The organism is Cryobacterium sp. Y29, assembly GCF_002929825.1.
In the GTDB taxonomy this organism is placed as follows: domain Bacteria; phylum Actinomycetota; class Actinomycetes; order Actinomycetales; family Microbacteriaceae; genus Cryobacterium.
In genome coordinates, this window is record NZ_PJJN01000029.1 from 57,672 (window position 1) to 114,067 (window position 56,396).

Here is a 56,396-nt window from a genome sequence, read left to right on the forward strand (position 1 = left end):
GAACTGCTCGAGCAGCTTCCGGCTGACTTCCTACGCGTGACAGAGTCCGTGGAGTCAGAGCAGAGAATAATCCTCGCTGACTTCCACGCCGAGGCGGTGTCCACCGGAACGGTCGTGTCCGATTACCCGGACCGAGCCGCTGCGTCACTTCTGCAGACGCAGGAGGGGAGAGCCTTTCAAGGTGCACAAGAACTGCTCCGGGACCCCAGCCTGATGGATCAGCTCCGACGAGACGTGGACACTACGCTTGCCCACCCGATTGCCGAGACACTGACCCTGGATGAGCGGAAGGCGTTTCGGGGAACCCCTACGCTTCTGGAATCAAACGTTGGCTCGGTGTTGTCGAAACGGCATCAGAACACCCGAACGATTCAGCAATACGTGAGCAGGCGTGCGGCAAGCACGGACAAGGAAGTTGATTCCCTCGTGACTCAACTCAAGGCAGCTCTCCTGGATTGGGCCCCGGTCGGCAAAGCACGCGACGGTGTTCCCGCTGCGGTGCAGATCGCGCAAGTTGACATCGGCCACCTGCAACAAAAACTGTACGATCCCTCGGATCATCGACCCCCGCCTCCACTTGTAACAGTCTCCACCGAGGGAGGCGGCCTCGATCTAGCGGAACTTCTGCAGCAGGGCGGACCCCGACTAGAAGCACTCAAGGCAGTCCTTTCCCAGGCCCTCACCGCCGCTGATGCCGTGCCGGCAGCCGCTGCATTCAACGGCTCTCCCACCGACCTTCGCCGTCCGGTGGAAATCCTCGGATACCTCCAACTCGCCGAACGCGCAGGTGCCATGACCACAACGGGCGAAACAGATGTCTACGAGGCAGTCCGACCCGATGGAAGCCGCAAGGCTTTCCGGGCGGCACGGGCAGTCTTCAGCCGCAGTCACCTTCCCCACCTGGAACCCGCCACACCATCTCGGAGCCGCACATCATGAACGAGGACGCCGCCGCCTTCTACGATCCCGAGGGATCCAGTCCGGACGCTTTGGGCCAAGTGACCTTATTTCAGGGGGATGTCGGGTCCTTGAATCCTGAGCAACGGCGGACGTTCGTCACATTGCTCAAGCGGCGCTACATATCGGCCGATACGCACCCGGCCGAATGGGCGGAACTGCTCGCAGCCCCGCACGTGTTCCGGACCCGCTTCAACGACATGTATCTCACCTTGGAAATCAACACCGTTTACCAGGTCGCCTACACGGCGAGCCTGGTGCGACGGTGCCAGACCCGCGGAAACAGTGGGGTCACGAACGCGAAATGGCGTCAGCTTCGATGGAATCTCACAGTCAGTGTGAGATTCGCTTGGACGCGACGCATGTTTCATCCGACTTTCTTCACCGGCATCAATAACACCATTGGACCTGACCAGCGCCTCTTGGAGCTGTTGACTAAGTACAACCAGCCGTTCATTCTGTGGGTAGCCTGATCCCATGCTGACTTTGATGAGCGCCTCGAAAGAGGAAATAGCGCGAGCGCACCACGCGTATCTGGACGGTTTCGATGATGCCCGGGCGCGAATCCGAGAGCACCTCCGGGCGACCGGCGGCCCCGACCCGGACGGCAGCATCGAGAGCCTCCCTGGTATAGGCGTCTGGTTCTTCGAGCACCTGCCGGAAAGAGATGAGGCAGCGCCCACGGGCTGGATTCCTGCCTGGTGGAATCCCCAGGTTCCACCTGCGGGAGAAGGCGTCGAAACTCACGCGCCCCTCACCCGGCAGCAGCTGAGGCTCATTGATGAGGTCCATGCCTACGTCGCGGAAGTCGTCATGACCCACGCCAGCGGGGCGAAATGGGTGGTGTACAAGGGGAGCAAGAAGGATATACGTCATGGAACGACGGTCATTCAGCTGGACAAGCGGCGGCAGTTCTATCCGCTATCCCTAGTTTACAAAGCAGCTCTCAATGTTGTGCTGCTCGACAAATTCGTGAGGCCCACGATCTTTTATGACGTCGTGGGGCGAGACATCGGTGATGCGGATTGACAGAACCGCGTTCTCCGACGATCTGGCCGAACTTTCCGCTGCTTGCCAGCAGTTGATCGCGGATGCGACGAGTGAGGTCACCGAAACCACGGTCGACCGCTATTACGGCAGCCGGGTCGAAAACCAACGTCTTCAAGGTCGCGGATTGGGCCATCGCCGGCCGCAACGGCGAGGCGCTGGTCACGCTGNCCGCGCCTCTGTTCAGGTTGGCCGGCCTGGCCGGCCGCCTCGGGCCAGCCCTCGTGGCAATGCTCACGTCGGCCCGGCCGCTACCGGCCGGCCAGGGCCGCCGGCCACCTTGTTAGGCGTTCAGCGCCATCGCGGCCTGGATGCGTCGGTCAAGATCATCCAGCTCGGCCAGCGCCTCTGACGCAGCCCACACACGGTTCTTTTTGCGGCCGGTGATTTCCTGGATGTACCCGGCTCGGGTGAGCTGGTCGATGGCCCGGTAGGCCTGGGAAGCCACGGACCCGGACCGTGCCTCGATCTCGGCCGCACTCATCACTGGGTGGTCATAGAACGCCTGGATCAGTGCGGCGGCCGCGGATCCGGCGCGAGGGCGCAGCTCTGCTACCCACGCATCGGGCATCGCCTTCAGGCGAGCGATGGTGCCGCGCGAGCACTCGGCGGCAGCACGGGCTGAGTGCGCGAACAAGCTAATTAGCGGCCCGGGATCGCCGCGGCGGTAGGCGCCGAGCGCTGCAAAATAGTCCTCGCGGCGGGCGAGGAGACCACTGGCCAGAGGTACAACAGCGTTGCGGGTGACGCCGCGGCGACGCAGAACAGCGGATACCAGCGCACGTCCGATGCGACCGTTGCCGTCGGTGAAGGCGTGGATCGACTCGAACTGCGCGTGGCCGATCGCGGCCTGCACCATCACTGGGACGTCGTCGCGGTTGAGGTACGCCACCAGGTCCGTCATTAGCTCAGCGACTCGCGCAGGCGCCGGCGGCACGTGGAGGGCGTCTCGGGGTGAGTAGTCGCTTCCGCCGATCCAGTTCTGCATGTCCCGTAGACGTCCTGCGTAGCTCGCTTCGCCGGGATCGTCCAGCATTAGCGCGCGGTGCGCGCTCTCGATGTGCTCCAGCTCAAAACGGCCGTGCTGCTCGACGGTGGTGATGAGTTCGTGCAGCGCAGCCGAGGCGGCGACCATGCTCATCGCCGAGGCATTGCCGCGGTTGCCTGCAACAGCTTGGGCGTAGTCCAGCGCCGAGGCAGAGATGTGCTCGATCTTCGAGGAAGCCACAGATTCCGAACGCACCATGAAACGGCTCAGCGCCGCTGAATGGCCTTCCGCGTCGGTGTCAGCCTGCGCGACGGCGAGAAGGGCTTTCTCGGTTTCCAGTAGCACTGCCAGGGGCGGCATGTAGTCGAGCGTCTGGATCAGTGGCGGGATCGTCGCGTCGACCGAACTCAGCACCCGGTCTTCACGCGTGCCACTGCGTATCTGCTGACGCCAGGGCAGAGTCTCAACCTCGTGTGGAGGCCAGGCGGTGTTGGTGACTTTAGCGTGCATAACCACAACTTTACCGCCCATAGATGGTGTTTGTCATTGCTAAACACGAATTAGGGCGCGAATCGTGGTGACTAGCTCGTGCCGGCGCCTAGACGTCGTCGACCAGGGCCTGCGCCGGTTGATCGGGCTGGAGAGCGCGTTGGGTTGCCAAATAAAATGTCGCCTGCCAAAGCGGCTTGCTCGGGGCGACAAGTTATTTGGACAACGACGGCGACACTTTATTTGGCAGCCCGCTCGAGCGCTGGGGTACCGGCGACACTTTGCACGGCCGTTCACAGTAGTTTGCGCTGTGCTCTCGGCATCAGCGCGTGCAGCCCGCTCGCAGATCCGGCCGGTGTCGCCGCGTAGACTAAGCCTGTCCAACCTTGCAACGAAAGAGGTCGTGCGTGGCAAACGCGCAGGTACCATCCAGCGTCGGGCCCCGCTATTGGGCCGTGCCCGTCGGGCGCGCCATGATCGCAGTCATCCCAGCCATCATCATCACATTCAACCGGGATCACTCCGCGCAGCTGGGTCTAATCGTTTTCGGCGCATTCGCCCTGGCTAGCGGACTCCTTCTCGTGCTGGTCGGGCCTCGCTCCCTGACCGTCACCACCGACCGCAGCCTGTTTCTCATTCATGGAGTCGTGAGCATGATCGCTGGGGCGCTGGCCCTCGGTTTCCACACCGGTGGACACGGGCTCTTTCTCTTCGTCGTGAGCGTCTGGGGAGCCGTCACTGGTCTGCTCGAAATCTATGCCGGCATCCGAGTGCGCTCACGTCCTCTGCCCGCCAAGGACTGGCTTTTCACCGGCATTGGCGCAGCGGTACTCGCCCTGCTCCTTCTGCTGCTTCCGCCCAACCCGGTTGTCTCGGTCGGGTTGTTCGGCGCCTACCTGGTCTTTCTCGTTGTATTCCTGCCGATTGCCGGGCTGTCCCTCAAAGGGGAATCTCCGCGACAGCGTTCTGGTGCCACAGCACCAGCGGACACCGCCCCCGCGAACACCGCAACCAATGATTTGGATTCCCTGTGACCAAAAAGACTCCTGGTACCCCCGACCCGGCGCACCAGCCGAGCCGTTCTGATCGGTTGAAGCCGGTCGAATTGCTCGCGATCTCTGCCGGGATGGCCCTGTTCGTCGGGTTGACCATTCTCGGGACCACACGCGAACTCATGCTCTCCGTGATCGGGCTCGGTGTGACGTTTATCGTGGCGCTCGTGGTGATCGCGATGCTCGTGCTCGGTATGAAACCGAACGCGTCAGAGCAAAGTGACCTTGATGAGCAAAACGGCCACTAGCCAACGTCCAATTACACAAGAGCACCGTCATCGGTTTCGATGACGGTGCTCTTGTGTAATTAGCGGCTGGTCAGGGCAGATAATCAACCAAGGCGTCGGAGAGACCGACGTAGCTGGCCGGGGTCAGGGCCAGGAGCCGGGCCTTGGCGGCGGCGCCGATGTCGAGGGCTGACACGAACTCGGCCAGGTCAACGTTCGTGATGCGCTTACCGCGGGTCAGCTCCTTGAGCAGCGCGTATGGGTCTTCAATCGATGAGCGCCCCGCCGAGACCTCGGCACGAATCACGGTCTGAATCGCCTCTCCCAGAATTTCCCAGTTGGAGTCGAGGTCGCTCGCGAGAAGCGCACGGTCAATATCAATCTCGCCGAGGCCCCGCAGAATATTATCGAGCGCGAGCAACGAATGCCCAAAGCCGACACCGATATTGCGCTGGGTGGTCGAGTCGGTGAGGTCACGCTGCAGACGGCTGGTCACGAGAGTTGCCGCGAGCGAGTCCAGGATGGCGCAGGACAGTTCGAGGTTGGCCTCCGCGTTTTCGAATCGAATCGGATTGATCTTGTGCGGCATCGTGGAAGAACCGGTGGCGCCAACCTGGGGGATCTGGCGGAAGTAGCCAATGGAAATATAGGTCCAGATATCGGTGGCCAGGTTGTGCAGAATGCGGTTCGCGTGGGACGTGCGCGAATACAGCTCGGCCTGCCAGTCGTGCGATTCGATCTGGGTAGTGAGCGGGTTCCACCCAAGGCCAAGACCCTCGACGAACTGGCGCGACACCGCAGGCCAGTCGACAGAGGGCTCAGCAGTTACGTGAGCGGCGAAGGTTCCAGTAGCACCGCTGAACTTGCCCAAATACTCACCGGCATTGATCTGACGCACGATGCGCTCGAGCCGGTAAACGAACACAGCGAGTTCTTTTCCCATGGTTGTCGGCGTAGCGGGCTGTCCATGGGTGCGCGCCAGCATTGCATCCGATCGAAATTCCAGCGCGTTTCTGCGCAGCGCATCAATGACCAAGCCCAGCTTAGGTAGCCAGACGGTCTGGACGGCGTCACGAACGGTCAGGGCGTAGGAGAGGTTATTGATGTCTTCGCTGGTGGCGGCAAAATGGGTGAGTTCGCTGATATGGCCGAGGCCCAGCGTCTCCAGGCGTCGCCGAACGAGGTATTCGACGGCCTTGACGTCGTGACGGGTGGTGGCCTCAAGCGTGGCCAGTTCGTCAATCTCGGCCTGACCGAAATCGGTCACGAGGGAGCGCAGGGCGAGCTTCTGTTGGGTGTTGAGGGGCGCAGAACCAAACAAACTGCGGTCGGTGAGGGTGATCAGCCACTCCACCTCGACGCGCACACGGGCACGGTTGAGACCGGCCTCGGACAGGAACTCGCCCAGATCGGAAACGGCGGCTCGGTAGCGGCCATCTAGTGGGCTCAGAACCTGTACGGGTAGGTGACTCATTGGACTCCCTGTCGAATTGCGGGTGCAAGTTGTTTCACAAGTGCGTGACTTGCCCTCTCAATCATGCCCAATACGGCGTCAAACAACGCATCGTCGGCATAGTACGGGTCTGGCACGTCGAACAGGGTGGCTTGCTCGGCGTCAAAGCTCAGCAGCAGGCGCACCTTGGCGCGATCGCGATCCTCCAGTGCCCAGTTACGCAGGATGCGCTCCTGGCTGCGGTCGAGGACGACGACAAGGTCGTGCTCAGCGAACCACAGCGGGTCAAACTGACGGGCCCGATGGTGACTGCCGTCATAGCCGCGCTTGGCCAGGGCCGTGATCGTGCGACCGTCGGCTTGCTCCCCCACGTGCCAGTCTCCGGTCCCAGCTGAACTGCTCGCGATGAGACGACCAAGACCAAGCTTCGTGACGAGGTCGCGAAGCACGACCTCGGCCATGGGTGATCGGCAGATGTTACCCGTGCAGACGAAAATGATTCGAAACGGCGTCGACTCATCGGGGGTGAGAGGCGCGAAGGGCATGCCGTCCATTGTGGAGCAGTTTCGTCTTCTCCACACGCCCAGTTCTTGGTGTCTGTGCACAGATTGCGCGCGGGTCAGCCAGCAGAATCGCTCATTCTGCGACGATCGTCCCTGACGAGGAGGTGTCGTGGACGGTGTGGAGATGCTGTTGCACGGTCAGAATCGTTCTGAACGTCTGGCCATGTTGCGCACCCAGCGGAATCTTCTTTTTACGCTGCACGCAGATATAACAGCGGGCCGTCGGCACTTGAGCATGCTTGACCCGAGTGAGGTCTGGAGTTCGCGCTCGCAGCGCGAATACTCGTGCCGTGTGGCCGAAATGCTCGGAGACATCGACGTGGTTTTGCACTATCTCGATGAGGCGCTCGCCAGTGTCCGAAGTCACATTCACGAGGAGGAGCAGATGTGTCGAGCGTGAGTGATGGCTTGGAAGACGGTGACCTGGTTGTCTCGGTGGGGGGCTCCGCCATCGTGGCAACGGATGCCATTCTGGCTCAGTCCCAATTCGTAGATGCACTCCACGACGATGCCGCCGATTGGGCTGGCCGCGCCTATCGCATTCGAAATTTGGATCCGATGTGGCCGGCGAACTGGCTTGGACAGGATCCCTGGCCGGATCTTCTGCAGGCGGCCGGCAGACTGCATCAACTCGCGACGCTGTGTTCGGAAGTCGCGAGTTATCTTCGGGCAGCAGCCCGAAATTATGGCTATGCGGAGCGGCTGGTGCAAAAACTCGCGCTACTTAGTGCCGCTGACATGGCTCATAATCTGGGCAGTCTTGTTCGTGCTTGTTTGTTGGCTCTGTACAGCACGCCGGTCGGTGTCACCCTGACTGGGATTCTCGCCCTCGAACTGATGCGCCGTTACAGAACCACGCAATCTCCGTCAGCGGTGCAGAACGGTTCAGCCGGTGGAGTGCGGATCAGTCCTCGCTTGCTCACCAACCCGGCTGTGGTGCTGCTCGTTCGGATAGCGACCTCATCAATCGACGATGCCGCCGCTGGTCTTGGAGGAATGCCGCGAATTGTTGGTCGTACATTCGGCGACGAGGGATTAGGACTGATCGGCGTTTCCCAGACCGCCCTCGGGGTTGTGGTTGCGGCGCGCGCCCTGGGTCTGCTTCAGGAAGGTCCGGTGACGGCTGCGGCCGTGGGAGCACCAACGCGAGCGACTCCACCAACAGGGGTCGGTGACCTGGCGGCGCGCATACCGAAAGCCGTCCCGGGCAAGCCGCAGGTGCGCATCGAGAAATACGGCACGCTCGAAAACCCTTCCTGGGCGGTCTACATCGGCGGAACGGTCGATTGGGACCCTGTCGCGACGACTGAACCGTGGGACCTCACGGCCAACATTGCTGCGGTTGCCCGCCAGAATGCGGGCTCCTTCTCGGCTGTCATCGACGCTATGAAAGCGGCTGGAATTGCACCGTCCGATCCGGTTGTCCTTGCCGGCCATTCTCAGGGCGGGCTGGTCGCGACCCAGGTTGCGGCGTATACCTGGTTCAATGTGCAGGCGGTCGCAACCTTTGGGGCACCCGAATCGAGAGTTCCGGTGCCACCTGGCGTGGCCACGATGACGGTAGAACACACCGATGACGTCGTGACCGCTATAGGCGGCGCCAGCTTGATCGATTCCGACGATCGACTCCTCGTTCGGCGCGAAGCGTTTGCTGTGCAGGAGCCGCTACCCGGGACTGTGCTGCCTGCTCACGATCTCGATACTTATCAGGAGACGGCGCACATCATTGACGCCTCGCCGGAAGACAACCTCAGCGGCTTTCGGTCCACTGTGACCGGAATCATCGGGAGCGAACCGGGTGAGGCTGTGTTGTGGCGCGGTATCCGCTTGCCGGGAGGACCTGCGCAACAGTAGATCGCGTAGCGGGTACGGCCCGATCAGTTACGCGCGGTGACCGGGCGCAGAATGAGGCTGAGCAGCCAGGAAACAATGCCGAGAACCAGTGCGCCAAGCACGCCCCACCAGAAGCCGTCGACGATAAGGCCGAAGCCCAGAAACCCGGAGAGCCATGCCACCAGCAACAGGAGCAGTCCGTTGACGATGAGTGAGAACAGACCCAGCGTCAAAACGTACAGCGGAAAAGCCACGACACGCAGCACACCGCCGACCACCGTATTCACGAATCCAAAGATCAGCGCAAGGAGCAGATACGTGAGCACGCTGGCACCGACATCCGGCGCGTAGGGCGTGACGTGCACGCCGGTCACGAGCAGTGCGGTGAACCACAGGGCTACCGCGTTGACGATCAGTTGGATCAGAAATCTGGCCATGCCCCACTATCTCACCCGCTCGCGGCGGGCGAAAGTCCGACAAACATTCATTCGTCATCGCGAATATATCCGGGCGTAGACTCACCAAGTGAGCCTCTCAGACCGACCCTCCGTCCGCCTGCGCCCGGAGATTGTCGCCCTCCCGGCCTACAAGCAAGGCAAACCGGCCGATGCCAGTGCCTTCAAGCTTTCCAGCAACGAGAACCCGTTCGACCCGCTGCCCGGGGTTATCGCTGCGGTTACGGCCGAAACGGCCTACAACCGGTACCCGGATTCCTCGGCGCTGCTTCTGCGCGAGCACCTCGCCGCCAAGTACAGCATCGGCGTCGGTCAGGTGCACATCGGTTCCGGGTCGGTGGCCCTGCTGGCTCAGCTCATTCTCGCTGCTGCTGGTCCGGATGATGAAGTGCTTTACTCCTGGCGGTCGTTTGAGGCCTATCCCTCGCTCGTAACCGTTGCCGGTGCTGTCAGTGTGCGCGTGCCCAACCGCCCCGATCACGCCCATGACCTGCCCGAAATGGCCGCCGCGATCAGCGACAACACCCGGGTCGTAATCGTGTGCTCGCCGAACAACCCCACCGGCACGATCGTGACCAAGGATGAATTCGAGGCTTTCATGGCCGTCGTCCCGACCGACCTGCTGGTCATTCTCGATGAGGCATATATCGAGTTCGTCACCCAAGGGGATGCCGTCAGCGGCCCGCCATTGCTGGCCCGCTACCCCAACCTTGTCGTCCTTCGCACCTTTTCAAAGGCCTACGGCCTCGCCGGGCTGCGAGTCGGTTACGCGCTCGGCCCCGTGGACATTCTGAACGCCGCCCGGTCGACTGCGATCCCCCTCTCGGTTACCGCGCAGGCTGCCGCTGCCGCGATCGCCTCCCTCAAGGCCGAGAAAGAGCTGCTTGACCGGGTTCGAGTCATTGCCGCGCGTCGCGATGCGACTTGGCAGGCGCTGATCGACCAGGGCTGGAACATCCCGGTGCCCCAAGGCAACTTTCTCTGGCTGCCCACCGGCGCCGAAACAATCAGTATCGCCGAGGCGCTCAGCGAAGCTGGCCTGGTGGTGCGTCCCTTCGCGCTCGAAGGAATTCGGATCTCGATCGGTGAGGAGCAGGCTGTAGCGACACTCCTAGTAATGAGCGCGGATCTTGTCGCCGCGCTTCCCGTCGACCACCCGGCTCGGAAGATAGGTTAGTACGGTGCCAGCCACCCGAAACGAAGCGATTGCATCACGCATTGCTGCAGCGCCCACACCATTTGGTCTCGATGGGACCGAGACGTGCGTGCGCATGATTTCCCCGACCGGGGTGTTCGAACCGAACGCCGCCGCCGAAGAGTTTCTGCCCTACCTCGACCGCCTCACCGAGGCTGACTACCGACGTTTCTATCGGGACATGGTCGTGGTGCGGAAATTCGACACCGAGGCCGCCAACCTGCAGCGTCAGGGCCAGCTCGCTCTCTGGGTTCCAAGCCACGGCCAAGAGGCCGCACAGGTGGGATCCGCCTACGCCACTCGGCCGCAGGACCATGTGTTTCCCTCTTACCGGGAGCACGTGGTCGGCATGATCCGTGGCCTTGACGTCGTGGATATTCTGCGGATGCTGCGCGGCGTCACCCTCGGCGGCTGGGTCCCCGAAGAGCACGGAAACTTTCACCTCTATACCCTCGTGCTCGCCTCGCAGACCCTGCACTCCACCGGCTACGCCATGGGCATGCAGCTCGACGGTTCGACCGCGACCGGCAACGCAGAGACCGATCAGGCCGTCATCGTCTACTACGGCGACGGAGCATCATCGCAGGGCGACGCCAACGAGGCGCTCGTTTTCGCGGCGAGCTACCAGACGCCGCAGGTGTTCTTTCTGCAGAACAACCACTGGGCTATCTCGGTGCCCGTCGCCCGGCAGTCCCGCACGCCGCTGTACCTGCGTGCCGCCGGGTTCGGCATGCCGGGCACCCAGATCGACGGCAATGACGTGCTCGCGAGCTTCGCCGTCACGGCAAAGTCGATGGACGACGCTCGCGCCGGCCACGGCCCCTCGCTGATCGAGGCACTCACCTACCGGGTCGGCGCCCACACGACCGCCGATGATCCGACCAAATACCGTGACCCAGAGGAACTCGCCTACTGGGTGGCCCGCGACCCGATCGTGCGCTTTCGCAGTTATCTGAAGGGCTTGGGCGTCGAGCAGCAATTCCTCGACGACGTCGATGACGAAGCGGCCGATTTCGCCGCCGGCGCCCGTCGTCGTGCTCTCGAGATCACCGGTCCGGAGCAATCGGTGATCTTCGACAACGTCTACGCCGAACCGCATCCGCTCGTGGCTGAGCAAAAAGCCTGGCTGGAACGCTACGAAGCATCCTTCGACGAGGGCAAGAACTGATGACCGCTGCACTAGACACCAGCGTGGCATCCGCTTCGCTACCGATGACCAAGGCTCTGAACGCCGGGCTGCGTCGCGCAATGCTCGACGACCCCAAAGTTCTGCTGATGGGCGAGGACATCGGCCCCCTCGGTGGAGTATTCCGGGTCACCGAGGGCCTCATCGCCGAATTCGGTGACAAGCGGGTGCTCGATACGCCGCTCGCCGAATCCGGCATCATCGGTACGGCAATCGGCCTGGCCATGCGCGGGTTTCGCCCGGTCTGCGAGATTCAGTTCGACGGATTCGTTTTTCCCGGCTTCGACCAGATCACCAGCCAGCTCGCACGCATGCGCAACCGCCACGAGGGCGGGCTCATCATGCCGGTGGTCATCCGTATTCCCTACGGCGGACACATCGGCTCGATTGAGCACCACCAGGAGAGCCCGGAAGCCTACTTCGCGCACACTCCCGGCTTGCGTGTGGTCAGCCCCTCCAATCCGCACGATGCCTACTGGATGATGCAGGAGGCCATCGCCAGTGACGACCCGGTGATCTTCTTCGAGCCGAAGAGCCGCTACTGGCCTAAGGGTGAGGTGCGCTTTGATGAAAGCGGAACACCGCTGCACGCCAGTCGCATCGTTCGGGCCGGCACCGACGTCACCGTCGTCGGTCACGGCGCAATGGTCAGCGTGCTGCTCCAGGCGGCTGAACTCGCCACCGCGGAGGGCATCAGCCTTGAGGTCATCGACCTGCGTTCCATCTCCCCGATTGACTATCGACCGATTCTGGGTTCCGTGCAGAAAACTGGCCGCCTCGTAGTCACCCAGGAAGCCCCCGGCTTTGTGAGTGTCGGCAGTGAGATTGCCGCCACGGTCGCCGAGCGATCGTTCTACACACTCGAAGCGCCCGTGTTGCGGGTCTCTGGCTTTGACACACCGTTTCCGCCGGCCGCCGTCGAGACGCACTTTCTGCCCAGCCCCGATCGGGTGCTGGAAGCCGTCGACCGCGTTCTCGCCTACTGATCATGCTCACTTTTACCAGCAGCAGGAAAGGCACAGTATGAGCGTGTCGAAGTTCACTCTCCCCGATGTTGGCGAAGGCCTGACCGAGGCTGAAATCGTTGAGTGGAAGGTCGCGCCCGGCGACGCCGTGACGATCAACCAGGTTCTGGTCGAGATCGAAACGGCCAAGTCCCTGGTCGAGCTGCCGTCGCCGTTCGTCGGCGTGGTCGCGGAGATCCTGGTTGCGGCCGGCACGACCGTCGACGTGGGTACCCTCATCATCACGATCAATCCCGATGCCAGTTCAGCGGCAGCGGATGCCGCCGACACTGGTTCCGCTGACCGTATGACCGTGGACGCGAGCACCAGCATCATCGACGACGCCCCGGAACCGGTGCTCGTCGGCCGCGGCGCCGCCGCTACCATGCCGACCCGTCGGCGTCGGCACACCGCCGCGAGCGTCGCCCACGAGACACTCGCGCCAGAAGCCCCGGCGCGCACGCGCGGCGAGGCGCTGGAACCGACCCGGCGCGCGCCATCCGTTGGACCGGTAATGGCCAAGCCGCCCATTCGTAAACTCGCCAAGGACCTCGGTGTCGACCTCTCCCTCGTCGAAGCGACCGGGCCGGTCGGCGACGTGACTCGCGAGGACGTGCTGCGCGGCGCGACCCAGGCCAGAGTGTTCCGCAACATCCAGACGCCGGAATGGCCGGTTGATCGCGACGAACACATTCCCGTGAAGGGTGTGCGTAAAGCCATCGCGCAGGCAATGGTGAAGAGCGCTTTCACCGCCCCGCATGTGAGCCTGTTTGTTGACGTCGATGCCACCCGCACCATGGAATTCGTCAAGCGACTCAAGGCGTCCACGGACTTCGCCGGCATTCGCGTGTCGCCCCTGTTGATCATGGCCAAGGCCATGATCTGGGCCGTGCGCCGCAACCCCACGGTGAACTCGACCTTCACCGATGAGGAAATCATCGTGCGGCACTACGTGAATCTCGGGATCGCGGCAGCGACCCCGCGCGGGTTGATCGTGCCGAACATCAAAGAAGCGCAGGACATGAGCCTGCTCGAGCTCGCGGCGTCCCTTGAAAAACTCACCATGACCGCGCGCGACGGTAAGACCAGCCCGGCCGAGATGAGCAATGGCACGATCACGATCACCAATATCGGCGTGTTCGGCATGGACACCGGTACTCCCATTCTCAACTCGCCGGAGGCCGGAATCGTGGCCCTCGGCACGATCAAGCAGAAGCCGTGGGTCGTCGATGGTGAGGTGCGAGTTCGGTATGTGACCACGATCGGCGCGAGCTTCGACCATCGTGTCGTCGACGGTGACGTTGCGAGTCGTTTTCTGGCCGACGTCGCGAGCATCATCGAGGAGCCGGCACTGCTGCTCGAATAGAGAGCTCACCCGCTAATGATTTTGACAATCATTATCAGCAAGGCTAGTGTCGAGGAATGCACACGAGACATTTCGCCGTTCCCGCACTCCTCGCGTCAGCCGCACTCGCCCTCTCGGGATGCTCGGCAGAGACGACCGCGAACGCCGACGGCGCAGCCAGCGACCTCAAGATCGTCGCCACAACCACCCAGGTCGCCGATTTCACCCGCAACGTGGTCGGCGATGCCGGGGGCGTCGACCTGACCCAACTCATCCAGCCGAACCAGAGCGCGCACAGCTATGACCCGTCCGCGGCCGACCTGACCGCGCTCGGCGCCGCCGACGTGCTCGTGATCAACGGCGTCGGACTTGAAAAATGGCTCGATGACGCCATCGCCGCATCCGGCTTTGACGGCGTCACCATCGATGCCGATGAGGGCATCACGATCTCCGAGGTCGGGGCGGACGAGGATCAGACGAACGACCAGCACGCCGACGAAGAAGCCGATGCCCACGCCGACGTGGCCGCGGATGAGCATGCCCACGAGGGCGGCGATCCGCACATCTGGACGAACGTGCAGAACGCGAAGACAATCGTCGCGACGATCGTCGACGGTCTCACCTCCGCCGACGCAGGCAACGCGGTGACTTTCGAATCCAATGCAACGGCGTACACGGCGCGACTTAATGACCTCGACGAATGGATCCGCACCAACGTCGACACGGTGCCGGAGAGCGAGCGGCTGCTGGTGAGCAACCACGACTCCCTCGGCTACTTCACCGCGGCTTACCACATCGATTATGTCGGTTCGGTGATTCCAAGCTTCGACGACAACGCCGAGCCGAGCGCTGCCGAGATCGACTCCCTCGTCGCGGCCATCACGGCGACCGGCGTCACGTCCGTCTTCTCCGAGGCATCCCTCAGCCCCAAAACCGCCGAGACGATTGCGACCGAAGCTGGTGTGACCGTCTACTCCGGCGATGATGCGCTCTACGTCGACTCGCTTGGTCCGAACGGAAGCGCTGGCGATACCTACATCAAGGCGCAGCTGCACAATGCCACGCTCATGCTCGACTCGTGGGGAGTCACGCCCTCTGCACTGCCCGCTGACCTGCAATAGTTAACACGTGATCGAGAACACTTCTCAAGTAACACCCACAGCGAACGCTGCCGCCGCTCTTCGTGTGGCGATGGCGTCGTTTGCTTACGGCGCGGACCCCACGCTGACCGGCATCGACTTCACGGTGCTGCCCGGTCAGGCTGTTGCCCTGATCGGCCCGAACGGATCGGGCAAGTCCACCCTGCTCAAAGGTGTCCTCGGGCTCATCACCCGCACGTCCGGTACCATCGAGGTGCTGGGACAGTGGCCGGCGCCGGCCGGCTACATCGGCTACGTGCCCCAGACCGACCAGCTCGACCCGCACTTTCCGATCTCACTCGAGCAGGTCGTCATGATGGGCCGTTACCGCTCTCTCGGCTGGTGGCGCATGCCGACCAAGGCCGATCGCCGAGCCGTGGCCGAGGCACTGGAAACCGTGAGCCTGGGCGATCGTGCCAAGACACGCTTCGGTGAGCTCTCGGGCGGGCAGCAGCAACGTGGTCTGCTCGCGCGCGCCGTCGCATCTGCCCCGCGCTTGCTTCTGCTCGATGAGCCCTTCAATGGACTCGATCAGGTCAACCGGGATGCACTCATCGAAACCGTGAAGCGGCTCAAGAAGCAGGGCGTCGCGGTGCTCGTGTCGACCCACGACCTTGACCTCGCGCGGGCCGTCTGTGAGTGTGTGCTGCTGCTCAACGGCGCTCAGGTGGCGTTCGGACCGCGCGATGCGGTGCTGACGCTCGCCAACGTGCAGCAGGCATTCGGCTCCGTCGGTGTGGAAATGGACGAGCACACCATTGTGGTTCCCGGTCACGGAGGTCACTGAGTGGGTGTCTTCACGCCGCTGATCACCGCCTTCGACCTGCCGTTCATGGCCAGGGCGTTGCTCGTGCTCGTCGTTTTGAGCCTCGTGGCCGGACTCGTCGGTGTGCTCGTCAACCTGCGTGGGCTGGAGTTCATCAGTGACGGACTTACCCACGCGGTCTTTCCCGGTGTGGCCATCGGATTCGTTTGGGGTGGCCGCGACGGGCTATTCGTGGGAGCCATGGTGGCGGCGCTCATCGCGGCCGTCGTGCTCACCGTGATCGTCAAGCGCGCGGTCACGTCGGACGCCGCGATCGCTATCGTCTTCACGGCCATGTTCAGCGTGGGGATCATAGTAGTTTCACGGGAAACAGATTATGTCGGTCAGTTGGACGCCCTGCTGTTCGGACGCCTGCTCACTGTCGGCCCGGCCGAGGTCAACCAAACCGTTGTGGTCTGCCTGATCGCCCTGGTCATGGTGGGGTTCACCTTGAAAGAGCAGGTCTTTCTGGCTTTCGATCATGAAGGCGCGGCGGCGGCCGGCTACCGGCCGCTCCTGCTCGACATTGTGCTCAATGTCGCCATTGCCCTCGTTGTGGTGGCCGCAAGCAGCGCTGTGGGCAACCTGCTCGTCCTCGCCGTGCTGATCGTGCCGGGCGCAGTCGCCCGCCTGGTGACCAATCGACTGTGGCTGCTCTTTCCGGTAGCGTCAGGCTTTGCGGCCCTGGCCGCCTGGGTGGGGTTGACGCTCGGCTACGAAGCATCGGTCAACGGCGGCGTCGACCTGCCGAGCGGAGCCACTGTTGTGCTCGTGCTCGTCGCGGGTTACGTGCTGGCACTGGTCGTGCGGCTCGCACTGGAGCGAATCGGCGGCCCGCGTCGACCTGGCCGTACCGTACCGGTGGAGCACTGATGGGCTACTTCGAACAGGCCCTCCTGGCGGCATTGCTGATCGGGGCGCTCAGCGGCCTCGTCGGCACCCTGGTAGTGCTGCGCCAGCGCACCTTCTTCGCTCAGGCACTCACCCACGCTACCTTTCCGGGAGCGGTCGGCGCGGCGATTCTCGGAGTGAGCATTCCGCTCGGCGCCGCAGTGGCGAGCGTCTTCATCGTGGGCGTCATGACGATGATCGGGCGGGTCAAGCGCCAGGGAAAACAGGTGGCGTCTGGCATTTTGCTCACCGCCGGATTTGCACTCGGCGTTCTGCTGCAGGGGCTCAATCCGTCCCTGCCGGTCAAAGTCGACTCGTACCTGGTGGGTTCGATTCTCACGGTGAGCGGCACTGATGTGGCGCTCGTGACCATCGTGCTGGCGTGCGCCGTACTGGCCATTGTCTTTCTGGGCAAGCAGATCATGTTCTCGACCTTCGACGTGAACGGCTTTCGCGCGGCCGGCTATCGAGAATGGCCGATCGAAGTGTTGACTCTGATACTCATCACCGCCACCGTCGTCACCGCGATGCCCGCAGTGGGGGCCATCCTCGCCATCGCCCTGATCGCTGCCCCCGCAGCCGCCGCCCGGCTCGTCTCGCGGACGACCACTCAGATGTTCATCATCGCCCCCCTGCTCGGCGCCCTGGCCGGACTGGCCGGCGTGCTGCTTTCCCGTTCACTCGACGTGGCGGCCGGTCCGGCAATTGCCCTCACGGCAGTGGCCCTGTTCCTGCTTGCCCTGCTGTTGCGGCGGTTGGTCGGTACACGGCGACCCCGCGAAGCGGATGCGCGCCAACCACAGCGAACATCGCTACGGTTGATGTCATGAAGCGAAACACCTGGCAGCGCGAGGCCGTTCGGGGCGCCCTCGACGCGAACGACGGCTTCGTCAGCGCCCAGGCGCTGCATTCCGCCCTGCACTCGACCGGATCCCCGATCGGACTGGCGACGGTCTATCGCGCTCTGGCCGATTTGGCCGATACGGGTGATGCCGACTCGCTCCAGTCGCCCGAGGGTGAAAGCCTCTATCGCGCGTGCAGCACCAACGACCACCACCACCACCTGATCTGCCGTAACTGCGGTCTCACGGTCGAGATCGAAGCGGATGCCGTCGAAACCTGGGCCAAGGACGTCGCCGCGAAGAACGGTTTCACCGCTGCCGCCCACGTCGTCGACGTCTTTGGCCTGTGCGCCGATTGCACGGCGACAGCCGCAGCATCCGCTAAGTGACTTGAATTGACAAGGCGGCACGCTGAAGTGCTGGCTAGCGGAAGCGCCGTGGCCGCAATTTCGACGAAGATTCGCGGAGGAATTTGCACTGCGCCTGGGAAGCCCGTAACGTGGAGAGCTGTTGCGCCTCTGCGCGCGCATTGCAGGTCGTTCATTTACGAGCAGCCTGCCGACAAGGGATCTTGGGAAGGGCATTCGCCCTTCGGTAATGGAGGAAACTATGGCATCTGTTTGCCAGGTGACCGGAGCTGTTCCCGGCTTCGGACACAACATTTCGCACTCGCACCGACGCACCAAGCGTCGTTTCGACCCGAACGTTCAGAAGAAGACGTACTACGTGCCGTCGCTTCGTCGCAAGGTCACCTTGACCTTGTCCGCAAAGGGCATCAAGGTTATTGATGCTCGTGGTATCGAGAATGTCGTCAAAGACGTTCTCGCTCGTGGGGTGAAGATCTAATGGCTAAGGCTCATGACGTACGTCCGATCATCAAACTTCGTTCCACGGCTGGAACCGGCTACACCTATGTGACCAAAAAGAACCGCCGTAACGACCCCGACCGTCTCGTGCTCAAGAAGTACGACCCGGTTATCCGCAAGCACGTTGATTTCCGTGAGGAGCGCTAAACATGGCGAAGAAGAGCATGATTGCCAAGAACAACCAGCGCAAGGTCATCGTCGAGCGGTATGCCGTCAAGCGCCTGGAGCTCAAGAAGGCCTTGGTTGACCCTGCCGGCACCGACGAGTCGCGTGAAGCCGCTCGCAAGGGCCTGCAGAAGCTGCCGCGCAACGCGAGCCCGGTGCGCCTGCGCAACCGTGACGCCGTTGACGGTCGTCCGCGCGGCCACCTCTCCAAGTTCGGCATCTCGCGTGTTCGTTTTCGCGATATGGCGCACCGCGGCGAGCTGCCCGGCATCACCAAGTCCAGCTGGTAACTCCTTCTGGCACCGTTGAAGCTTGTCTTCATCGGCTTCTGAAACATCCAAACGGGATGTCGACTCTGGGTCGGCATCCCGTTTAGTTTTAATCCTCGCTCTGGCGCCGTGTTTCGCGCAGAGCGAAAATCGGGCGCTCGAGCGGGTGAAAGTGCACTGAAATGATCGAAAATCGCCGTAAATCCGGGGTTTTTGGCGGATCAATGCTAGATTTCAACTCGGTCGAACCGACCAGCGGGGCTTCTCTTCGAGGAGCATCCGTATTACGAATATCGCTGTGTATACAGACGAAGGTCCGAGGAGGACACTCAATGGCTGACAAGTCGCTGAACAAGACCGAGCTCGTTGCCAAGGTTGCCGCTGACTCAGGACAGAGCCAGGCCGCCGTTGACGGCGTTCTGAACGCATTCTTCGCAACCCTGGCCGAGACCGTTGCCGCTGATGGCAAGGTCACCATCCCGGGATGGCTGGGAGTCGAGCGCACCGCTACGGCCGCCCGCACCGGCCGCAACCCGCAGACCGGCGAAGAAATCGCCATCGCAGCCGGCCACCGCGTCAAGCTGACCGCCGGAAGCAAGCTCAAGGCTGCCGCCAAGTAGCTTGTAGTGAGAAAAGGGGCGTCGACGCGAGTCGGTGCCCCTTTCTGGTTTCCCGGGCACTTTACGCGACGAATGTTCAGGGCTGGGCGAATAAGCTGGGCAGGTGCCCCGTATAGTCCGCATTCTCGGACCGGCAGTCCTGCTGCTGGTCGCTGTATTGTCTACCCTTGTCGCGTTGGCCTACGGTGGTGGCGCTTCAGCCCAGCTCCTCGCCGACCCGGGGCCGGTGGTGCGCTGGGGCCTCCCCCTGGCCAAGCTCGTGGTCAACATCGCGGCGGCAGGCACTATCGGTGCACTGGTGCTCACGCTGTTCGCGCTGAGCCCCAGGGAACGTGAATACAGCACAGCCCTGGACTTCGCCGCAGCGTCGTCGGCATTGTTCGCCGTCGCATCCGCTGTCACGGGCTTTCTGACCTTTCTGCAGGTTACCAATGTGCCACTCGGCATCAGCGATAAGTTCAGCGCCACGGTCGGCCAATTCTTCAGCCAGATCGAAATAGGGCAGGCCTGGCTCGCGACGACATTGATCGCCGCCGGTGTCACCGTACTGTGCTTCGCCGTGCGTAATCAGACCGCACTGGTCTTTGTGACCGTGCTGGCCCTGACCGCGCTGCTGCCCATGGCTCAGCAAGGCCACTCGGCGGGCGCGTCGGGACACAACGCCGCGATCACGGCCCTCGGGCTGCACCTCGTCTTCGCAGCGATCTGGCTGGGTGGCCTGCTCACCATTGTCGTGCTGCGTACCCAGCTGGGAGGCGAACGCATCCGCCAGGTGATCGGGCGGTATTCCTCGCTCGCGCTGGTCTCGTTCATCGTGGTCGCCGCGTCGGGCTATGCCAGCGCTGAACTGCGCATCGGCAGCTGGGATAACCTGCTCAGTCCCTACGGCCTGCTCGTGCTCGTGAAGGTCACCGCTCTCGTCGCACTCGGCGGGTTCGGCATTGCGCAACGCCGGTTCTTCATCAAACGGATGCAGCGGAGCGGGCCGGCGAACGGTCGCTGGTTCTGGTGGCTCGTCGTGACCGAGCTCGGCTTCATGGGCCTCGCGTCCGGTGTGGCCGCCGCGCTCGCCCGCACGGCGACGCCCGTCGCCCAGGTGGTCGCAACCGAGGTTCCCCAGTCAACCCCGGCGCAGATTCTCACCGGTGAACTCTTGCCGCCGGAACTCACTTTCTCGCGCTATTTCACCGAGTGGAACCTCGACCTCGCCTGGATTCTGTTCTGTGCATTCGGCATCTTTTTCTACCTCGCCGGCGTTTGGCGGTTGCACCGCCGCGGTGATGCGTGGCCGATCTACCGCAGCGTGCTCTGGATTCTGGGAATGCTCACCCTGTTCTACATCACCAACGGTGGAGTGAATGTGTACGAGAAGTACTTGTTCTCCACCCACATGCTCGTGCACATGGTGCTGACCATGCTCGTGCCCTTGTTGCTTGTGCCGGGCGCCCCGGTAACCCTCGCCGCGCGTTCGATCGCCAAGCGGCAAGACGGCAGTCGGGGTGCGCGCGAGTGGATCCTCACCGCGGTGCACTCGCGCTTTGCCGGCATCGTCGCCAACCCGATTGTCGCGGCCGTGCTGTTCGGTGTCTCACTGTGGGTGTTCTACTACACCTCGATCTTCAGTTGGGCCACCACCGACCACATCGGCCACCTGTGGATGATCGTGCACTTTCTCATTACCGGCTACCTGTTCGTGCAGTCCCTGATCGGCATCGACCCGGTACCGTACCGCCTGCCGCACGCCTTCCGACTGCTGTTGCTGTTGGTGACGATGGCCTTCCACGCGTTTTTCGGCCTCGCCCTGATGAGCGGCACGGGGCTGCTCCTGGCCGACTGGTACGGAGCGATGGGCCGCACCTGGGGAGTGTCCGCCATTGCCGACCAGCAGCTGGGTGGCGGCGTCGCTTGGGGAATCGGCGAACTGCCGACCTTTGTGCTGGCCGTTGTCGTCGCGATTATGTGGAGCCGCGACGACACAAAAGTGTCGAAACGGCTGGATCGCACGGCGGACCGTACCGAGGACGCTGAACTCATCGAGTACAACGCGAACCTGGCCCGTATCGCCGTGCGCGACGCGCGGACCCCCAGCTAGCCGTGCCTAGTGCAGTTGGATGGCGAGGGCACCGCTCGGCTGCACGACTGCACTGAGCCCCATCGTGAACGGGACGTCTTCGTCGCGGGTACTGATGTCGCCGTCGAACAGTGACTGCACCTTCACCACGATATGGGCCTGTCCGGGGGTAGCGACCATCTCAAACGCCAGTTCGCCCGCGGTGAGCGCGACAGTGGGGTACGCGGTGATCGACCAGGCCGGAGTGCTCTCGATGCGGTCGTCGATCTGGATACCCCAGGGGCAGCTGGTCGGTTGAAGCACCGTTTGGGTGGCGCACGCGTCGAGGAACTTGTTCAGCTCCGACTGCACCTGGTCCACCATGGCCTGGTTCGGTAAGGCGTTGACCTCCACGGCGGTGGGACCGTCTTTCGTCACACGCACGGTGTTCTTCTGAGCGGTCAGCATGGCCGACTCGTGTTCGAACGTGTAACGGTTCGGGGCGAACGCAAGATACGCGGCGGACGTGGAAAACGTTGCGGGGGCATCCGCTGCACTGTGGGCGCGCGTGTCCAGGGTGAGGCCGTTGACCGTGAACGATCGTTCGTGCATCACCGAGACCTGCAGTACGGCAAGGGGGCTGGTGCTGAACGTCCAGGCGTTGAAAGCGCCGGCGAACGAGCCCGCCCGCTCGACAGTGAACGCCATGCGCGACGCGATGCCGTTCAGATCGAAATCGAACACCACGGTCTGGGCGGTTCCATCGTCGGTGGCGGGCGTAGCGGTCGCGCTCGCGAGGTCGATATTGTCGAGGCCGCTCAGAACAGATGCCCGCAGCAGGGTCTCGGGCAGACTTTTCACGACCTCGTCGGTGAGACCCCAGGCAGCCAGGTCGGTTGTGCTGGGCATGACGCCACCGAGAGCGAGGGCGCCGACGGTGTCGCCCCGGGCCAGGGCGTCGAGGTATTGCCCGACAAAGCCGCCGGCGCTGTAGACCGTGCGATTGAGAGCATTGATGGTGCCCGCGAGGCCGGCCGCGAGCAGTCCGGCGACCACCACGATGACGAGAACGGCCCGGAGCAAACTGCCGCGGCGCCCGCTCGCCCGATGCTGTTCGGCCGGAATGGTCACTCCAATATTGTATGGGGAGGTGAGCTGGCAGCGCGGCCAAAGCTCCGTTCGTGCCCTGTGCGCTGCTGGAGGCTACAGTGGAATGTTGCCTGTAACGATTACCCCGTGCAGCGTTCGCCTGCCAGAGAAAGTGTGCCGTGTCCGAGATTCCGCTCAGTCGTGAACAGGCGCTGGTCTTCGCGGCAATCGAAGGCACCAAGCAGAACGTGTTCGTCACCGGCCGGGCCGGAACCGGTAAGTCCACCCTGCTGAACCACCTCTCATGGAACACGAGCAAGCAGATCGTGATTGCCGCGCCCACCGGTGTCGCGGCGCTGAACGTGGGCGGTCAGACCATCCACTCGCTCTTTCGGCTGCCGATCGGTGTGATTGCCGACAGCCCGATCGATCAGAACGACCAGGTGCGCAAGCTTCTCAACACCATCGACACCCTCGTCATCGACGAGGTCTCGATGGTCAATGCCGACCTCATGGACGCGATCGACCGCAGCTTGCGCCAGGCCAGGCAACGCCCGTTCGACGTATTCGGCGGAGTGCAGATCGTGCTGTTCGGTGACCCGTACCAGCTGGCCCCGGTGCCGGGCGGACCGGATGAGCGTGCCTATTTTGCCGACCACTACCGCTCGATGTGGTTCTTCGACGCGAAGGTGTGGCGTGATGCAGAGTTGCGCATCTTCGAGCTCACCGAAATTCACCGGCAGCGTGACAACGATTTCAAGCTCATGCTCAATGCCGTTCGGCACGGCCAGGTCACTCCCGAGATCGGTGGAGCTCTCAACGGTGCGGGGGCGCGAACGCCGCCGAGCGAGGGCGTGATCACCCTCGCGACCCGCAATGACGCTGTGAACCGCATCAACGCATCCGCTTTGAAGAAGCTGTCGGGTAAATCGCTCACCGCGAAGGCCGACATCACCGGGGATTTCGGCGGCAAGCAGTTTCCGGCCGACGAGGTGCTTGAACTCAAGGTGGGCGCGCAGGTGATGTTCCTGCGCAACGATTCTCCGCTTGACGGGGGGCCGCGTTGGGTGAACGGCAGCATTGGAACGGTGACGAAGGTCACCTCGACCGTGTTCGTGGACATCGACGGCGACGTGTTCGAGGTCGAGCCGACGGTGTGGGAAAAGTACAAGTACACCTACAACGCTGCGACCAAGAAACTGAGTCGGGATGTCGTGGCGGAATTCACGCAGTTTCCGCTGCGGTTGGCCTGGGCGGTCACCATCCACAAATCGCAGGGTGCCACTTACGCGCGGGCCATTGTCGATCTTGGTGCGCGGGTATTCAGTCCCGGCCAGACTTATGTAGCCCTGAGCCGGCTGACCAGTCTGGACGGGCTCTACCTCACCCGCCCGCTGCGGCCGAGCGATATCATCGTCGATGAGAATGTCAAGCGTTTCATGAGCATCGAGGTTGTGCCGCCGGTAGCTGACCTGGCGGGGCTGGATGCGTCGGGCCGTGATTCTTCAGGGTCGGGACACGGCGAACCCTGAAACGAGCTATCCGTTTGCTGTTCAGGCCGGCGGAGCTCGTTTCACGCTCTGCGAAGGGCGTCAGTGCCATCCGTATGATCAGTGCGATCCGTGGTCGACCGATTCCGGCATGATGACCGCGGTCACTCCGTGCGACCCGTGGGGCGCGGCGTGGGAGCCGACCTCGGTGGCAGCGAGGGCCGGGGTAGCGAGCGCCGAAAGCAGAAAGCCGCCTCCGACGACGCCGGTGAGGAAACGCCACCCGCGTGGCGCGGCGTTTCCGTGCAGAGCGGCGCCGACGGGGGTAGGGATGCCCGGTGCGTGCCGCTGTGCGATGGCCACCGAAGCGGCCAAGAATATGTTGAACAGTGACGCTACGGCCATCGGGTAAAGCGGAAGACCGGTCTGGGCGCTCGTGACACCGAGACCACTGCCGAGGGCAGCGGTTGCTCCCCAGACGAAAACCGGTATGAGGGCTGCTCCCACGATGATGCGGGGAACAATTATGCGGTCCCGAGCAAGGGTAGCGATTCCCCAGCCGAGTTCAGCAATGCCGAACCCGACCAGAAGAACCGACAGGGGAAACGGAGCGGTTACGCCCACAGCCAAGTGGATCAGAGCGGCGCCAAGAGCGGCGAAACCGATCCAGATACGAGTGACCGGGGACATGATTCTCCTTGGGTGAATCTGCTGCGAAGGGATGGAGTGATGCTGGATGCTGGTCGTTACGCCGTGGCGTGGCTGCGGACCATCTTGTCGGCGGTGAGGCCAACCCCGAGGAGAACGATCGCGCTGGCCAGGTGGAGAAAGTGGTCAGCGGTGTTGAGCGCCAGAATGTTTAGCGAGGTGCTCGCGATGAAGAATCCAACGATGCCAAGGAGCAAATACACGGCGCCGATGGTGCTGTTGGTTGCCTTGGCGGCCGTGACGTTAGAAAGGCCGGCAATGAGCAGTGCCGCACCGATCAGAAGGTGCGCAACGTTGTGCAAAGGATTGACCTCGAAGATTCCGAGAAGCAACTCGCCTTGAGTGGCGATGAAGCCGACTCCGCCGGTAACGGCGAAGCCGAGTAATCCAACGAGAACGTAGACCGCGCCGAAGACGGTGGCGATCAGACGATTAGGTGAAGTGCGCATTTCAGGTGCCTCCTGTTTGTTGCACGGCTAACCCGTGCTTGCTGTGAGTTCGGAGCTCCATCAACTTCGGATTGGTGCCAATTGTGCCCCTAATCTCCCCTTTTGGGTGTCGGTTCATCAACTGATCGCAAAACGCCACAGGCGTGGCACCCAGATCGGGTGCCACGCTTGTGGAAACGGTTAGAAAGCTCTGGCAGTTGTATTACGACTCGACCCTGCGGAACGAGCACATCACCGTTCGAGTGAACTTCCCCGTGTGTGCTCATCGTCAATGCTGCAGGGGTATCGATTCAAACGGATTCACCGAACGGATGCCCTCGGCGTTCGAGAAGAAAAAAACCTGCGTAATACGATTCAATCCAGCCAGTAGTCATCATCGATGTACGAGTGGCCCAGGGGGGGAGTTGTCTCAATGGGGTCGGGAAGATCGTCGGCACAAATGGCTTCCAGCTTCACGATCGAATGTGCCGTGATCAGAAGGGAGGTCTGCGAACGCAGGGAACTGAATATGTCGACGAAGCCGCCGCCGCTGTGGACTGCTGCCGTCATCGCTGCTTTGAGAGCCGAAACGTTGTAATCGCCGGAAAGGTAGAACCAGTCGTCGTTGATCGTCAGGCGGTAGCTCTGCATTACATGGTCCGTTTCGTTAGTGCAGGGTGATGGCCGCGCTTGAGGCAGCTTGTCGGCGGCTCAATATCGGCCGGTCGCTAGAACCCGGCTGACCCCAAGAAGCACGCCGCACCGCGAGTGCGTTTTTCAATATACGGGAAATAATTCAAAGAACAAACTACTCACTCGTGAAGAAACTCCGAAATTGAACTACCCGCTACACTGGCAGAACAGATCGGCTGGGACGGGCCGTTTTGCGGGCCTGCAGCGCGGGCGAAACAGACAGACCAGAGGTCGGAGAACGTATGAAACTCGATACCTTGAGAGGCACCGGGGATGGTCTCTCAGCATCCGCTCTTGCGTTTCTTCGGGGAATGGATCGCAACCGCAATCGGGTGGCGGCGGAAACCAACTTGACGGGGAGTGAGCTGCGAGCACTGGCGCGTGTCGCTGAAGCCGGAAGCATTACTCCTAAGCTGCTCGCGGAATCGATGGAAATTACGACGGGTGCCGTGACCGCGATTTCAAATCGCCTGGTGGCATTGGAGCTGGTCACTCGGGTGGCCCACCCGCACGATCGACGCAGCCTGCTCTTGGTATTGACCCCCGCCGCGGAACAGATCACCCAGAAGCTCTACAGCGACTTCTCGGCATTGATCGCTCGTGCCGCGCGGGACGTCAGCCCGGATGACCAGGTGCGTCTGGGAGAGCTCCTGACCTCGATGGCTCTCGTGGTGGATGCGGATGCGGATCTGATCCAGGCCGGGCCAACCAGGTAGCAACCTACGGGTGGAGTGTTCCGGCTCCCGCCAGGAGTGCGCGGTAGCCCTCGCGGTAGGTGGGGTAGGTGAAGGTGAAGTCGGTATCTCGCAGCAAGCGGTTGCTAAGGAGCTTGTCCCCGCCACGCTGACTTTCCCGGGTGGAGGCTGGCGCTGCTGACGGGTCCAGAGCTAATTCGGGCAGGTCGAGCTCGGCGGCTAGAAAGACCAGCACCTCGTTGCTTGGGACCGGGGCGTTGTCGACACCAAGATACAGGGGCGCCGGCTGTTCCGGGCGCAGCAACAGGTGCACGATCGCGGCTGCTGCGTCGTCCCGGTGGATGCGGTTAGTGTGGCGTGACTCGGCGGAGAGAGCGGCACCAGCTCGTACCTGCGTGATCAGTCGTTCCCGACCGGGGCCGTAGATGCCGGCCAGGCGCAACACGGTGGCTCTGGGGATGCGGGCGTGCAACATTTGCTCGGCGTCGAACACGATGGAATCGGTACCTGGTTTTGGGTTCGCGGGGGTCTGCTCGTCGACTCGGCTGCCGTCGTTGATGTCGTAGACGGCCGTTGATGAGACGAGCAGCACGCGGCGGGGCGTGACGCGGGCGTCATCGAGCGCATCGAGTAGGTTGCGCAGGCCGTCCAGGTACGCGGCTCGGTAGGCATCGACCGTTGGGCTTCCAGCGGAGATCGCCATAACGACGAACTCGGTATCGAACGGAATGACGGGCTTCTCACGGCTCAGATCGATCGACTGACCGGCGATTTCCTTAGGGAGCACGCTCGCGTCGCGGCGCAGCCCGACCACAGCGTGCCCCAAGTCGGCGAAGCGCAAGCCGACCTCGGTGCCGAGGTCACCGCATCCGGCAATCAATATCGTCATCTGTCTCCTTGCTTATTTCCACGGTATCGGGCGCACGTGACATGAGAACTGACAACCGACACCGGATAAAACTCTGGAGCGGATGACGGGAATCGAACCCGCGCTATCAGCTTGGGAAGCTGAAGTTCTACCATTGAACTACATCCGCGTGCCCGCTGTGAGTGAACAACAACCGGAACGCTGCCAGCATATCAACCCCGCGCGGCTAGGCTGGCACCGTGCTGCTCTCCGATCGTGATATCAAAGCTGAACTGAACGCTGGACGAATCGGTTTGGAGCCGCTCGACCCCGAGATGATCCAGCCGTCAAGCATTGATGTGCGTCTCGACCGCCTGTTTCGGCTGTTCGACAACCACAAGTACGCCTACATCGATCCGGCCGAGGACCAGCCCGAGCTGACCCACTTGATCGAGACCAAGCCCGACGAGCCGTTCATCCTGCACCCGGGTGAGTTCGTGCTCGGCGCCACCTACGAGCAGGTCACCCTGCCAGACAACGTGGCTGCCAGGCTCGAAGGTAAGAGCTCCCTCGGTCGCCTCGGCCTGCTCACCCACTCGACGGCCGGGTTCATCGACCCGGGCTTCTCCGGCCACGTCACGCTCGAGCTCAGCAACGTCGCGACGCTGCCGATCAAACTCTGGCCCGGAATGAAGATCGGCCAGCTGTGTTTCTTCCAACTCAGCTCTCCGGCTGAAAAACCCTACGGCTCCAGTGAATACGGCTCCCGGTACCAGGGCCAGCGCGGCCCGACTGCCTCGCGCTCGTTTCAAAACTTTCACCGCACCGCCACCGGGCGCTGAAAGAACCGGTCGGACGCCGGCGGTAATCCGAACGTAACCTCGCGTCGGGTAAAATTTGGGCATGACCTCCATGCCGACCCGATTCGACGAGGCGCTCATCGCGCACGGCCCAACGCCGGAGTACCCTGGACGCATGCACCTCTTCGGCCAGATGGTTGGATCCTGGGCTGCTCAAGGGTCACGCCTGGACGAAACCACCAATGAATGGATCGCACGCGACTTCATCTGGATGGTCGAATTCGTCCTCGACGGCCGGGCTGTGCAAGACGTCGAGATCGTCGCAAGCACGACGCATCCGTCTGGATATGAAACCGTCGCCACCGCGCTGCGCATCTACGACCCGTTCGCCGGAGCCTGGCGCGTGAGCTACTTCGCCCCGGCGCTGGGCGAATACTGCCAACTCGTCGCCACCTCGTACCGGCACGGCGTGCGGCAGGAAGGCACCCGCACCGACGGTCGCCCGATCCGGTGGAACTTCACTGCCATCACCCCCGACAGCTACAAATGGGAAGGATGGGTCTCCGCCGACGAGGGCGCCACCTGGCAACTCATCAGCCACAACGAGGCCACCCGCATCCGCTGAGAAACGGATGCTGACGGCCTCGGTGCTCAGGCGGACTACAGTGCGAACTTGAACCCGAGGTCGTCGGGGTAATCACCGAGGGCGGTCAGGTTTGTGGCGGCGGCCTGCAGCGCGGCGAGGGTCAGGCCGAGGGTGCCGGGGCCGAAGCTGACTCGGCTGATGCCGAGCTCGGCGAGGCGTTTGAGCGGAACAAGTCCGGGCGCGCCGATCACCGAGATCTTGCCGTTGACCTGCTCGATCGCGCGGGCCACCTTGTCTTCGTCGGTCAAGCCGAGGAAGAAGATGACGTCGGCTCCGGCGCCGAGGTAGGCGTTGGCGCGGGCGACGGCTTCATCCCAGTCTCCGCCACCGGCGAGGGTGTCGACGCGGGCGTTGATCACCAGCGGAATGCCGCTCTGGTCGGCTCCGGCTCTGGCCGCGGCCACGCGGGCGGCGGCGGTTTCGATGTCGAACTGCGGGGCCTTTGCCGCGCCGACGGAGTCCTCGATGTTGATGCCGACAATGCCGGATTCCTCGATGAGGCGACGCACGTTGCGGGTCACGCCAACGGCATCCGGTGCGTACCCCTTTTCGAAGTCGGCCGAGACGGGCACGTCGACAGCGCTGGCGATGATCGTGGCTGCGATGATGGCCTCATCGAGCGAGAGGCCCTCGCCGTCTGGCAGGCCACGCACGTTCGAGATGGAGTGGCTCGCCGTGGCGAGGGCTTTGACTCCGGGGGCGTCGGCCACGATCTTCGCGGTGATGGCATCCCACACGTTGGTCACGATGAGAGGCTCGCCCGGTACGTGCAGCGAGAGCAGGAGTTCGGCTTTCTGGAGCTGGGTATGTGTCATACCATTCAGTCTGACCGGCCTGTGTCCACTAAGCGAGGGAACAGCCCTATTTCAGCGGATGCTCAGGGAGCGACGGCCTGGCTCCCACCGACACTGTCCAGCATGGGCGTGAGCTGGGCTAACGGATCTGCTGCTGCCGTGCCGTGACCGGGATCAGCAGGAGCAGGCCGAGGAGCAGCACCATCATGATGCCCAGGATGCCCCAGTGGGTGGCGCCGAAGATCGACACGAAGACCGCGAAGGCAGTCGGGGCTAGAAAGCTGACGGCGCGACCGGTCGTCGCGTACAGCCCGAAGACTTCGCCCTCGCGGCCGATGGGAATGAGACGTGCCAGAAAGGTGCGGCTGGCCGATTGGGCCGGGCCGACGAACAGGCAGAGGGCGAGGCCAGCGGTCCAAAAGACGATCTGGCCGCCGTCGTGCAGCAGAAACACGAGCATCCCGCTCACCAAGAGCCCAACGAGTGCGGTCACGATCACCGGTTTCGCACCGAGACGATCATCGAGCACCCCCACCGCCATGGTGGCAACGCCGGCGACCACATTGGCGGCGATGGCGAAGAGGATCACCTCGCCCGGCGAGAATCCGAAAACGGATGCCGCGAGCACCCCCCCAAAAGTGAAGACGCCGGCCAGGCCATCACGAAAAACGGCACTCGCCAACAGAAAGCAAACGATAGGGCGGCTGGTGTTCCAGAGGCGCTTGACGTCGCGAGCGAGAACGACATAGCTGCGAAAGAAACCGATCTTCTCGCGGCGGATGGTCGCGGGAACCCGATATTCAGGCACCCGCAGCAGCACCGGCAGCGCAAAGAGCGCGAACCAGGCGGCGGCAACGAGCATCGTGACGCGCACGGCCAGGCCGTTCTCGCTGGTCACACCGAATAAACCCACCTCGGGAGCGATGAAACCGAAGTAGACGATGAGTAGCAGCACGATCCCACCCAGGTAGCCCATGCCCCAGCCGAACCCGCTGACCTTGCCGATGCTGCGGGGAGTGGACACCTGGCTGAGCATCGCATTGTAATTGACGCCCGCGAATTCGAAGAAGACGTTGCCGGCAGCGAGCAGAACGAGTCCGAGCATCAGATAGCTGGGGCTTGCCTCGACGAAGAACATGGCCGTGGTGAGGCCGACGACCACGAAGGTATTGGCACCCAGCCAGAATTTACGCCTCCCCGAGGTATCAGATCGTTGCCCGGTGACCGGGGCGAGTACCGCCACCAGCAGTCCGGCAATGGCGAGCGCCCAACCCAACTGCGCGGAAACGACGTTTTCATCGCCGAACGACGAGCCGGTGAGGTAGACACTGAACACGAACGTCGTGACGACCGCGTTGAACGCTGCCGATCCCCAGTCCCAGAACGCCCAAGCCACCACCCGACCACGCGTTGGAGGGGCACCCGCGTCGACGGCGACAGTCTCGGTCATATCCACAATCTACTGCCCGGCGGTAAACATCTGGATGAGCCGCGTTAGAGCGTCTTTTTCTTAAAGTTGAGTCACGCACACTCAACTTTCAGCCACAGAAATTGACAGGGACGCGACAGCGCTGGAATACTTGAGTCATCGAGGCTCAAGTCTTGAGATTACTTAGTAGTTCGTTTCGCACATGATTGAAGGAGAACAACCCACATGGCTCGTGCAGTAGGTATTGACCTCGGAACCACCAACTCTGTGGTGGCCGTGCTCGAAGGTGGAGAACCCACCGTCATCGCCAACGCTGAAGGCTTGCGCACTACCCCCTCGGTGGTCGCGTTCACCAAGGACGGCGAGGTTCTCGTCGGAGAAACCGCCAAGCGCCAGAACGTCACCAACGTCGACCGCACCATCTCCAGCGTCAAGCGCCACATGGGCACCGGCTGGAACGTCGCCATCGACGACAAAAAGTACACCCCGCAGGAGATTTCGGCGCGTATCCTCGCCAAGCTCAAGCGTGACGCCGAGCAGTACCTGGGCGAGAAGGTCACCGACGCCGTCGTGACCGTGCCCGCATACTTCAACGACGCCGAGCGTCAGGCCACCAAGGAGGCCGGCGAGATCGCTGGCCTCAACGTGCTGCGCATCATCAACGAGCCCACTGCCGCCGCGCTGGCCTACGGCCTCGACAAGGGCAAGGAAGACGAGCTCATCCTGGTCTTCGACCTCGGAGGCGGAACCTTCGACGTGTCCCTGCTCGAGGTGGGCAAGGATGACGACTTCTCCACCATCCAGGTGCGCTCGACCGCCGGTGACAACCGCCTCGGCGGCGACGACTGGGACCAGCGCATCGTTGATCACCTGATCAAGCGCTTCAAGGAGACCACGGGCGTTGACGTGTCCAAGGACAAGATCGCCAAGCAGCGTCTGAAGGAAGCCGCCGAGCAGGCCAAGAAGGAACTCTCGTCGAGCATGTCGACGAGCATCCAGCTGCCCTACCTGTCGTTGACCGAAAACGGCCCGGCCAACCTTGACGAGACGCTCACCCGCGCCCAGTTCGAGAAGATGACCGAGGACCTGCTCGACCGCACCAAGAAGCCCTTCCAGGACGTCATCCGTGAGGCCGGCGTCAAGGTCGGCGACATCGCTCACGTCGTTCTCGTCGGTGGCTCCACGCGTATGCCCGCCGTCTACGAGCTCGTCAAGAGCGAGACCGGCGGCAAGGACCCGAACAAGGGCGTCAACCCGGACGAGGTCGTCGCCGTTGGCGCTGCCCTCCAGGCTGGCGTGCTGAAGGGCGAGCGCAAGGACGTTCTGCTCATCGACGTCACCCCGCTGAGCCTGGGCATCGAGACCAAGGGCGGCATCATGACCCGCCTGATCGAGCGCAACACGGCCATCCCGACCAAGCGCAGCGAAACCTTCACGACGGCCGACGACAACCAGCCGTCCGTTGCGATCCAGGTGTTCCAGGGTGAGCGCGAGTTCACCCGCGACAACAAAAACCTCGGAACCTTCGAGCTCACCGGCATCGCCCCGGCGCCGCGCGGAATTCCGCAGGTTGAGGTCACCTTCGACATCGACGCCAACGGCATCGTGCACGTGTCCGCCAAGGACAAGGGCACCGGAACGGAGCAGTCGATGACCATCACGGGCGGATCCTCGCTCGCGAAGGAAGACATCGAGCGCATGGTGCGCGAGGGCGAAGAGCACGCCGCCGAAGACAAGCGCCTGCGCGAAGTCGCCGAGACCCGCAACACGGCCGAGCAGCTCGCCTACTCGATCGAGAAGCTGATCAAGGACAACGTCGACAAGCTGCCCGAAGACGTGAAGAATGAGGTGCAGGCTGATGTCGACGCCCTCAAGTCCGCTCTCGTCGGCGACGACGACGATGCGGTGAAGACCGCGTTCGACAAGCTCAACGAAAGCCAAGGCAAGCTCGGCGAAGCCATCTACAAGTCCAGCCAGGCGGATGCCGCAGCCGGCTCTGACGAAGCGGGTGCCGACCAGGCTCCCGCCGAGGAGAACAAAGACGAAGACGTTGTCGACGCCGAGGTTGTTGACGACGACGAAGACGACAAGACAAAGAAGTAGGCCGCAACCATGGCTGACAAGAAAAATCCCGACAACGACGCTGCGGGGGTGCCGGATGACGGCACCGCCGCGGCGGGCGCGGGCGTCCCTGCAGAATCGATACCTGACTCGGCATCCGTAGCTGATGGCGAGGCTGCGGCCTCGGCCGACGGAATCGAAGAAGACGAGTTGACCGTTCAGGACATCCTAGACGCGGCAGAGCGCGAAGTTGCCGAGCCGACGAGTGAACACCTCGCCGACCTCAAGCGCGTGACGGCGGAGTACGCCAACTACCGTCGGCGCACAGAGGCCAACCGTGCCATTGAGAAAGAGCGTGTGACCGGGGATATCGTCAAGATACTGATTCCGGTACTCGACGATATCTACCGGGCTGAGAAGCACGGCGACCTCGTGCCCGACTCGGCCTTCGCCACGATTGCGGCCAAGCTGCGATTGAGCGTTGAGCGTCTTGGACTCACCTCGTTCGGCGCGGTCGGCGACCCCTTCGACCCGACCATGCACGAGGCGATCTTCCAGCAGCCCAGTGCGGTCGTCGACACCGAAACCGTTGGCGACGTCGCGGAGACGGGGTATTACCTCGGTTCCACGCTGTTGCGTGCGGCCAAGGTTGTCGTTCAGGTACCGAGCGATGGCTAGCCAGGACTGGTTCGACAAAGACTTCTACAAGGTTCTCGGGGTATCGAAAGATGTCACGCCGGCCGAGTTGAAGAAGGCGTACCGAAAACTCGCTCGAAAATACCACCCGGACTCCAACCCGGGGAACCCTGCCGCTGAGGCGAAGTTCAAGGAACTGAGCGAGGCGCACTCGGTGCTGAATGATGCCGCCCAGCGCAAGGAATATGACGCCGTGCGGGCAATGGGGAGTGGGGCGCGGTTCGCCGCGCCCCGCGGCCGGGCCCAGGGTGGCGGCTTCGAGGACGCTTTCGGAGGCATGTTCGGCGGCGGAAGCCGTCAGCAGAGTTACACCTTCGAGCAGGGCGGTTTCGACGATATCCTCGGGGGTATGTTCGGACGAGGTGGTCAAGGTGGGGGCGGTTTCGGCAACCCCACCGGTGGCTACCGCGGCTCGGGCGCACCGACGCGCGGGCGCGACGTGATCGCCTCGACGACCATCGACTTCATCACAGCCACCCAGGGCGACCAGATCAGCCTGCAAACCCAGGACGGTCGACCGATCAAGGTCAAGGTTCCGGCCGGAGTCGCCGATGGGCAGAAGATTCGCCTGCGTGGCAAGGGGCAGCCGAGCCCAGATGGGGGAGAAACCGGCGACATCGTGCTGACGATCACCGTGCGCAAGCACCCGGTGTTTGAGCGCGACGGACTCAATCTGCGGGTAACCGTACCGGTCACTTTCGTCGAGGCCAGCCTCGGCGCGACGATCGAGGTACCCACCCTCGGCGGCAGCCCCGTCAAGTTGCGCGTTGCCCCCGGTACTCCTGGTGGCCGGGTGCTGCGGGTCAAGGGTCGCGGCGTCACCACGACCAAGGGCACGGGCGACCTGCTCGCCGTCGTGCAGGTCGCTGTGCCTTCACACCTGTCGAAGGATGCGGAAGAGAAACTTGCCGCGTTCGCCGAAGCGCTGCCCAAGGAAAACCCGCGCGATGAATTGATTGCTCGGGCCAAGGGCTGATTATGGACGAGACCACCCGGGTTTTCGTGATTTCGACGGCGGCCGAGCTTGCGGGAATGCACCCGCAAACCCTGCGCCAATACGATCGCCTGGGCCTCGTCAGCCCAGAACGTACCCCCGGCAAGAGCCGACGGTACTCCATGCTCGACGTGGCAAAGCTCCGTGAAATTGCGGAACTGGGCTCTGAAGGCGTGAGTTTGGAAGGCATCCGTCGTATCCTCGAACTCGAGGATCACGTGCGCGGGCTCGAAAATCGCCTGCGCGAGTTGGAATCGACGCTCGCCGACGAACTACTGAACCGACCGGGCCGCCGCGTTTTCGCGGCTGGCTCGGCTGGCGATGTTATTTCAATGAAGGCGGGCACCCGCACCAGGCGCAGCAACCAGGTTGTCATCTGGCGGCAGCCCAGACCATAGTCAGTTATCTGTAACACGCTTCACGTTTCTGCCCCACAGCACGAACTGGTTGCACCAGCACTACTCTCAGGGGGAACCATGTCCAAATCGGACGCGTATGACCAGTCCGCGCTGCGGAACGCAAACACTTCGTCGAAAAGCGCCATGTCGGACGAAAATGAGGCCGTATCCAATAACAGCATGAATGGGTTCGATTTCGACCGCCTGCGTCGTCGCCCCGACATTGAGGCGGAGAACCTGTTCGCCGTCGACGCGAGTGACCGCCTCATTCTCGATGAGGCCGCGGGCGCACTCGCGGCATATCGTTCCGGTGGCGTAGTCGTGCTCGAGGATCGCTATGGCGCCCTGACCCTCGGCGCCGCTGCTCTGCACAACGCCCGCGGCATCCGTGTCTATCAGGACGCGCTCTCGGGCGAATACGCGCTCGACAGCAATGCCTCCGGCGTCAACCTGACGGATGCCTACCGCTCACTGCCGCTCGGCGAAGAGCTGCTGAAAGACGCCCACGTCGTGCTGCTGCAATTGCCGAAGAGCCTCGATGCGCTCGACGAGATCGCCGGTGCCATCGCCAAATACGCCGCCCCCGACGTGATCGTCTTTGCCGGCGGCCGCATCAAGCACATGACCGTGAGCATGAATGAGGTGCTGCGCCGCCACTTCGGGGCCCTCAATGTGCGCCCGGCCCGCCAGAAGTCCCGCGTGCTCATCGCTTCCGCACCGTTGGCCACGTCGACGAGCGACTGGCCACGCAGCGAAAAGCACGACGACTTCGACCTCACCGTGCGCGGCCACGGTGGCGTGTTCGCCGGAACCAGCATCGACATCGGCACCCGGGCGCTGCTCGAGGTGCTCGACCGGATGAAGCCCGACGCCGAGCGCGCCATCGACCTCGGCTGCGGCACCGGAGTGCTCGCCGCGGCCCTGGCTGCCCAGCGCCCGCTGCTGCAGGTACTCGCGACGGATCAGTCGGCTGTGGCCGTCGCATCCGCTCGCGCAACCGTCGACGCCAACGCGCTCGCCGATCGGGTCACCGTGGTGCGCGCCGATGGCCTGTCTGGCCAGCCGGATAACTCGGGTGATCTGATTCTGCTCAACCCACCGTTTCATATCGGAGCGTCGGTGCATGCGGGCCTCGCTGAGAAACTCTTCATCGACGCGGCGCGCGTGCTCGCACCCGGCGGCGAACTGTGGACCGTGTGGAACACCCACCTCGGTTACCGTCCGATGCTCACCCGCATCGTCGGTTCGACCCGCCAGGTTGGCCGTAACACCAAGTTCACGGTGACGGTGTCGACCGGCCGCTGACGTTTCGCCGTGGTCAGGCGCGCACGAGCAGCTCGCCGTTGAGCACCTCGAGCTGCCATTCGGTCGCGCCATCCGCGTGGTCGTAGTGGTGGTGCACGAGGTTGATCGAGGCATTGTTGATGCTGCCGATGGACTGGTCCAGGGCGTTTTCGAGGCTCAGCCGAATGAGCGTGCCATGCGCGACGACGATGATGCGCTCTCCGGGGTGATTGCGAGCGAGCTCGCACAGGGCGTCGATGCCGCGCGCGGCGACGGCTTCCTCGGTCTCGGCACCGTGGAATCCGCCCGGAAAACGCAGGGCGTCGAGCTGGGCGCCGGCGCTCAGGCCCTCGGCTGGTCCGTAATCGCGCTCGATCAGACCCGGAATACGACGGGCCGCGTCGAGGCCTAGCTCTTCGCCGATCAGGTCAGCGGTTTCGGCCGCACGAGAAAGCGGCGACGAAACAATGAAATCCCAGTCATACCGGGAGAGTGGGGCGACGGCATCCGTTGCTTGGCCGCGCCCCACCTCGTTGAGCGGAATGTCGGTGGCGCCCTGGATGCGCGCGGCGGCGTTCCAATCGGTCTGGCCGTGGCGGATGAGGGCAAAGGTTGTCGTCGTGGTCACTGGTCTATTCTGCCTTGGCCGACTGGGAGTGCGCGGCGGGCCACAATGCGCGCTTCTTGTTTCGGCAGAGCCCAAGCCAAACGGGCCAGGTCTGTGATCGCCCAGACCAGCAGTACGACGAGCAGCGCGTTGCGCGCCGTCAGCAGCAGGAGGGAGAACAGATCGCCGTCGATGAGCGGCAAGTAGAAAATGGGAAAGACGAGCGTCGTCAGGCCGGAGATAGCCAGCGTCAGCGTGGCAGGCACCCGCCACTCAGCCCAGCTGCGGCCGACACCGACCGCAACCACCGGCACCAGCCACAATATGTATTGCGGTGAACCGACCTTGTTGAAGACTATGAACGCGCTGACCAGGGCAAGGGCTCCGAGCAGCAGCAGTTGGCCGGCATCCGCTCGCCGATGCTGGGCAATGAGCATCAGCACGAAAATCACCGCGATGGCACCGAACATGACCGGCGTCATCAGGGAAGCGACCACGTCGGTACCGGGCCCGCTCACCTCACGGGTGGCGATGGCAAAATTCTCGTAGATGACCGTGCTGTGGTGACCGAGTGTGGCCAGCCACACCCACACAGTGGTGATGGGCGCCTCGAGTTGCAGGGCGCGGTCAGATTGTTCGGTGACGAAACTGGTGAGAAATTGCAGGCCCCCCACAAGCCAGACAAATGCCGCCACCCCCGCCGAGACGGCCGCACCGATAAGCACCACCGTGCGACGGCGCGGCGATACGGTGACCACCGCGAGGAACACGGCCGCTGGCCACACCTTGATCCAGGTGGCGAGGGTCAGCACGACCGCGGCGACGACCGGCCGACGCGCGAGCAGCACGAGTCCGACGATGACGAGCGGTGCTGTGAGTCCTTCCAGTCGCAGTAGCCCGACCGGGCTCAGCAGAAACGACGCGAACAGCCAGTACCAGGCCGATTTGAAGCCGCCGCGGCGACGTCCCCAGTCGGTGAGCGCTCCGACCGCGACGGCATTCAACGCGGTGGTCAGCAGGTACCACAGGAGTTGGTACAGGAGCGGACCGGCGATACCCGCGAACGCGATCGGCAGCATGGCGCCGATCGGGTACACCCACCCGGTATCGATACCCTGCCAGATGCCGTGCTCCAGGCCGAGTTCGGCCCAGGTTCGGTACAGCGGAAGGTCGCCGAGTACCTGGCCGGTCAGGATGGTGGGCAGCAGGGCGAACAGGAACACCGCGTGCAGACCGAGAAAACCGAGCGCGAGGGTGCGTGGGCGTTGCAGCGTGAGGCGGCGAGCCGGGGTGAGTGTACGAGCCAGGCGAGCGTCGACCCGATCAAAAATGGTGGACATAGGACCGTTTCTGCAGTGTGCGACGTGGTGCCGTCGCGTGCAGTCTAGGGGGGCTGAATGAACTGTTGGTGTCGCCTCAGGCCAGGAGTTCGCGAATGTCGGCCGCGGTCAGGGCGGTGCCCTGCGGCGCTCCGTCGGTCATGACGCTTTCGAACAGGCGCGCTTTGGTGGCTTTGAGGGCCATGACTTTTTCTTCGATGGTGTCCTTGGAAACCAGGCGATAGACCATGACATTCTTTGTTTGTCCGATGCGGTGCACGCGGTCGACGGCCTGGGCTTCCGTCGCCGGGTTCCACCACGGGTCGAGCAGAATGACGTAGTCGGCCTCGGTGAGGTTGAGGCCGAATCCGCCGGCCTTGAGGCTGATCAGAAAGACGGAGCTCGAGCCCTCTTTGAAGTCGCTGATGGCCTTGGCCCGGTTGCGGGTCTTGCCGTCGAGGTAGGAGTAGCTGATGCCGGCAGCGTCGAGCCGGTCCCGTGCCTTGCCGAGGTACTGGGTGAACTGGCTGAAGATCAGGGTTCGGTGACCCTCGGCGACGGTATCTTCCAGAAGTTCCAGCAGGGCGTCGAGCTTGGTCGAGGGAATACTGTCGTACTTCGCGTCATACAGGCTTGCGTCGAGACTGAGCTGGCGCAGCATGGTGAGAGAGCGAAAAATCTCGAACCGGTTGGCGTTCATGTCCTCGATCAGGCCGAGCACCTTCTGCCGTTCGCGGGCAAGGTGCATGTCGTAGACCTTGCGGTGCCTCGGGTGCAGGTCGAGTTCGAGCACCTGCTCCTGCTTCTCGGGCAGGTCGCTGGCTACCTCCGCCTTGGTGCGCCGCAGCATGAAAGGACGGATGCGGCGGCGCAGCTGCGCGAGCCGGTCGGCGTCGGCATCCGTTTCAATGGGTTTGCGGTAGTAGTCGGCGAAGCGGCTGGGGCTCGGGAACAGGCCGGGCGCCGTAATGGAGAGCAGTGACCACAGTTCCATGAGGTTGTTTTCCATCGGCGTGCCGGTGATGGCGAGCTTGAACGGGGTGCGCAGGCGGCGGGCGCAGACGTGCGCCTTGCTCTGGTGGTTCTTCACGAACTGGGCCTCGTCGAGCAGCAGCCCGGCCCAGTCGTGAGCGTTGTACTCCTCGAAGTCGAGGCGGAAGAGTGTGTAGGAGGTGATCACGACATCCGCTTCCCCCATCACGTCAGGCAGGCTGGAGCCGCGTTTGCCGGTGGTCTGGGTGATGGCTGTTGTCGTCAGGTCGGGCGCGAACCGAGCGCATTCGGTGGCCCAGTTGGAGACGACGCTTGTGGGAGCGACCACGAGAAAGGGCTTGCGAGTGGAGCCTTCCGCAGCGCGCTGGCAGTCGCGGGCGTGGGCGATGAGGGCGATGGCCTGCAACGTCTTGCCGAGTCCCATGTCGTCGGCGAGCACGCCACCAAGCTGGTGGTCGTAGAGAAAGCTGAGCCAGTCGAATCCGGTCTGTTGGTAGGCACGCAGGGTGGCGTGCACGGCCGGCGGGAGCGGGCGTTCGGCGATGGGTGCGGCCTCAGCCGAGCCGTGCAGGGCGGCGAGACCCTCGACGGCGCTGCGCCAGGACGCGGCCTGCTCGGCGACGACACCGAGCAATTGCAGTTCGTCCCACAGGTCGGCCTGAAAACGGCTGAGACCAAGCGTGCCTGCGTTGCTCTCCTGCAGGCCGCGCGCTTCTTCGATCAGCCGCCGCAGCTGCTGCAGTTCGGGCCGGTCGAGACTGAAGTACGTGCCGCTGTCGAGGATCATCAGGTCTTGATCGGTGGCCAGCGCCCGAAACAAGTCGTCGAAGGGGATATTTTCGCCCTCGATCGTCACGGTGACGGCGAGATCGAACCAGTCTCGGGTGTCCGTGCTTTCGGTGGTGGCGAGGCTGATCACCGGCGCTTCGTCGGCTTCACGGTAGCTCGGGGCGTCGGCCGAGACCTGCACGGCGATGCCGGCGGCCTCGAGTTTCGGCACGGCCTCGCCGAGAAACGTGATCATGATGGCGCTGCGCAGTTCCGACTGCTCAAGGAGTCGGGCCGGGCTGATCGGTGTGGCAGGTTGCCAGAGCCCCGTGAACGAGGCGATTTCGCGGCTGACCGCTTGCAGCGTGTCGTGTTCGCGGGTGAGGTCGCGAAAGCGGGTGTCGCCGGGTGTCGGGCGCAGGGGGTGGCGGTATAGCACGGGGGCCGGTTCGACCGCGTCTGTCCCGATTGACTCCGGGACCGATTCGGTGGGCGCGACGTAGTGCCATTCCCACGCGATGGTGATGCGGGCATCCGTTTGGTGGGTGATCGTCAGCGCCAGCTGGGGGCGGGCCGTTCTGGGCAGCTCGAATGAGGCGTCATGACTGGTCAGGGTCAATTTTTGCTGCAGAAACGGGTAGTAATCAGCCAGGAATGAGGGTTCGTCGTCGGCGGGAATGTCAAAGCCCCCGGTGACAGCGAGCGCGCGGATCTCTGAGCTGACCTGCACATTCAGTGGTGCGAGAACGAGCTGCCTGCCGGTTGCAAGCGGGTCAGCGGGGCTCGTGAATGTGTAGGCGCCGTGCGCCGGGTCGCCAATGAATCCGAATTCGGCGCCGCGGTGCAGCTGTTCGCCCAGCATGAGCAACGGGGTCAATTGCAGGCCCTCGTCATCGCGGCGAATGTTCAACTCGAGCGCGGCCGGCGTGGGCGAGAGCAGAACGGGATTCTGGGCATCCGTTGCGCAGACCATCGGCAGCCCACTCAACTGTGCTTCGTGAAGCAGGTCCCAGAGGGCCTTGTTCTCGAAGTTGTCGAGGTAGAGCCAGTGGTCGGTATAGCTGTAATAGCGCTGGCCGGTGGCCGAGAGGGCGTAGAGGGCGTTCAGTATTTTGCGGTGGCCGCGGTTATAGGTGCCGGGGGTCCAGGACAGGTTGTCCCAGGTGAGGGAGCCTCGAATCCATTTGCCCTTCTTGCCCATGACCATGGGGCGTGCGCCGAGACGGCGGGGGGCCGGGCGTCTGTTCGGGCTGTAGGCCGGGTCGAGCAGATCGAATTGCAGCGCGAGGGCCGTGCTTGTGACGGTGTCGCCGGCCGTCGGCTTGGCGATCGGCGCCAGGGCGGCGCGCCAGGCGGGCACTGGCGGGCGAATGGGAATGACCGGTGCCGGGGTGGTCGGCTGGTGTGCGCCGGGCATGAAGGTCGATTCGAACACCGGCGTGCGACGGTCGCCGATGGCGCGCACGTTCGAGGCGGCGCGCTCAGCGTTCAGTTCCGCGGGCGTGCTGCGGCTGGCCAGGAGCAGGGCGGCGACGTGCTTGCAGTTGCTGCCCATGGGGCAGGTGCAGGTTCCGCTGGCCCGCACAGCCTGGCCGGCAGCATTGAGCGTGAACGAAACGAGCACGGTGTACGGCTGCGGGCTGGTGCCACTCACTCGACCGGTGAGGTGTGTTCCCGACGAGGCCCAGGACTGCTCGGTGACGTGCCCGTTGCGGGCGTACCGTTCACCGCGCGAGAACGACTGGCTGCCAACGATGCGGGCGATCTCGTGGGTGCTGAGGGAATGAGCCATAGGTGGGGGAGCTCCGTAAGAAAATGGGACCAACCTGTATTGTCTCACGGGAGGCTGCCCGGCCTCGCGCTGATTCCGCCGCTTTCGCGGCACTTGTCGGTGGCGGTGGCACTCCTAACTCGGGGTGCCCGGAACTCTGACGAGTGCCGCGACACCGGCGGATGACTGGTGTCAGACGCATGTGAGAGATGAGATGTTCAGCCCTCGAATATTCGACGCCGGGGAGATGGTCGGGGTACTAAACTTGAGCCAGCAAGGCTCAAGTTTAGAGGAGACAGCGATGCAAGCCGGTCAGCGACCACCGCAGCAAGACGCCAAGACGGCCCTCGAGTTGTATGGGGTGAACCTCACCGACATCGCCCGCAGTGGCAAGCTTGACCCGGTGATCGGGCGTGACGCCGAAATTCGCCGGATCAGCCAGGTGCTCACCCGGCGCACCAAGAACAACCCCGTGCTGATCGGAGAACCCGGCGTCGGCAAGACGGCCGTGGTCGAGGGGCTGGCCCAGCGCATCGTGGCCGGAGACGTCGCCGACTCACTCAAAGACAAGCAACTGGTCTCCCTCGACCTCGCGGCCCTCGTAGCCGGCGCCAAATATCGCGGTGAGTTCGAGGAACGGCTGAAGGCCGTCCTCAAGCAGATCAACGACGCCGACGGGCAGATCATCACCTTCGTCGACGAACTGCACACTCTGATGGGTGCTGGTGGCGGCGAAGGCTCCGTTGCGGCCAGCAACATGCTCAAGCCAATGCTCGCCCGCGGCGAACTTCGCCTGATCGGCGCCACGACCCTCAATGAGTATCGCGAATTCATCGAAAAGGATGCCGCGCTCGAGCGCCGCTTCCAGCCGGTACTCGTCGACGAACCGTCGGTTGAGGACACCGTGGCCATCCTCCGCGGGCTCAAGGAACGCTATGAAGCCCACCACAAGGTGACCATCGCCGATTCTGCCCTCGTGGCCGCGGCATCCCTCTCCAATCGCTATATCACCGCCCGTCAGCTGCCCGACAAGGCCATCGACCTCATCGACGAGGCGGCGAGCCGGCTGCGCATGGAGATCGATTCCTCGCCGGTAGAGATCGACGAACTGCGGCGCAGCGTCGATCGGCTCAAGCTCGAAGAGCTCGCTCTCAAGAAGGAGAAGGACGATGCCTCGAAGGCACGTCTGGTAAAGCTGCGTAGCGATCTGGTGGAGCGCCAGGCCAACCTCAAAGAGTTGCAGGCGCGCTGGGACAACGAGCGGGCCTCGCTGAACCGGGTCGGCGAGCTGCGTGAGCGGCTCGACGCCGCCCGCATTGAATCCGACCGGGCGCAGCGTGAGGGAGACCTCGAGAAGGCGTCCCGGCTGCTTTACGGTGACATTCCGGTGATGGAGCGCGCGCTCGCCGACGCCGAACAGGAAGAATCCGTCGGCCCGCGCATGGTGAACGACCAGGTCGCGAGTGAGGATATCGCTGCCGTGGTCGCCGCGTGGACGGGCATTCCGGTCGGCCGGCTACTGCAGGGTGAAACCGACAAACTGCTCAACCTCGAAAACGAGCTCGGCCACCGCTTGATCGGACAGAAGCGCGCCGTGAGCGCGGTCGCCGACGCCGTGCGGCGTTCGCGTGCCGGCATCTCCGACCCCGACCGGCCGACCGGATCCTTTCTCTTCCTCGGCCCCACCGGCGTCGGCAAGACCGAGCTGGCCAAAGCGCTCGCCGAGTTTCTGTTCGACGATGAAAAAGCCATGGTGCGCATCGACATGAGTGAGTACGGTGAGAAGTTCTCGGTGTCCCGCCTGGTCGGAGCGCCTCCGGGCTATGTCGGCTACGAGCAGGGCGGCCAGCTCACCGAGGCCGTGCGGCGTCGCCCATACTCGGTGATTCTGTTCGATGAGGTCGAGAAAGCGCACCCCGAGGTGTTCGACGTGCTGTTGCAGGTGCTCGACGACGGCCGCCTCACCGACGGTCAGGGGCGCACGGTGGATTTTCGCAACACCATTCTCGTGCTCACCTCGAACCTCGGTTCGCAGTTTCTGACCGACCCGACCCTGTCGGTGGAACAGAAAGAGGCGGCAGTGCAGGGCCTCGTGCGACAGGCTTTCAAGCCGGAGTTCGTCAACCGGCTCGACGACATCGTGGTTTTCTCCTCGCTGACAACCGACGAGCTCGGCGAAATCGTCGAACTCGACGTCGACCGATTGCAGAAGCGCCTCGCCGAACGCCGGCTGGACCTCGCCGTAACACCGGATGCCCGCCGGTGGCTAGCCGAACGTGGTTACGACCCGATCTACGGTGCGCGCCCGTTGCGGCGTCTCATGCAGCGCGAGATCGACGACCGCCTGGCGCGGGCGCTGCTGGCCGGCGATATTCGTGACGGCGACACGGTGCTGGTGGCGCTGGCGACCGACGGTGACGCGCTCACCGTGGCATCCGCTCCGTCGCTCGCAGCGACAATGTGACCCGAAAGGGGGGTATATCCGGGTTGGGCGGGTTAGGGTTTATCAATGAAAGCAACTGTGATTTATGGTGAACGAGATATTCGCCTCGAAGAAGTTCCTGACCCTGTACTTTCGACAGGTGGCGACGCCATCGTTCGGGTGGTCGCGGCCTGCGTCTGTGGGTCTGACCTGTGGCCCTATCGCGGCGTGACCGCCACCAAAGAGCCACACCGCATTGGCCACGAGTTTGTGGGCATCGTCGAGGAAATCGGCCCAGACGTTTCCACCGTCAAGGTCGGAGACTTCGTCATTGCGCCCTTCTACGACTGCGACAACACCTGCGTCAACTGCCGCAATGGCGTCAGTTTTTCCTGCCTCCACCTTGTTCCGTGGGGCGAGAAAGACGACATGGGCGGCTTCGCCGACGGCGCCCAGGGCGAGCGGGTACGCGTTCCCCATGCTGATGGAACGCTCGTGGCAACCGCCGAGGTGCCGGACGACGCTCTGATTCCAGGACTGTTGACCCTCTCGGACGTCTTAGGCACCGGACACCACGCGGCCGTGTCTGCCGGCGTGACCGCCGGCAGTACCGTTGTCGTCGTCGGTGACGGAGCCGTCGGGCTCTGCGCCGTACTCGCGAGCAAGCGACTCGGCGCGAGCCGCATCGTCGCCATGTCTCGTCACGCTGATCGCCAGGCCGTGGCCCGAGAATTCGGTGCGACGGACATCATCGAGGAACGGGGTGATGAGGGTGTTGCCGCGGTGCAGGCACTGTTCGATGGAATCGGCGCCGATTGCGTGCTGGAGTGCGTCGGCACCAAGGAATCCATGGATCAGGCCATCCGGTCTACCCGGCCCGGTGGGATGGTCGGCTACGTCGGCGTGCCCAACGGCGGCGCCGAGCTGCCCATCCGCTCGCTCTTTGGACGCAACGTGGGCGTGAACGGCGGCGTGGCATCCGTTCGTGGCTATATCGAGGAATTACTGCCCGAGGTTCTTTCGGGCCAAATCAACCCCGGTCGGGTCTTCGACCTGGAGCTTCCCTTGTCCGAGGTGGCCGAAGCCTACGCCGCGATGGATGAACGCCGAGCCATCAAGGTGCTGCTGCGACCATAACCCGCCCGCGCTAGTGAAAAAATGCCCGTTTGGCTGAGGCCAACGGGCATTTCGCTTGCGCCGGAGCAATCTAATTCGGCGCGCGTACTATTCCACCTAAGGTTTCACGGTCGATCGCGCAGCCTACTTGCCTTGCAGGCGGTTACGCACCTCGCGGCGCAGCACTTTGCCGAGCAGACTGCGCGGCAGGTCGTCGACCTCGACGATGCGCCGCGGTACCTTGTAGGACGACAGCCGGGTGCGGCAGTACTCACGCACCGCAGTCACATCGAGGTCGACGCCGGGCCGCAGCACCACGACCGCCACGACGTCTTCGCCGCCGGTCGGGCTCGGCAGCCCGACCGCGGCCGCGTCGTCGATGTCGGGGTGCGACAACAGCGTCTCTTCAACCTCGGACGGCGACACGTTGAAACCGCCGGTGATGATGAGTTCCTTCAGGCGGTCGACGATGGTGATGAACCCGTCGGCCGAGACTCGCACGATGTCGCCGGTGCGCAGCCAGCCGCCGGGGAGCAGCACTTCGGCGCTCTCGCTCGGGCGGTCCCAATAGCCGGAGAACACCTGCGGGCCGGCTACGAGCAGCTCGCCCTCCTCGTCGAAGCCGCGCTCGATCGTGGGGTCTTCCGGGTCGACCACACGAATGTCGGTGCTCGGAAACGGCACACCGACCGTTCCGGGGCGACGGCTCGGGCCGATCGGGTTGCCGGCGACGATCGGTGACGCCTCGGTCATGCCGTAACCCTCGACCAATAGCCCGCCGGTGGCGTTCTCCCAGCGTTCCACGATGGACACCGGCAGGTTCATCGCGCCCGAAATAGCAAAGCGGACGCCCGCAAGGCTCACCTTTTTCTTCGCTGCGGCCGTGACTAAGCGGTCGTAGATCGGCGGTACCGCCGGCAAAAAAGTGGGCGGTGCGTGCTTGGCCGCGTCGAGCACGAGCTTCTCGTCGAACTTGGGAAACAGTACGAGACGGGCGCCGATGCTCATCGCGAAGGTGAGGCAGAGGGTGAGGCCGTAAGCATGGAACATCGGAAGAACGCCGTAGACGGTCTCGTCGCCGGGGCGGAGGCCTGCTACCCAAGCGGAACCCTGCGCGGCGTTGGCGCGCAGGTTGTAATGGCTCAGGATGGCGCCCTTCGGGGTGCCGGTCGTGCCGCTCGTGTACTGCAGCACGGCCGTATCCGTGAGCAAGGGCCGCTGGTGTGACGGGTGCAGTTTGCGGGCGCCCACGATCGACTCCCAGCTGATCGCGCCCTTTCCGGGCCCGGCGGTCAGAGAAGCACGAGCGTCCTGCGCTTTTTTGATCGGCAGTTTGAGGGCCAGCCGTTTCGAGAACGGCATCGCACGCGTGAGGTCGACGGTGACGATATCCGCTACGCCCATGTCTTTAGGGAACATGCGCACCGACTCGTAGACCTTGTCCCAGACGATCGCGACGCGCGCGCCATGATCTTCGAACTGATGGCGCAGCTCTCGGTCGGTGTAGAGCGGATTGTGCTCGACCGCGATGGCGCCGAGGCGCAGTACAGCATAAAAAGCGACGACGTGCTGCGGACAGTTCGGCAGCACGAGGGCAACGCGGTCGCCCGGGCTCACGCCGAGTTTGCGCAGGCCGTTCGCGGCCCGGGAGATCTGTTCTCCGAGCTCGGCGTAGGTGGTGCTGGAGCCGAAGAAGTCCAGTGCGATCGCCGGCGCAAACCGTTCAGCCGAGGTCTCCATCATGTCGGTGAGGGTTTCGGTGGTCTCGGCGATCGTGCCGGGAACGCCGGGCGCGTACGAGGCGAGCCAAGGCTGATCCTTGAAGGTCACGACAGCTCCCGGGTGATCGCGGCCACGAACTGATCGATGTCGTCTTCGGTGGTGTCGAAGCCGCACATCCAGCGCACCTCGTTTTTGGTGGCGTCCCAGTCGTAGAAGCGAAAATGTTCGCGCAGCCGGTCGGCGACGCCGGCGGGCAGGGTGGCGAAAATGGCATTGGCCTGCGTGGTCTGGCTGAAGGCCAGCCCGGTGATGGTGCCCTGGGCGATTGCGCTTTCGAGCGCGTCGCGCAGACGGGTGGCCATCGCATTGGAGTGGGAGGCGTTGTGTAACCACAGGTCCCCGTCGAGCAGCGCGATGAGCTGCGCCGAGATGAAACGCATCTTGCTGGAGAGCTGCATGTTCGACTTGCGCAAGAACTTCAAACCAGTGGATGCAGCCGGGTTCAATACCACGATGCACTCACCGAGCATCATGCCGTTCTTGGTGCCGCCGAAGCTGAGCACGTCGACCCCGGCATCGCGGGTGAAGGCACGCAACGGAACGCCGAGGCTGGCGGCTGCGTTGGAAATGCGAGCACCGTCCATGTGCAGCGTCATTCCCTTGGAGTGGGCGTGATCGGCGATCGCGCGCACCTCGTCGACCGTGTACGCGGTGCCGAGCTCGGTGGTCTGCGTGATGGCCACGACGAGCGGCTGCGCGCGGTGCTCATCGCCCCAGCCCCACGCCTCCTGGTCGATGAGTTCGGGGGTGAGTTTGCCGTCGGGGGTGACTACCGGCAGCAGCTTGAAGCCGCCGACGTGCTCGGGAGCACCGCCCTCGTCGTTGTGAATGTGCGCGGTGGCTGTACAGATCACAGCGCCCCAGCGCGGCAGCATGGACTGGAGGCCGGTGACGTTGGCGCCGGTGCCGTTGAACACCGGAAAAGCTTCGACGCCCTCGCCGAACTGTCGGGCGAAGACCTCCTGCAGCCGGGTCGTGTAGACGTCTTCGCCGTAGGCGATCTGGTGGGCACCGTTGGCCTCTACAATCGCCTCCAGAATTTTCGGATGGATTCCGGAGTAGTTGTCGGAGGCGAAACTGCGGGAAGACAGATCATGGAGTTGGGTCACTCTTCCATCCTCCCGCATTCGGCTGGCCGTCCGCCCACGGTCTTACTTGTGCAGGGCGTCGCGCAGCGACACGCGGGCGCCCATGCGCAGCAGCGCGTTGGAGTAGATGCGCGACCCGATCAAAATCACCACCATTGTCGACAGTGCCAGCACGACCAAGGAGAGCACGGGTTCCCACCATTCGGCCTGGCCGAGGAAGATGCGCACCGGCATCCCGACCGGCGCCGAGAACGGCACATACGACATGATTGCCAGCACGAGCGGGTTGTCGTTGAAGAAGACCACCATGAAATAAGGAATCATGACGAGGAACAGCACGGGCGAGGTCGCTGAGCCCACGTCTTCCTGCCGGGACACCATCGACGCCGTTGCCGCGTAGAGCGCGGCGAGCAACACGAATCCGAAGGCGAAGAACACGGCGAACCAGATGATGGCCGGGCCGACGTCAGCCAGGAGCAGCCGTTGCCCGGTCACCGCCAGGCCGATTGACACTAGCAGGCCGATGGATACGATCTGTCCGAACGCCATCAAGCTGTTGCCGAGCACTTTGCCGGCCAGCAGCGCCCGCACCGAGATGGTCGACATGAGGATCTCGACGATGCGGGTCTGCTTCTCTTCGACCACACTCTGGGCGATGGTGGCGCCAAAGGTGGTCGCCGACATGAGAAAGATGATGCCAAAGCCGATGGCAACGAGGTAGGCGAGAAAACCGTTTTGCGAGGCCGGCTGGAGAATTTTCACATCGGGGCTCACGCTGAGCGTGCCGAGAACATCGAGCGGCGCCGAATCCAGGGCGATCACCGTGATGCCGAGCAGCGAATCGGCGCTGTCCGAGGGCACTACGGCCGCGTCGACGGTGCCGTCGCGCACGAGCGCTTCGGCGCCTGTGACAGTGTCGGATTCGACGATATCGAAGGCGTTGGTTTGTTCGACGACGCTGGTGGCCGTGCCGACCACGGCCACCTTGGCGAGGCTTTCATTCTGGCTGGCCAGACTGCCGACGATGACCGATGCCACGGAGATGAGCAGCAGAATGCCGGTCGCGATGAGAAAGGATTTGCTGCGGAGGCGTGCCGTGATCTCGCGGTTGGAAACCAGCCAGACGCTCTGGGCGAAGGTGGGCGCGGTGTGCAGCGGACGTGTCACGTTGCTCATGCGATGACTTCCTTGAAGATGGTGGCGAGCGAAGGTCGCTGCTGGCTGAAGGTGTGTACCGCTCCGAGCGCGATCGCACGGTGCAGAACGGCTTGGCTGGCGGCATCCGTTTCGCTTTCGAAGACGGCGAAGTCGCCGTCGCAGTCGATGACGGTGATGCCGGGTTGCGAGCGGATCCAGCCGGTGTTGCCCGCGGTGCGAATCTCGAAGCGAGGGCTGCTGTGCTGCTCGCGCAGGGCCTCGCGGGAGCCGTTCGCGCGAATCTCGCCGTCGGCGATGATGACGAGGTCGTCGCAGAGCCTCTCGACGATATCGAGCTGGTGTGAGGAGAACAGCACGGGCGCGCCCTGCGCGGCGTAGCCGGTGAGCACGCTCATCACCACTTCCACCGCGAGGGGGTCGAGGCCGGAGAACGGTTCGTCGAGTACGAGAAACTCGGGGTCGTGCACGAGAGCAGCGGCGATCTGGGCGCGCTGCTGGTTGCCGAGTGAGAGTGATTCGACGGTGTCGCCGGCGCGTTCGGTGAGGTCGAGGCGCTCCAGCAGATCGTCGGTATTGCGCCGGGCGGATGCTGGTGCCAGCCCGTGCAAGCGCGCCAGGTACACCAGCTGTTCGGCGACCTTCATCTTCGGGTAGAGGCCGCGCTCTTCGGGCATGTACCCGAACCGGCGGCGGTCGCTCGCCGTCACCGGCACTCCGTCGATGAGTACGGTGCCCGAGTCCGGCGACAGCACGCCGAGAATGATGCGCATAGTGGTGGTCTTACCGGCGCCGTTCGCGCCGACAAAGCCGGTCATGCGGCCGTCCCCGACCGTGAAACTCACGTCGGTGAGCACCGCTCTTGTGCCATAGCGCTTGGTGACTCCCCTGATGTCGAGCATTCGCGCCCTTTCGTTGTGCGTGTCTTCACGGTAGCGCGGACCGGAGGGAGCCGGGCTCTGCCGACGAGGGGCGAGCCGCAAGGTGCGACGGTGCCGGCGGGCGAGTATGTATCAGGTTGCGGGAACCTTTCGAGCCAGCACAACCCGGCTGGCATTGACGGATGCCGCCGCCTCATTCCACAGACTCGTCACGCCGGTAGCCAGCTCTATTTCCAGGCCGTCCAGGGAACGTACGATGAAAATCACTGCCGCGGCGGTGTCGCCGGCTTTCTCGAATCCCGCCGCGACCGCGCGCACCCACGTTTCGGCCGCGGACTTCGCCGCCGCATAATTCGCGCCGCCGGTGGAGGGCTGGTCGACCGACACGCTCGACACGATCGCGAGCCGCCCGGCCGAAGAGGCCAGCAGATCGGCGTTGAACGCCCGGGTGGTGTTTCGCAGCGTGGTGACCACGTGCGAGTGCAGAAAAGCCCAGTCTTCGTCGCTCTGGCCGGCCAGGCCGCCGCCGCCGCGCCAGCCGCCGACCAGGTGGATGAGCCCGTCAATGGGCGAGAGCTGAGCCGCCAAAGCGGTCACAGCGGCAAAATCCGTCAGGTCGCATTCGTAGAGCGCCGCCTCCGGTGCCACGGCCAGCACCGACTGGAGGCGTTTGAGATTAGAGCCGACGGCGACGACGCGCGCGCCCGCCTCCGCTAGTGAAGCGGCGACGGCCAGACCGGCCGTGCTGGTCGCCCCGGCGATCAGCACGGTGCGGCCAGTGACGGCCGGACGGGCACCCATTAGTCGACCGCGCTGCCGGTGATACCGGCCGTGGACTCGATGACCGTGCGCATCTTCTTCTCGAGCGCCTCGAAGAACATCGACAGCGGAAATTCGTCGTCAAGAACCTGGTCGGTGTAGCCCTTGGGCGCCCCGGCGAGCACCTCGAGCGGCAGCCCGCGGGCCCAGGTCGAGGCCGGATTCGGCGTGAGGGTCTTCGAGATCATCTCGTAGGCCGCGAGCCAGTGCGCCTTCTTCGGCCGGTCGATCGACGCCCAGTACAGCTCGTCAATCTGCGCTCCGAGCGCGATGACCACGTCGGGCACGGCCTCCCAGTCGAAGGTGAGCCGGGTGTCGGTCCAGTGCAGCACGCCGTGCTGGTGCATCCAGGCGAACAACAGCTGACCGCTGAGGCCGTCATAGTTACGCACCCGGTTGCCGGTGATTGCGAACCGAAAGATGCGGTCGAAGATGACCGCGTACTGCACCAGTTTCGCGTGCCGACGAGCCTCGGGGCTCGCCAGCTCACTGCGCTCGATCGTGACCGATTCGCGAAAAGCGGTCAGGTCGCAGCGTAATTCCTCGAGCGAGTAGAGAAAGAACGGCATGCGTTGCTTGATCATGAACGGGTCGAACGGCAGATCCCCGCGCATGTGCGTGCGGTCGTGGATGAGGTCCCACATCACGAAGGTTTCTTCAGTGAGATGCTGGTCGCCCAGTAGTAGGGCCGCATCGGCGGGCAGCTCGAGCCGCGTGATCTCGGCGGCCGCGCGCACGACCCGGCGAAAACGGGCGGCTTCGCGGTCGGCGAAGATCGCCCCCCAGGTGAACGTGGGAATCTCGCGCATCGCGACCGTCTCGGGAAACAACACGGCCGAGTTGGTGTCGTAGCCAGGGGTGAAATCGAGAAAACGAATCGGCACGAACAGCTTGTTCGTGTAGCCGGCTTCGAGCTCGCCGATGAATTCCGGCCAGATGACCTCGATCAGCACGGCTTCGACCAGGCGATTGGCGCTGCCGTTTTGCGTGTACATCGGGAACACCACGAGGTGACGCAGTCCGTTTACGCGGTGTTGCTGCGGCTGGAAGGCCAGCAGGGAGTCGTAGAAGTCGGGTACACCGAACCCGTCTGACGTCCAGCGATCGAAGTCCACAACCAGAGCGGCCAGATACGCGGCGTCGTGCGCAAAGTGCGGGGCGAGGTCGGTGACGGCCATGGTGATGCGCGCAACGGATGCCGCGGCATCCGCGTGCCGGCCCGCGTCGGTAATCGACCCGTCTTGCGACTGCACAGCCTGCAGCGAGGTCGCCGCTGCCTTGAGGCTGAGCCAGGAGGGGTGTTGCGCGAGGTTGCCGCCGTCTTCGAGAACCTCGGGCTCTCCGACCAGAGCGTTAGCTACGTGTGTTTTTTCAACAGATATCGACATGGGAACCTCCGATTCGAATGAGTGTCGCGGTTGCAACGGGCGTGCCACTTCAGAATATCGGGCGATGCCCGGCGTTTTCTTGCGATTTCTCGCAACGAATCGTCGCTTGAGGGGCGCAGTGGCGCTCGAATTGATCGCGGCCCATCGAATGGCGAGCCGAGACACGACGACGCTATTCGATTGTGACCAGCTATCAGGGCAACGGGTCAGTTTCCGAGCGTGCTCACCAGCACATTTGAGCGGGCAAGGTTTTTACAAGGCCGCCACTTCATTCTTATCTGCGACCTCACATCGATGCACCGCTCTGGAGTGATCATGACTACACGTAGGGAAGTACTGCAGTTGGGCGCAGTGGGCGCCGTCGGTGCGATGAGCGCCGTCGGCATGGCGAAGATGGCAGACCCGGTCCCTGGCGTGCTGGCGCCAGCAAATACTCCGGTCCCGTATCGGGGTGTATTCCGTCGCCCGCCCGAGCTGGTGCCGTACGCCACGGGCTTCGATGAGGGTGACCCGGCTCGGCCATTCGCCAAATTCGCCCTCACTGAGAAGGTAGGACAGGCCCAGATCCTTCCGGGGCTCTCCACCACCTTGGCAGGGTACAACGGAGTTTTTCCCGGCCCGACCATTCGAGTGCGGCAGGGAACCCGATCCGAGATACGCATCCGCAACGCTTTGCCGGCTACGGGGCTCCTACACCCGGCGGCGTTCAACACCGTCACCCACCTGCACGGCTCAGCGTCGTTGCCCCAGTACGACGGCTATGCCAACGACTTCACTGCTCCGGGCAAAGTCAAGAACTACCAGTACCCCAACTGGCAGTCCGCGCGCACGCTCTGGTACCACGACCACGACCACCTGGTCACGAGCCAGAACGTGTATTCCGGGCTCGCGGGTTTCTACCCGATGTCGGACCAGTACGAGCAGGCGCAGCTGCCTCAGGGCGAGTTCGACGTGCCGCTGATGATTTCGGACGCAACGTTCAATGCCGACGGCTCTTTAGGATTCAACGACAATGGCCACGCGGGTTTGTGGGGTGACGTGATCATGGTCAATGGGGTGCCGTGGCCGACAATGAAGGTCAAGCCGCGCATCTATCGCTTCCGCGTGCTCGTGGCCTCGATCACACGCTCCTATCGACCCACACTGTCCACCGGTGACCCGTTCTACATCGTCGGCACAGACGGCGGCATGACGCCCAAGGTGGAAACGGTGCGGTCCTGGCGGCAGGGCACGGCGGAGCGCTACGAGATCCTGATCGACTTTCGCAAGTACAAGGTCGGCCAGATGATCGAGATGCGCAATCTGAGTAACAAGAACAACGTCAACTTCGCCAACACGGACAAGATCATGCGGTTCCAGGTGGTGGCCGACTCAGGTTCCACGGCCGGATCGATCTCCGCCATCCCGACCACTCTCGACGACGGCGGCTCGCCAAACCCCGAGCTCGGCGGCCTTGACGTGATGAAGCTGACCCCGGACATGGCGGTGGCGAAGCGGATACTTCGGGTGAAGCGCCAGAACGGAGAGTGGACAGTCAACGATGAGACCTGGGAGGACGTGGAGGCCTCCGGGTTCTCCCGGTGCTTTGCCAGCACTCAGCCATACTCCGTTGAGCAGTGGACCATCACTAACGAGTCTGGAGGTTGGTTTCACCCACTACACATTCACCTGATCGACGGCAAGATCATTGCCCGAAACACCAACGGCGGCAAGCCGTTCCCTTGGGAAGGTGGGCCGAAAGACGTCTTCTACGCGGGAGAGAACGAATCCGTAACCGTGCTGATGCAGTTCAACACCGGTGCGCACACTGGCGGGCGGTACATGGTGCACTGCCACAACCTGGTGCACGAAGATCACGACATGATGGTGCAGTTCTCGGTGGGCGACTGGCGAAACAACGACCCGGTCAGCTCGGACTATCCGGTCGTGGACACCACCCCCATGACTTCGTATCCGCCGGTGTACCGGCCGGGGTTTGCAGCGGGAACCTGAGATGAACAGCGCCACCAGAATGGTCACGGCGGTACTCATCGCGTTCGCACTGAGCGGATGCACCGCCGTGGCTACGCCCCTGGCCGGCACTCCCGTCTCGACCGGATTGGTCGGCTCCGCTGAGAGGGGTACCGATGCGGGCAACGACCGACCTATCGTGACCTACGACGGGCTGATGGTTCGACGTCGGGTAGTGATCGCAATCCACTCGACTCCCGACGCCGATGTGACCGCGCTCCGCGCGGTGCTGGACAAAGCGGCGGACCAGAGCCAGGCGAACCTGTCGGATATCTCCCCGGACGTGCTCGACCCCGCCTCGCTCGAGCACTTCGTGCCGGAGTTGATCGTGGTTCTGCCGGCGGGGGGTACCGTTGCCGAAGCTGGGGAACTGGTCGATCGTGCCTACTTCCAAGACCCAGCGGTTTCCGGGGTGGACCACTACCACGTCGCCGAGGTCCTGGTGCACGATCTTCGGTTCGCGGTTCGAACGACCAGCCCTGCCGCACTGGAGGAGGCCATTGCCAGGGAGGGCATCTTGTCGGACGCGCTCGGCAATTACTCAACCACCCTGCGCACCGGTGAGTTCGACGTTACCTACACCGGCCCGCTGCTGAGCGATGAACTGATAAATTCGGTGCAAAACGGCATGGCACGCGCGGCGCACACCAAGCCGGAAGCAGTCACCGTTTCCTCCCGCTCGACTGCCGGGGTTGGCGTGGACATGGCAAACGAGCCGGCACCTTCGCCCGGAGCCACCGAAGGTCCTTCGGATCATAGCCACGACGCCGCGGATGATGACGTGCACGATGACGTGCACGACCCCGCGCACGACATCAACGACGCTCCGGATGACAGCGACGGAGGACGGTAGTGGCGGCTCTGGCAACGGAAGCGGACGCAACGTCGCCTAGTGTCGGTTAACGCCGAAATGCACCAGAGCGGGCTATCGACTCAGACGAGGCGGTAGCTCGTTCTGCGTTCCGGCTTGGGGCGCGCTGTCCCGCGCGGGGTTTACAGAACTCCCACATAGACAATCGCCTTCCCGACTGGACAGACCATTGTGAATGCCCACGCTCGGATGGCCGCTCGGATGGCCGCTTGGACGTTCAGGAACCGGAGAGCACGACGCCGCTGGTGACGTGCACTGGAATCTTTTCCAATGGCGAGGGCGCGGGGCCATCGAGTACTTCGCCGGTGGCCGTGTTGAAGCGTGACTGATGGCACGGGCAATCGAATTCGCCCTTCCCGGGTTTGACGACACAGCCCTGGTGCGTGCAGATGGCGCTAAAGGCAATGACGCTGCCCTCTTTCGGCTGGGAAACCAGGATCGGTTTCCCATCCAGGGTGGCTGAAATGGAGCCGCCGACCGGGATATCGGCAAGTTTGGCGACCTCTTGGGGCGCACTCCCGCCCGCGGGCGTCGCCGTCGGGCTGCCAGCATCCACTCCGGCGGAGGCGTCGGTCGAGCAACCGGCAAGCGCAGCAGCGGTACCCGCGCTTCCGATCAAAATAACGGCGCGGCGGGAGAGATCGGTGGCCGGTGTCATGGTCGTCCTCGAATTCGGCATAGTGATGAGATGAAGAATGCTCGATAAAGCAACAAGGTGGATCATATAGCCGGTACCGGCAGTATTACCCGGAGTTGCCCAAACATGGCTTGCTTCTGCTCCACGGCTTGCTTCTGCTTGGCGGTGGAGCAGCCGGAGCAAACCGTATCCTTCGCTCCGCGTCGCGCGCCGGTCTGGTCGCCCCCGCGTTGGCGACCGCAGTGACCGGGGGCTGACCGAGGTGCGCGGCGGCCT

The 56,396-nt window shown here is 63.5% G+C and carries 56 protein-coding genes and 1 tRNA gene (2 of these 57 cut by a window edge); 34 read left to right on the forward strand and 23 right to left on the reverse strand.

Features of this window, described 5'->3' with window-relative positions:
- The 3 genes in view from CXY74_RS05310 to CXY74_RS05320 are tightly spaced (at most 4 nt apart) and all read left to right on the forward strand, a layout consistent with a single transcriptional unit that may run on beyond the window.
- On the forward strand, positions 1-939 hold the 3' portion of the coding sequence (locus CXY74_RS05310; RefSeq protein ID WP_158252299.1) for a DUF3375 family protein. It extends 564 nt beyond the left edge of the window; only the last 939 of its 1,503 coding nucleotides appear in the window; the start codon falls outside the window, past its left edge; its stop codon occupies positions 937-939.
- On the forward strand, positions 936-1,430 hold the full coding sequence (locus CXY74_RS05315) for a DUF4194 domain-containing protein (protein WP_104199471.1): 495 nt from the start codon (positions 936-938) through the stop codon (positions 1,428-1,430). Before CXY74_RS05310 ends, CXY74_RS05315 begins: the two co-directional genes overlap by 4 nt.
- Before the next feature lie 4 nt (positions 1,431-1,434).
- On the forward strand, positions 1,435-1,986 hold the full coding sequence (locus tag CXY74_RS05320) for a hypothetical protein (RefSeq protein WP_104199472.1): 552 nt from the start codon (positions 1,435-1,437) through the stop codon (positions 1,984-1,986).
- Positions 1,987-2,287: 301 nt separating this feature from the next.
- On the opposite strand, the gene CXY74_RS05330 is transcribed toward CXY74_RS05320, so the two are convergent.
- Positions 2,288-3,502 (reverse strand): Fic family protein, encoded by a 1,215-nt coding sequence (locus tag CXY74_RS05330; protein WP_104199571.1) that lies wholly within the window; start codon positions 3,500-3,502, stop codon positions 2,288-2,290.
- Between the two features lie 386 nt (positions 3,503-3,888).
- Between CXY74_RS05330 and CXY74_RS05335 the strand changes: the two genes are divergently transcribed.
- Both CXY74_RS05335 and CXY74_RS05340 read left to right on the forward strand, forming a co-directional pair.
- Positions 3,889-4,515: a hypothetical protein gene (locus CXY74_RS05335; RefSeq protein WP_104199473.1), complete on the forward strand. Its 627-nt coding sequence runs from the start codon at positions 3,889-3,891 to the stop codon at positions 4,513-4,515.
- Positions 4,512-4,781 carry a hypothetical protein gene (locus tag CXY74_RS05340; RefSeq protein ID WP_104199474.1) on the forward strand — a complete coding sequence of 90 codons (270 nt, stop codon included), beginning with the start codon at positions 4,512-4,514 and terminating at the stop codon, positions 4,779-4,781. Before CXY74_RS05335 ends, CXY74_RS05340 begins: the two co-directional genes overlap by 4 nt.
- 70 nt (positions 4,782-4,851) lie before the next feature.
- Here the strand turns inward: CXY74_RS05340 and purB are convergent, their stop codons facing one another.
- Positions 4,852-6,234 (reverse strand): adenylosuccinate lyase, encoded by a 1,383-nt coding sequence (gene purB / locus CXY74_RS05345; protein ID WP_104199475.1) that lies wholly within the window; start codon positions 6,232-6,234, stop codon positions 4,852-4,854.
- Complete coding sequence (locus CXY74_RS05350; protein WP_104199572.1) at positions 6,231-6,758, reverse strand: low molecular weight protein-tyrosine-phosphatase; 528 nt, start codon at positions 6,756-6,758, stop codon at positions 6,231-6,233. The genes purB and CXY74_RS05350 overlap by 4 nt, the downstream gene beginning before the upstream one ends.
- A 127-nt stretch (positions 6,759-6,885) precedes the next feature.
- On the opposite strand from CXY74_RS05350, the gene CXY74_RS05355 reads away from it, so the two are divergent.
- Complete coding sequence (locus CXY74_RS05355; RefSeq protein WP_104199476.1) at positions 6,886-7,176, forward strand: hypothetical protein; 291 nt, start codon at positions 6,886-6,888, stop codon at positions 7,174-7,176.
- A complete protein-coding gene (locus tag CXY74_RS05360; RefSeq protein ID WP_104199477.1) occupies positions 7,164-8,630 on the forward strand; it encodes a hypothetical protein in 1,467 nt (488 codons plus the stop codon). Before CXY74_RS05355 ends, CXY74_RS05360 begins: the two co-directional genes overlap by 13 nt.
- Before the next feature lie 23 nt (positions 8,631-8,653).
- Here the strand turns inward: CXY74_RS05360 and CXY74_RS05365 are convergent, their stop codons facing one another.
- Entirely contained in the window at positions 8,654-9,046 is a 393-nt protein-coding gene (locus tag CXY74_RS05365) for a phage holin family protein (protein WP_104199478.1), read from the reverse strand.
- A gap of 88 nt (positions 9,047-9,134) precedes the next feature.
- On the opposite strand from CXY74_RS05365, the gene CXY74_RS05370 reads away from it, so the two are divergent.
- The 14 genes from CXY74_RS05370 (at position 9,135) to CXY74_RS05435 (ending at position 21,483) form a co-directional block, all read left to right on the forward strand.
- Positions 9,135-10,241 (forward strand): histidinol-phosphate transaminase, encoded by a 1,107-nt coding sequence (locus tag CXY74_RS05370; protein ID WP_104199479.1) that lies wholly within the window; start codon positions 9,135-9,137, stop codon positions 10,239-10,241.
- A gap of 94 nt (positions 10,242-10,335) precedes the next feature.
- A complete protein-coding gene (locus CXY74_RS05375) occupies positions 10,336-11,427 on the forward strand; it encodes a thiamine pyrophosphate-dependent dehydrogenase E1 component subunit alpha (RefSeq protein WP_104199480.1) in 1,092 nt (363 codons plus the stop codon).
- Entirely contained in the window at positions 11,427-12,431 is a 1,005-nt protein-coding gene (locus CXY74_RS05380; RefSeq protein WP_104199481.1) for an alpha-ketoacid dehydrogenase subunit beta, read from the forward strand. Before CXY74_RS05375 ends, CXY74_RS05380 begins: the two co-directional genes overlap by 1 nt.
- A gap of 37 nt (positions 12,432-12,468) precedes the next feature.
- On the forward strand, positions 12,469-13,815 hold the full coding sequence (locus CXY74_RS05385; protein WP_104199482.1) for a dihydrolipoamide acetyltransferase family protein: 1,347 nt from the start codon (positions 12,469-12,471) through the stop codon (positions 13,813-13,815).
- Between the two features lie 56 nt (positions 13,816-13,871).
- On the forward strand, positions 13,872-14,915 hold the full coding sequence (locus CXY74_RS05390) for a metal ABC transporter substrate-binding protein (protein WP_104199483.1): 1,044 nt from the start codon (positions 13,872-13,874) through the stop codon (positions 14,913-14,915).
- Positions 14,916-14,922: 7 nt separating this feature from the next.
- Positions 14,923-15,720: a metal ABC transporter ATP-binding protein gene (locus CXY74_RS05395; RefSeq protein WP_233193225.1), complete on the forward strand. Its 798-nt coding sequence runs from the start codon at positions 14,923-14,925 to the stop codon at positions 15,718-15,720.
- A complete protein-coding gene (locus CXY74_RS05400) occupies positions 15,721-16,611 on the forward strand; it encodes a metal ABC transporter permease (protein ID WP_104199484.1) in 891 nt (296 codons plus the stop codon).
- Positions 16,611-17,459 (forward strand): metal ABC transporter permease, encoded by an 849-nt coding sequence (locus CXY74_RS05405; protein ID WP_104199485.1) that lies wholly within the window; start codon positions 16,611-16,613, stop codon positions 17,457-17,459. Before CXY74_RS05400 ends, CXY74_RS05405 begins: the two co-directional genes overlap by 1 nt.
- A complete protein-coding gene (locus CXY74_RS05410; protein ID WP_104199486.1) occupies positions 17,456-17,860 on the forward strand; it encodes a Fur family transcriptional regulator in 405 nt (134 codons plus the stop codon). Before CXY74_RS05405 ends, CXY74_RS05410 begins: the two co-directional genes overlap by 4 nt.
- Positions 17,861-18,080: 220 nt before the next feature.
- On the forward strand, positions 18,081-18,317 hold the full coding sequence (rpmB, locus tag CXY74_RS05415; RefSeq protein WP_104199487.1) for a 50S ribosomal protein L28: 237 nt from the start codon (positions 18,081-18,083) through the stop codon (positions 18,315-18,317).
- Entirely contained in the window at positions 18,317-18,484 is a 168-nt protein-coding gene (gene rpmG, locus CXY74_RS05420; protein ID WP_035880539.1) for a 50S ribosomal protein L33, read from the forward strand. The genes rpmB and rpmG overlap by 1 nt, the downstream gene beginning before the upstream one ends.
- Before the next feature lie 2 nt (positions 18,485-18,486).
- A complete protein-coding gene (rpsN, locus tag CXY74_RS05425) occupies positions 18,487-18,792 on the forward strand; it encodes a 30S ribosomal protein S14 (protein ID WP_092110538.1) in 306 nt (101 codons plus the stop codon).
- A 311-nt stretch (positions 18,793-19,103) separates the two neighbouring features.
- On the forward strand, positions 19,104-19,391 hold the full coding sequence (locus CXY74_RS05430; protein WP_035835256.1) for an HU family DNA-binding protein: 288 nt from the start codon (positions 19,104-19,106) through the stop codon (positions 19,389-19,391).
- A 103-nt stretch (positions 19,392-19,494) separates the two neighbouring features.
- The gene (locus CXY74_RS05435; RefSeq protein ID WP_199183151.1) at positions 19,495-21,483 is read left to right on the forward strand and encodes a cytochrome c oxidase assembly protein; all 1,989 of its coding nucleotides are present in this window, start codon (positions 19,495-19,497) and stop codon (positions 21,481-21,483) included.
- A 6-nt stretch (positions 21,484-21,489) separates the two neighbouring features.
- On the opposite strand, the gene CXY74_RS05440 is transcribed toward CXY74_RS05435, so the two are convergent.
- Positions 21,490-22,572: a hypothetical protein gene (locus tag CXY74_RS05440; protein WP_104199488.1), complete on the reverse strand. Its 1,083-nt coding sequence runs from the start codon at positions 22,570-22,572 to the stop codon at positions 21,490-21,492.
- Positions 22,573-22,709: 137 nt separating this feature from the next.
- Between CXY74_RS05440 and CXY74_RS05445 the strand changes: the two genes are divergently transcribed.
- On the forward strand, positions 22,710-24,062 hold the full coding sequence (locus tag CXY74_RS05445) for an ATP-dependent RecD-like DNA helicase (RefSeq protein WP_104199489.1): 1,353 nt from the start codon (positions 22,710-22,712) through the stop codon (positions 24,060-24,062).
- A 78-nt stretch (positions 24,063-24,140) separates the two neighbouring features.
- On the opposite strand, the gene CXY74_RS05450 is transcribed toward CXY74_RS05445, so the two are convergent.
- The 3 genes from CXY74_RS05450 to CXY74_RS05460 all read right to left on the reverse strand — a co-directional run bounded on the left by CXY74_RS05450 (position 24,141) and on the right by CXY74_RS05460 (position 25,807).
- Positions 24,141-24,710 (reverse strand): hypothetical protein, encoded by a 570-nt coding sequence (locus tag CXY74_RS05450; protein WP_104199490.1) that lies wholly within the window; start codon positions 24,708-24,710, stop codon positions 24,141-24,143.
- Between the two features lie 56 nt (positions 24,711-24,766).
- Positions 24,767-25,177, reverse strand: coding sequence for a DUF4383 domain-containing protein (locus CXY74_RS05455; protein ID WP_104199491.1), 411 nt, complete (start codon positions 25,175-25,177; stop codon positions 24,767-24,769).
- Between the two features lie 354 nt (positions 25,178-25,531).
- Positions 25,532-25,807, reverse strand: a complete 276-nt coding sequence (locus tag CXY74_RS05460) for a hypothetical protein (RefSeq protein ID WP_104199492.1) — start codon at positions 25,805-25,807, stop codon at positions 25,532-25,534.
- Between the two features lie 353 nt (positions 25,808-26,160).
- On the opposite strand from CXY74_RS05460, the gene CXY74_RS05465 reads away from it, so the two are divergent.
- Entirely contained in the window at positions 26,161-26,565 is a 405-nt protein-coding gene (locus CXY74_RS05465) for a MarR family winged helix-turn-helix transcriptional regulator (protein ID WP_158252300.1), read from the forward strand.
- Positions 26,566-26,569: 4 nt separating this feature from the next.
- Here CXY74_RS05465 and CXY74_RS05470 read toward each other — a convergent pair whose 3' ends face one another.
- Together CXY74_RS05470 and CXY74_RS05475 are read right to left on the reverse strand one after the other, a co-directional pair.
- Complete coding sequence (locus tag CXY74_RS05470) at positions 26,570-27,433, reverse strand: NAD-dependent epimerase/dehydratase family protein (RefSeq protein WP_104199494.1); 864 nt, start codon at positions 27,431-27,433, stop codon at positions 26,570-26,572.
- A 74-nt stretch (positions 27,434-27,507) separates the two neighbouring features.
- Positions 27,508-27,581, reverse strand: a tRNA-Gly gene (locus CXY74_RS05475).
- 70 nt (positions 27,582-27,651) lie between these two features.
- On the opposite strand from CXY74_RS05475, the gene dcd reads away from it, so the two are divergent.
- Positions 27,652-28,233, forward strand: coding sequence for a dCTP deaminase (gene dcd / locus CXY74_RS05480; protein WP_104199495.1), 582 nt, complete (start codon positions 27,652-27,654; stop codon positions 28,231-28,233).
- 61 nt (positions 28,234-28,294) lie between these two features.
- A complete protein-coding gene (locus tag CXY74_RS05485; RefSeq protein WP_104199496.1) occupies positions 28,295-28,816 on the forward strand; it encodes a hypothetical protein in 522 nt (173 codons plus the stop codon).
- Between the two features lie 35 nt (positions 28,817-28,851).
- Here the strand turns inward: CXY74_RS05485 and CXY74_RS05490 are convergent, their stop codons facing one another.
- Together CXY74_RS05490 and CXY74_RS05495 are read right to left on the reverse strand one after the other, a co-directional pair.
- Positions 28,852-29,652: an isocitrate lyase/phosphoenolpyruvate mutase family protein gene (locus tag CXY74_RS05490; protein WP_104199497.1), complete on the reverse strand. Its 801-nt coding sequence runs from the start codon at positions 29,650-29,652 to the stop codon at positions 28,852-28,854.
- 118 nt (positions 29,653-29,770) lie between these two features.
- Entirely contained in the window at positions 29,771-31,081 is a 1,311-nt protein-coding gene (locus CXY74_RS05495; protein WP_104199498.1) for an MFS transporter, read from the reverse strand.
- A gap of 204 nt (positions 31,082-31,285) precedes the next feature.
- On the opposite strand from CXY74_RS05495, the gene dnaK reads away from it, so the two are divergent.
- The 5 genes from dnaK (at position 31,286) to CXY74_RS05520 (ending at position 36,514) form a co-directional block, all read left to right on the forward strand.
- Complete coding sequence (gene dnaK, locus CXY74_RS05500; RefSeq protein ID WP_104199499.1) at positions 31,286-33,163, forward strand: molecular chaperone DnaK; 1,878 nt, start codon at positions 31,286-31,288, stop codon at positions 33,161-33,163.
- Between the two features lie 9 nt (positions 33,164-33,172).
- A complete protein-coding gene (locus CXY74_RS05505; protein ID WP_104199500.1) occupies positions 33,173-33,799 on the forward strand; it encodes a nucleotide exchange factor GrpE in 627 nt (208 codons plus the stop codon).
- Positions 33,792-34,793: a DnaJ C-terminal domain-containing protein gene (locus CXY74_RS05510; protein ID WP_104199501.1), complete on the forward strand. Its 1,002-nt coding sequence runs from the start codon at positions 33,792-33,794 to the stop codon at positions 34,791-34,793. The genes CXY74_RS05505 and CXY74_RS05510 overlap by 8 nt, the downstream gene beginning before the upstream one ends.
- Before the next feature lie 2 nt (positions 34,794-34,795).
- Positions 34,796-35,209, forward strand: a complete 414-nt coding sequence (locus tag CXY74_RS05515) for a heat shock protein transcriptional repressor HspR (protein WP_104128702.1) — start codon at positions 34,796-34,798, stop codon at positions 35,207-35,209.
- Positions 35,210-35,353: 144 nt separating this feature from the next.
- Positions 35,354-36,514 carry a class I SAM-dependent methyltransferase gene (locus CXY74_RS05520; protein ID WP_233193226.1) on the forward strand — a complete coding sequence of 387 codons (1,161 nt, stop codon included), beginning with the start codon at positions 35,354-35,356 and terminating at the stop codon, positions 36,512-36,514.
- Between the two features lie 13 nt (positions 36,515-36,527).
- Here the strand turns inward: CXY74_RS05520 and CXY74_RS05525 are convergent, their stop codons facing one another.
- The 3 genes from CXY74_RS05525 to CXY74_RS05535 all read right to left on the reverse strand — a co-directional run bounded on the left by CXY74_RS05525 (position 36,528) and on the right by CXY74_RS05535 (position 41,972).
- Positions 36,528-37,121, reverse strand: a complete 594-nt coding sequence (locus tag CXY74_RS05525; protein ID WP_104199502.1) for a histidine phosphatase family protein — start codon at positions 37,119-37,121, stop codon at positions 36,528-36,530.
- Positions 37,118-38,440 (reverse strand): glycosyltransferase 87 family protein, encoded by a 1,323-nt coding sequence (locus CXY74_RS05530; RefSeq protein ID WP_104199503.1) that lies wholly within the window; start codon positions 38,438-38,440, stop codon positions 37,118-37,120. The genes CXY74_RS05525 and CXY74_RS05530 overlap by 4 nt, the downstream gene beginning before the upstream one ends.
- 76 nt (positions 38,441-38,516) lie before the next feature.
- Positions 38,517-41,972, reverse strand: coding sequence for a DEAD/DEAH box helicase (locus CXY74_RS05535; protein WP_104199504.1), 3,456 nt, complete (start codon positions 41,970-41,972; stop codon positions 38,517-38,519).
- Positions 41,973-42,252: 280 nt separating this feature from the next.
- Between CXY74_RS05535 and CXY74_RS05540 the strand changes: the two genes are divergently transcribed.
- Both CXY74_RS05540 and CXY74_RS05545 read left to right on the forward strand, forming a co-directional pair.
- Entirely contained in the window at positions 42,253-44,415 is a 2,163-nt protein-coding gene (locus CXY74_RS05540; protein ID WP_104199505.1) for an ATP-dependent Clp protease ATP-binding subunit, read from the forward strand.
- 45 nt (positions 44,416-44,460) lie between these two features.
- A complete protein-coding gene (locus CXY74_RS05545) occupies positions 44,461-45,510 on the forward strand; it encodes a zinc-dependent alcohol dehydrogenase family protein (RefSeq protein ID WP_104199506.1) in 1,050 nt (349 codons plus the stop codon).
- Between the two features lie 123 nt (positions 45,511-45,633).
- Here the strand turns inward: CXY74_RS05545 and CXY74_RS05550 are convergent, their stop codons facing one another.
- From CXY74_RS05550 to CXY74_RS05575, 6 genes are all read right to left on the reverse strand, one after another.
- Positions 45,634-47,319 carry a long-chain-fatty-acid--CoA ligase gene (locus CXY74_RS05550; RefSeq protein ID WP_104199507.1) on the reverse strand — a complete coding sequence of 562 codons (1,686 nt, stop codon included), beginning with the start codon at positions 47,317-47,319 and terminating at the stop codon, positions 45,634-45,636.
- Complete coding sequence (locus CXY74_RS05555) at positions 47,316-48,380, reverse strand: low specificity L-threonine aldolase (protein ID WP_199183152.1); 1,065 nt, start codon at positions 48,378-48,380, stop codon at positions 47,316-47,318. Before CXY74_RS05555 ends, CXY74_RS05550 begins: the two co-directional genes overlap by 4 nt.
- Before the next feature lie 42 nt (positions 48,381-48,422).
- Complete coding sequence (locus CXY74_RS05560) at positions 48,423-49,535, reverse strand: ABC transporter permease (RefSeq protein WP_104199509.1); 1,113 nt, start codon at positions 49,533-49,535, stop codon at positions 48,423-48,425.
- Entirely contained in the window at positions 49,532-50,416 is an 885-nt protein-coding gene (locus tag CXY74_RS05565; protein ID WP_104199510.1) for an ABC transporter ATP-binding protein, read from the reverse strand. Before CXY74_RS05565 ends, CXY74_RS05560 begins: the two co-directional genes overlap by 4 nt.
- A 111-nt stretch (positions 50,417-50,527) precedes the next feature.
- Positions 50,528-51,196, reverse strand: a complete 669-nt coding sequence (locus CXY74_RS05570; RefSeq protein ID WP_104199511.1) for an SDR family NAD(P)-dependent oxidoreductase — start codon at positions 51,194-51,196, stop codon at positions 50,528-50,530.
- Positions 51,196-52,602 carry a DUF6421 family protein gene (locus tag CXY74_RS05575; protein WP_104199576.1) on the reverse strand — a complete coding sequence of 469 codons (1,407 nt, stop codon included), beginning with the start codon at positions 52,600-52,602 and terminating at the stop codon, positions 51,196-51,198. The genes CXY74_RS05570 and CXY74_RS05575 overlap by 1 nt, the downstream gene beginning before the upstream one ends.
- 315 nt (positions 52,603-52,917) lie before the next feature.
- Here CXY74_RS05575 and CXY74_RS05580 point away from each other — a divergent pair, with 315 nt between their 5' ends.
- Together CXY74_RS05580 and CXY74_RS05585 are read left to right on the forward strand one after the other, a co-directional pair.
- Positions 52,918-54,594 carry a multicopper oxidase family protein gene (locus tag CXY74_RS05580; RefSeq protein ID WP_104199577.1) on the forward strand — a complete coding sequence of 559 codons (1,677 nt, stop codon included), beginning with the start codon at positions 52,918-52,920 and terminating at the stop codon, positions 54,592-54,594.
- A gap of 1 nt (position 54,595) precedes the next feature.
- On the forward strand, positions 54,596-55,465 hold the full coding sequence (locus CXY74_RS05585) for a hypothetical protein (protein ID WP_146070061.1): 870 nt from the start codon (positions 54,596-54,598) through the stop codon (positions 55,463-55,465).
- Positions 55,466-55,700: 235 nt separating this feature from the next.
- Here the strand turns inward: CXY74_RS05585 and CXY74_RS05590 are convergent, their stop codons facing one another.
- Positions 55,701-56,141, reverse strand: coding sequence for a ubiquinol-cytochrome c reductase iron-sulfur subunit (locus CXY74_RS05590; RefSeq protein WP_104199513.1), 441 nt, complete (start codon positions 56,139-56,141; stop codon positions 55,701-55,703).
- Positions 56,142-56,394: 253 nt separating this feature from the next.
- Positions 56,395-56,396, reverse strand: partial view of an amidohydrolase family protein gene (locus CXY74_RS05595; RefSeq protein ID WP_370446128.1) — a 2-nt sliver only. It continues 892 nt past the right edge of the window; just 2 of its 894 coding nucleotides fall inside the window; the start codon falls outside the window, past its right edge; only part of the stop codon is in view: it crosses the right edge, with 2 bases visible at positions 56,395-56,396.

Excerpts from the sequence above, each read along its gene's own strand:
- CXY74_RS05315 (WP_104199471.1), top strand. The coding sequence starts at position 936 with ATGAACGAGGACGCCGCCGCCTTCTACGATCCCGAGGGATCCAGTCCG.
- CXY74_RS05320 (WP_104199472.1), top strand. The coding sequence starts at position 1,435 with ATGCTGACTTTGATGAGCGCCTCGAAAGAGGAAATAGCGCGAGCGCAC.
- CXY74_RS05330 (WP_104199571.1), bottom strand. The coding sequence starts at position 3,502 with ATGCACGCTAAAGTCACCAACACCGCCTGGCCTCCACACGAGGTTGAG.
- purB (WP_104199475.1), bottom strand. The coding sequence starts at position 6,234 with ATGAGTCACCTACCCGTACAGGTTCTGAGCCCACTAGATGGCCGCTAC.
- CXY74_RS05350 (WP_104199572.1), bottom strand. The coding sequence starts at position 6,758 with ATGCCCTTCGCGCCTCTCACCCCCGATGAGTCGACGCCGTTTCGAATC.
- CXY74_RS05365 (WP_104199478.1), bottom strand. The coding sequence starts at position 9,046 with ATGGCCAGATTTCTGATCCAACTGATCGTCAACGCGGTAGCCCTGTGG.
- CXY74_RS05375 (WP_104199480.1), top strand. The coding sequence starts at position 10,336 with ATGATTTCCCCGACCGGGGTGTTCGAACCGAACGCCGCCGCCGAAGAG.
- CXY74_RS05380 (WP_104199481.1), top strand. The coding sequence starts at position 11,427 with ATGACCGCTGCACTAGACACCAGCGTGGCATCCGCTTCGCTACCGATG.
- CXY74_RS05385 (WP_104199482.1), top strand. The coding sequence starts at position 12,469 with ATGAGCGTGTCGAAGTTCACTCTCCCCGATGTTGGCGAAGGCCTGACC.
- CXY74_RS05390 (WP_104199483.1), top strand. The coding sequence starts at position 13,872 with ATGCACACGAGACATTTCGCCGTTCCCGCACTCCTCGCGTCAGCCGCA.
- CXY74_RS05405 (WP_104199485.1), top strand. The coding sequence starts at position 16,611 with ATGGGCTACTTCGAACAGGCCCTCCTGGCGGCATTGCTGATCGGGGCG.
- CXY74_RS05410 (WP_104199486.1), top strand. The coding sequence starts at position 17,456 with ATGAAGCGAAACACCTGGCAGCGCGAGGCCGTTCGGGGCGCCCTCGAC.
- rpmB (WP_104199487.1), top strand. The coding sequence starts at position 18,081 with ATGGCATCTGTTTGCCAGGTGACCGGAGCTGTTCCCGGCTTCGGACAC.
- rpmG (WP_035880539.1), top strand. The coding sequence starts at position 18,317 with ATGGCTAAGGCTCATGACGTACGTCCGATCATCAAACTTCGTTCCACG.
- rpsN (WP_092110538.1), top strand. The coding sequence starts at position 18,487 with ATGGCGAAGAAGAGCATGATTGCCAAGAACAACCAGCGCAAGGTCATC.
- CXY74_RS05430 (WP_035835256.1), top strand. The coding sequence starts at position 19,104 with ATGGCTGACAAGTCGCTGAACAAGACCGAGCTCGTTGCCAAGGTTGCC.
- CXY74_RS05450 (WP_104199490.1), bottom strand. The coding sequence starts at position 24,710 with ATGTCCCCGGTCACTCGTATCTGGATCGGTTTCGCCGCTCTTGGCGCC.
- CXY74_RS05455 (WP_104199491.1), bottom strand. The coding sequence starts at position 25,177 with ATGCGCACTTCACCTAATCGTCTGATCGCCACCGTCTTCGGCGCGGTC.
- CXY74_RS05460 (WP_104199492.1), bottom strand. The coding sequence starts at position 25,807 with ATGCAGAGCTACCGCCTGACGATCAACGACGACTGGTTCTACCTTTCC.
- CXY74_RS05465 (WP_158252300.1), top strand. The coding sequence starts at position 26,161 with ATGGATCGCAACCGCAATCGGGTGGCGGCGGAAACCAACTTGACGGGG.
- CXY74_RS05470 (WP_104199494.1), bottom strand. The coding sequence starts at position 27,433 with ATGACGATATTGATTGCCGGATGCGGTGACCTCGGCACCGAGGTCGGC.
- CXY74_RS05485 (WP_104199496.1), top strand. The coding sequence starts at position 28,295 with ATGACCTCCATGCCGACCCGATTCGACGAGGCGCTCATCGCGCACGGC.
- CXY74_RS05490 (WP_104199497.1), bottom strand. The coding sequence starts at position 29,652 with ATGACACATACCCAGCTCCAGAAAGCCGAACTCCTGCTCTCGCTGCAC.
- CXY74_RS05495 (WP_104199498.1), bottom strand. The coding sequence starts at position 31,081 with ATGACCGAGACTGTCGCCGTCGACGCGGGTGCCCCTCCAACGCGTGGT.
- dnaK (WP_104199499.1), top strand. The coding sequence starts at position 31,286 with ATGGCTCGTGCAGTAGGTATTGACCTCGGAACCACCAACTCTGTGGTG.
- CXY74_RS05505 (WP_104199500.1), top strand. The coding sequence starts at position 33,173 with ATGGCTGACAAGAAAAATCCCGACAACGACGCTGCGGGGGTGCCGGAT.
- CXY74_RS05510 (WP_104199501.1), top strand. The coding sequence starts at position 33,792 with ATGGCTAGCCAGGACTGGTTCGACAAAGACTTCTACAAGGTTCTCGGG.
- CXY74_RS05515 (WP_104128702.1), top strand. The coding sequence starts at position 34,796 with ATGGACGAGACCACCCGGGTTTTCGTGATTTCGACGGCGGCCGAGCTT.
- CXY74_RS05520 (WP_233193226.1), top strand. The coding sequence starts at position 35,354 with ATGTCGGACGAAAATGAGGCCGTATCCAATAACAGCATGAATGGGTTC.
- CXY74_RS05530 (WP_104199503.1), bottom strand. The coding sequence starts at position 38,440 with ATGTCCACCATTTTTGATCGGGTCGACGCTCGCCTGGCTCGTACACTC.
- CXY74_RS05535 (WP_104199504.1), bottom strand. The coding sequence starts at position 41,972 with ATGGCTCATTCCCTCAGCACCCACGAGATCGCCCGCATCGTTGGCAGC.
- CXY74_RS05540 (WP_104199505.1), top strand. The coding sequence starts at position 42,253 with ATGCAAGCCGGTCAGCGACCACCGCAGCAAGACGCCAAGACGGCCCTC.
- CXY74_RS05545 (WP_104199506.1), top strand. The coding sequence starts at position 44,461 with ATGAAAGCAACTGTGATTTATGGTGAACGAGATATTCGCCTCGAAGAA.
- CXY74_RS05560 (WP_104199509.1), bottom strand. The coding sequence starts at position 49,535 with ATGAGCAACGTGACACGTCCGCTGCACACCGCGCCCACCTTCGCCCAG.
- CXY74_RS05565 (WP_104199510.1), bottom strand. The coding sequence starts at position 50,416 with ATGCTCGACATCAGGGGAGTCACCAAGCGCTATGGCACAAGAGCGGTG.
- CXY74_RS05570 (WP_104199511.1), bottom strand. The coding sequence starts at position 51,196 with ATGGGTGCCCGTCCGGCCGTCACTGGCCGCACCGTGCTGATCGCCGGG.
- CXY74_RS05575 (WP_104199576.1), bottom strand. The coding sequence starts at position 52,602 with ATGTCGATATCTGTTGAAAAAACACACGTAGCTAACGCTCTGGTCGGA.
- CXY74_RS05580 (WP_104199577.1), top strand. The coding sequence starts at position 52,918 with ATGACTACACGTAGGGAAGTACTGCAGTTGGGCGCAGTGGGCGCCGTC.
- CXY74_RS05585 (WP_146070061.1), top strand. The coding sequence starts at position 54,596 with ATGAACAGCGCCACCAGAATGGTCACGGCGGTACTCATCGCGTTCGCA.
- CXY74_RS05590 (WP_104199513.1), bottom strand. The coding sequence starts at position 56,141 with ATGACACCGGCCACCGATCTCTCCCGCCGCGCCGTTATTTTGATCGGA.